Below are 55,187 nucleotides of genomic sequence, written 5' to 3'. Positions count from 1 at the left end.
GTCTTCGCCTACCACGAGATCGTGGAAGCGCCGAAGGGTGACGAGATCGCCAAGTACGACGCCAGGCGCTGCGACGTCGTCTACAACGGCCGCTACTCGCCTGATTTCTACAGCTGGATCTTCCCGCATGGGGACAAGATCTCCATCGGCACGGGGTCCGCGCATAAGGGCTTCTCGCTGCGCGGTTCGGTCGGCGAATTGCGCGCGGCGACGGGGATGGACCAGTTGAAGACCATCCGCCGCGAAGGCGCGCCCATTCCGCTGAAGCCGCTGAAGAAGTGGGACAATGGGCGGGACGTGGTGCTGGCCGGCGATGCCGCCGGCGTGGTCGCGCCGGCATCCGGTGAGGGCATCTACTACGCCATGCTGTGCGGGCGGCTCGCCGCCGATGCCGCGGCGGAATTCGTCGCGACCGGGGATGCGCGGGCACTCGCCACCGCGCGCAAGCGCTTCATGAAGGCGCATGGCCGCGTCTTCTGGATCCTCGGGATCATGCAGTACTTCTGGTACTCCTCCGACAAGCGGCGGGAGAAGTTCGTGAAGATCTGCCAGGACAAGGACGTCCAGCGCCTGACCTGGGAATCCTACATGAACAAGGAACTCGTGCGCCGCGATCCGATGGCGCATGTGCGGATCTTCTTCAAAGACCTCGCGCATCTGTTCGGCTTCGCCCGGGCATGACGCATCTTTTCCTCCTCCCCGCGCGCGGAGACGCCTGAGCATGCTGCTGTCATCGCTTGACCAATCCACCGAGGGCCACCGCCACCGCGGTGCCATGCACGGGCATTCCCCCCATCACCGGCAGTCCACGCGCACCCTGCCGCTGAAGGTCGGCACGCGGGGATCGCCGCTGGCGCTGTGGCAGACGCGCCATTTCCTCGAACTCATCACCAAGGTCTGCCCGCTGCTGCGGGAGGTGAAGGCCTTCGAGGAATGCGTCATCGCCACCAGCGGCGACAAGATCCAGGACAAGCGCCTAGCCGATATCGGCGGGAAGGGTCTCTTCGCGAAGGAGATCCATGAGGCACTGCTCGATGGCCGCGTGGATTTCGCCGTGCACAGCATGAAGGACCTGGAGACGGAACTGCCGCCCGGCATCGTCCTGGCCTGCGCGCTGAAGCGGGAGGACAGCCGCGATGCCATCGTCATCGGCCCCGATTGCGCCGGCGTCGATCGCGACGACCCCTATGCCTGCCTGCCGCGCGGCGCGCTGATCGGCACCGCTTCCGTCCGCCGGCAGAGCCAGCTGCTGCATGCGCGGCCCGACCTGCAGGTGGAGATCATCCGCGGCAGCGTGCAGTCCCGGCTTTCCAAGGTGCGGGCGGAAGGCGGGCCGCAGGCCTCGCTGCTCGCCATCGCCGGTCTGAAGCGCCTGGAAATGGCGCATGAGGCCGCTGTGGTGCTGGATGCGGAGACGATGGTGCCGGCGGCCTGCCAGGGCATCGTCGGCGTCACCGTCCGGGCCGATGACGTGGAACTGCGCGAGCTTCTCTCCGCCATCGAGGATGGGGAGGCCGCCTATGTCAGCGCCGCCGAACGCGCGCTGCTGGGCTCGCTCGACGGGTCCTGCCGCACGCCGATCGGCGGGCATGCGCAGGTGATGCCGGATGGGCAATTGCTGCTGACCGGCCTGGTGGCGCGGGCGGATGGGTCTTTCCTGCTGAAGCGCAAGCTCTGGGGCGCCAAGGCGCATGCGGCGGCGATGGGCCGGGAGCTGGGCGAAAGCCTGCGGCGGGACAGCCCGGCCGACATCTTCGGCTGAAGGTTGGCGTCAACGGCGTAGCCGGAAGCTTCAGCGGCGGAGCCGCAAGGCAAGTTCAGCGGCGGAGCCGCAAGGCAAGATCGAACAGATGCGCGGCGAAGGCGCCCACCAGCGCCATCGCCACGAAGGGCCAGCCCGCCCCCACCAGGGCGGCCCGCAGCGCCAGCACCAGGGCGACGCCGGGCAGTGCCAGGCCGAGGACGGCAGCCGGGGGCAGGCCCCGCCCGGTGCGGAGGTGCCAGAGCACCAGCGCGGCCGATTCCAGCACCAGGACCAGCAGCACCAGGTCCGCCACGCGGCCGGAAGTGAAAAATTCAGCCATGCGCGCGCCCCTATGCCCCAGCACGCAATCGTAGCGCGGCCGGTGGCAACCTGAAGGCAGTTTCATGCGCTGGGAGGGTTGCGCCGTCCGGTCCTGGCGCCACCTTGCGCCGGGCGGGAAAGACGCCATAAGCGTTGAGCCTCGTTCCACCTGCGCCGATCACTGCGAGGCGGCGGCAGGGCCGTATCGACGAGACACGTTCAAGGAGGATCGCTGGAATGCGACATCTGACTCTGGCCATGGTGACGGCCCTTGCCATCGCACCCTTCGCCGCCCAGGCGCAGGATGCAACTGCCGGCCAGCGGGTTTTCAACCAGTGCCGCGCCTGCCACACCATCGACGCCGGCGGCCGCAACGGCGTAGGCCCCAACCTGCATGGCATCGTCGGCCGCGCGGCGGGCTCGATCGAGGGCTTCCGCTATTCCGCGAACATGCAGGAATGGCGCACGGGCCAGACCTGGTCCGAGGAGAATCTCCGCCGCTACCTCGCCAACCCGAAGGATCTCCTGCCGCGCGGCAGCATGTCCTTCCCGGGCATCCGGAACGAGCAGCAGCTGAATGACCTGATCGCCTACCTCAAGACCCAGAGCTGATTTGGCGGGCGGCCGGGCAACCGGCCGCCCCCTTCCCTACTGGATTGCCGCCGGCAGGCCTTCCCAGGCCTCCTCCACCGAAAGCGGCCGCGGCATCATTCCCTGTTCGGTGCAGTAGCGGATCGCCAGCGCCAGAGCGGGCCGCAGACTTTCCCGCGTGTGCATGCGCGCGCCGGACGCGGCGAGCATCCGCATCACTTCCACCAGCAATTCCGGGCGGGCATCCGCCACATCCCGCCGTGCCACCACCAGGTGGTTGACGGGGATGAAGCCGTGCCGGTCGCGGAACTGGGCGCCGGCGGCCTCGGGGTCTGGGCAGACGGTGCGCAGGCCATCGGGCAGGTCATTGCCGAAGATGCCGGCCGCGGCCTCACCCGATCGTGTCATGGCCAGCAGGTCCTGGCCCGGCGTCCCGCGCGTGACCCAGGGCGGATCCATGAATTCGGGGACATGCGCGTCCTCGAAGGTCGTCCAGCGCTGGGTGTCGGCGCGGATGCCGTGGAACTCCGCCAGGCTGCCGCGCAGCCACATCCCCGTGGTCTGGCTGTAGGCGCGGACGGCGATAGGGGCGCCGGCCAGGTCGGCTGGGCCGCGCACCGGGCCATCGATGGCCGTCAGCAGGGCCGATTCCTGGGCCCGTTCGGCCAGCACCACGGGCAGCAGCACCATGGGCTTGCCGTAGGCCTTGGCCATCAGGAAGGTGGCGATCGCCATCTCGCTGACCTCGAAGGCGGATTGCCGGACCATGGCGGGGAAGGCCTTGCTGGGCGGCGTGTGGCGGATGTTGTCCAGCGCCAGCAGGTCCGACCCCACGCGGCCTTCCAGCAGCGCGGCGGTTTCGGGATAGGCGCCGATGGCGGCGCGCAGCGTGGTGACGGCCAAGGCAATCCTCATCGCCGCCCGGCGGGGGCCCGGGCGGCGTTCTGGCGGTGAAGGCGGGCGAAGTTCAGTCGCGGTAGGACGGGTCCATCCGGTCCAGCTTCCGCAGCAGCGCCGGCCATTCCATCACGCCATAGGGGCGGCGCGTGCCGGGCTGGTAGTTGTTCCAGGTGGCGTCCACGACGGCCTGCGGCACCTCCACCAGCTTCTGCCCGGTCGCCTGCGCGGCCAGCTGCGCGCGGCACGAGAGTTCCAGCCGGTGCATGGCGTTGAAGGCCTCGCCGACCGACTTGCCGATGGTCAGCAGCCCGTGGTTGCGCAGGATCAGCGCGTTATTGTCGCCGAGGTCGCGGACCAGGCGTTCCTGCATCTCCATGTCCAGCACCACGCCTTCATAGTCGTGGTAGCCGATCTTCGCGAAGCGCATGGAGGTCTGGTTCATCGGCAGCAGGCCGCATTCCAGGGAGGAGACGGCCATGCCCGGCCAGGTATGGGTATGGATGACGCAGGCGATCTCGTGCTTCGCCTCATGGATCGCGCCATGGATGACAAAGCCCGCGCGGTTCACGCCGTAGGAGAGGCCGCCCGGGAATTCCGGCTTGGCCAGCACGTTGCCGTGCACGTCGATCTTCACGAGCGACGACGCGGTGATCTCCTCATAGAGCATGCCGTAGGCGTTGATGAGGAAGGCGCCATCCTCACCGGGCACGCGAACGGAGATGTGGTTCGCGGCCATGTCGGACATGCCGTAGAGGTCCGTCAGGCGGTAGCAGGCGGCGAGGTCGATGCGGGCCTGCCATTCCTCCGGCGAGACGCGGTCGCGCATGGAGGGGATCTGGAAGCGTTCGGCGGCGCTGTCGGGCATGGGTCGGTTCCTCGGGTCTTATTCGGGCGATGCGCCGGAGACGCGGACGATGGCGGACCACCGCCTGATCTCATGGGCGATGAAGGTGCCGAAGGCCTCCGGGCCATTGCCCACGGGGTCGGCGCCCTGTTCGATCATGGTGCGTTCGATGGCGGGCACGCGCAACGCCGCGTGGCTGTCATCCGCGATCTTGCGGATGATCTCGGGCGGCGTGCGGGCCGGCGCCACCATGCCGAACCAGGAGGAAGCATCGAATTCGGGGAAGCCGAGTTCGACCATGGTCGGCACATCCGGGTTCGACCGCGACCGCTGGGTGGAGGAGACGGCGAGCGGGCGCAGGCGGTTGCCGCGGATCTGCTCCATGACGGAGGGGATGGTCGCGAACATGAAGTCGATGCGGCCGGACAGCAGGTCGTTCAGCGCGACGGCGCCGCGATAGGGCACGTGTTCCGTCCGGATGCCCGCCATCTGGTCCAGCATGACGCCGGAGAGGTGGGAGGAGGTGCCGACGCCCGTCGATCCATAGGACAACTGCCCGGGCCGGCGCTTCGCCTCCGCGATGAGGCCGGCGACATCGCGGGCGGGATGGTTCGGCGCCACGACGAGGATGTTCGGCACCCCTGCCAGCAGCGTGATCGGCGCCAGGTCCCGGAGCGTGTCATAGGGCATGTTGCGGACCAGGGACTGGTTCACCGCCAGCGGCCCGACCGAGCCCACCATGATGGTGTAGCCATCGGGGGCGGAGCGGACGACATGCTCGGTCCCGATGTTGCCGCCGGCGCCCGGGCGGTTGTCGATGACGACGGACTGGCCCCACATCTCCGACAGGTGCGCGCCGACCAGGCGGGCGATGATGTCCGTGGTGCCACCGGGTGTGAAGGCGACGACGATGCGGACCGGCCGGTTCGGCCAGGCACCTTGGGCGCGGGCAAGGCCCGGTGGCGCCAGCAGGGGCAAAGCGAGGCAGGCGCGCCGTGCGATCTTCATGGTCCGTTCCATTCTCCCGTCAGGCGGTCATGCTGCCGCCTGTTTCAAAGCGGCGCATCCTGTCTCCGGACCGCCCATGCGACAAATGGAAAGAATGCGCAGGCCGTGCCGTTTTGTTCATCAATCCAGGCGGCATCAATCCAGGCGCAGGCCGATGGCGCGGATCACCGGCGTCCAGGTCGCGCGTTCCTGGGCCAGGTATTGCGCGAGATGTTCGGGGTTGCTCGCCGCCGGTTCCGCCCCCTGGCGTGCCAGGGCACCGCGCACGGTCTCCTCCCCCAGGGCTTCGCCAAGCGCGGCGGCGATGCGGTCCAGGATCGGGCGCGGCGTGCCGGCGGGGGCCAGCAGCGCCTGGAAGTTGCGGACGACAAGGGCGGGAAAACCTTCCTCCGCCGTGGTCGGGATGGCGGGGGCGAGGGGCGAGCGCGTCGGCGCCGTGGTGGCCAGCGCGCGCAGCCGGCCATTCTCCACCAGGTTCAGCACGGCGGAAATGTCGCCGAACAGCGCCTCGATCTTCCCGCCCATGAGGTCCGGCAGCGCCGCACCCGTGCCGCGATAAGGCACATGCTCCAGCCGCACGCCGGCGAGTTGGCCGAGCAGTTCGGCCGCGAGATGCGGCGTGGTGCCGATGCCGGCGGAGCCCATGTTGATCTCGCCCGGCCGCGTTTTCGCGAGTGCCACGAATTCCGCGAGGTTCCGCACCGGCAGGCCCGGTGTCACCACCAGCATTTGCGGGCTGTCCGCGATCAGCGCGACGGGTGCCAGCGCGTTCAGCAGATCAGGCGCGCTGGCGCCGCCCGCGGCCGGCGCGATGACCAGCGGGCCGGAGGAGCCGACCAGCAGCGTGTAGCCATCCGGCCTGGCGGCGGCCACGTAGCGCGCGCCGACCACGCCCCCGGCGCCCGCGCGGTTTTCCACCACCACCGGCTGGCCGAGGCGGCGGCGCAGCCCCTCCGCCGCCGGGCGGGCGACATTGTCCACGGGCCCGCCAGGGGCGAAGGGGACCACCAGCGACACCGCGCGCTGCGGCCAGGATTCCTGGGCGCGCGCGATCGCGGGCAGCAGGAGGGGGGTGGCGAGAAGCGCGCGGCGTTGCATGGTCTCAGCGTCCCTTGAAGACGGGCTTGCGCTTCTCGGCGAAGGCCTTCCAGGCTTCCTGCGTATCCTCCGTGGAGGCGAGCGCCACGGTCTGCGACTGCTCGAAGCGATAGCCTTCGTGCAGCGGCATGTATTCCGTGACCTGGAAGCTCTTCTTCGCGGCCTGCACGGCGAGCGGCACCTTGCCCGCGATCTCCCGCCCGATCTTCTGCGCTTCCGCCAGCAGGGCATCGCGCGGCAGGCAGAGGGAGGCCGCGCCCATGCGCAGCAGATCGGGGCCAGAGAAGCGGCGCGCGGTGTAGATCATCAGCCGGGCATCGGATTGGCCGAGGTGCCGCAGCACATGGCGCACGCCGCCGGCCAGGCCCACATCGACCTCCGTCATGGCGAGGTAGCTGTCCTCCGCCACCAGGATGATGTCGGCACACAGCGCGAGCACGCAGCCCGCGCCGATGCCGAGGCCGTTGACGGCGGCGATGACGGGCTTGCCGCATTCCATCACGCTGTCGAAGACGGCGCGCGTCAGGCGGTTGTGGCGGGGATAGGCACCGGGCTCGCCCGCGATGTTCGGGCGTTCCTTGAGGTCCGCGCCGGCGCAGAAGGCTTTCCCCTGTGCCGTCAGCACCACGGCGCGGACGTCCTCGCGGTCGTGCAACTCGTCGAAGGCGCGCACGATCTCCTGCCGCATGGCCAGGTTCATCGCATTCACCGGCGGGCGGTTCAGCGTGACGGTGGCGACGTAGTCCGCCACCTCCAGCGTCAGCGTCTCATAGCTGCTCATTCCGCGCGAATCCCCGCTGCCTCAATCACCTGTTTCCAACGCGCGCTTTCTGCGCGGATGGTCGCCGCCAGTTCCTCCGGCGTGGAGGGCGTGGCTTCCTCGCCCAGCGCTTCCATGCGGGCGCGATAGGCGGGGTCGTTCAGGATGCCGACCACGGCCTGGTTGAGGCGCGCGACGATGGGCGCCGGCGTGCCGCCGGTGGTGGCGATGTAGTTGAAGGGCGCGGCATCGAAGCCGGGCAGGCTCTCCGCCAGCGCGGGCAGGTCCGGGGCCAGCGCCGAACGCTGCGGCGTGGTGACGCCGAGCGCGCGAAGGTTCCCGGCACGCGACAGCGGCAGCAGGATGGAGAGCGTGTCCAGCGCCATGCTGACCGTGCCGCCCATGAGATCCGTCAGCGCCTGGCTGGTACCGCGATAGGGGACATGGGTGATGTCGATCTGCGCCAGGAACTTCAGCATCTCCCCCGCCAGGTGCGACGACGACCCGACGCCGGAGGATGAGAAGGTCAGCGTGCCGGGCCGCGCCTTGGCCAGCGCGATCAGCTCCTGCACGTTCCGTACCGGCAGGCCGGGATGCACCGCCAGCAGGTTCGGCGCGCGCTTGTAGCCGGCGACGGGCGCGAAATCGCGCTCCGGATCGTAGGGCACGCTGCGCATGAGGTGCGGGTTGATGATCTGGGGCCCGGGGGTGCCGTAGAGCAGCGTGTGGCCATCCGGCTGCGCCCGCGCCACGACCTGCGCGCCGATGGTGGCGCCGCCGCCGGGGCGGTTCTCCACCACCACGGGCTGGCCGAGCACCGCGGAAAGCGGCTCCGCGAGTTGCCGCGCGCTGGCATCGGCGGATCCGCCGGCGGCGAAGGGGCAGATCATCCGCAGCGGGCGGTTGGGGAAGGCCTGGCCGCCAGACTGGGCCAGGGCCAGCGATGGCGTGGCGAGGGCCGCGGCGATGGCGGCGCGACGGGTGATGCTCATTCGGCGGTGATCCCTCCCCGGCGGATCACCGGGCCCCAGCGATCCGATTCCTCCCGCACCATGGCGGCCAATGCCTGCGGCGTGCCGCCCAGCTTCTCGATTCCCAGCGCCTCGAACCGCGCGCGCATGGCGGGCTGGTCGAGGATGGTGTTGACCGTGGCGTTCAGCACCGCGATCACCTCCGGCGGCGTGCGCCCGGGGGCCAGCAGGTAGTTGAAGCTGGCGTCGTGGTAGCCGGGCAGCGTGGCCGCCACCGTCGGCAGTTCCGGCGCCGCCGCGGCGGGTTCGGCGGTGGAGACGGCGAGCGCGCGCAGGCGCCCGTCCCGCACCAGCGGCAGCAGCGTCGCGATGTTGTCCATCATGAAGTCGACGCGGCCACCCATGACTTCCTGTACCGCGGGCGCCGTGCCGCGGAAGGGCACGTGCAGCATCTCGACATTCGCCATCTGGCCGAGCATGGCGGCGGCGAGGTGGCCGGAGGAAGCGACGCCGGCGCTGGCGAAGGTCAGGGCATTCGCTTCCCGCCGCGCCAGGGCGATCAGGCCCGGGATGTCGCGCGCGGCGAAGTCGGGCCGCACCACCAGCAGCTTCGGCGCCTTCAGCACCGCGATCACCGGCGCAAAATCGGCGACGGGATCATAGGGGAGCGAGCGCATGAGATGCGGGTTTAGGATCTGCACATTGGGCGTGGCGTAGAGCAGCGTGTGCCCATCCGCCGGCGCGCGGGCGACGGCGACCGCGCCGATGGTGGTGCCGCCACCCGGGCGGTTCTCCACCGTCATCGGCTGGCCGAGCAGCACGGCCAGTTGTTCGGCGATGACGCGCCCGATCGTGTCCGCCGCGCCGCCAGGCGCGAAGGGGACGACCATGCGCATCGGGCGGTTAGGCGCCCACGGTGTCTGCGCCAGCGCGGGTAGCGCCAGCGTCGAGAGAAGCAGGCTGCGGCGCACGATCATTCGAGGGTGATCCCCTGTGCGGTGATGACGCTGCGCCAGCGCGCGATCTCCTCCTGGATCATCGCGGCCAGTTCCTCCCGCGTGCCGCCCAGCGCCTCCGCGCCCAGTGCGGCGAAGCGGGCGCGGATGGCGGGGTCCTTCAGCACGCGGTCGAGGGCTGCGTTGAGGCTGGCGGTGATCTCGGGCGGTGTGCGGCCGGGGGCGAGGATGTAGTTGAAGCTGGCATCGTGGAAGCCGGGCAGCGTGTCCGCGATCGGCGGCAGTTCCGGCGCGGCCTCCGCCCTGTCCCGCGTGCTGACGGCCAGCGCGCGGAGGCGCCCTTCGCGCACCAGCGGCAGCAGCGCCGCGGCGGTGTCGAGCGTCAGGTCGATGCGCCCCGCCAGCAAATCCTGCACGCCGGGCGCGGTGCCGCGATAGGGCACGTGCAGCATCTCGATCCCCGCCATCTGGGAGAAGAGGGCCGCGGCAAGATGCGCGGCGGAGCCGATGCCGGCGCTGCAATAGGTGAGCTGGCCCGGCCGCGCCTTGGCGAGCGCGATCAGCTCCGCCGTGCTGCGGATGGGCGAATCACCGCGCACCACCAGCAGCTTCGGCGCCCTCATCAGCGCGATCACCGGCGTAAAGTCGTTGAAGGCGTCGTAGGGGACGCTGCGCATCATCAACGGGTTCAGGATCTGCACGCCGGGGGGCGCGTAGAGCATGGTGTGGCCATCGGGGGCCGATTGCGCCACCGCGATGGCGCCGACGGATTGGTTGCCGCCGGGCCGGTTCTCCACCACGACGGATTGGCCGAAGCCCGCGCCGAGCGGTGCGGCGACCAGGCGGGCCAGCGTATCCGCCGTGCCACCCGGTGCCTGGGGGACGACGATGCGCAGGCTGCGGTTGGGCGCCCAGGCGGTTTGCGCCCGCGCCACCGCGGGCAAGGTCAGCGCGGTGGCGAGGAGGATGCGACGGCGCATCGGCGCTACTCCAGCCGCGCGCCGGTGGTGCGGACCACATCGCCCCAGGTGGCGTTGGTCTCGCGGATGAAGGTGGTGAAGTCCGCCGGCGTGCTGCCGACGATGCGGCCACCCTGCTCGATCAGCACGCGGCGCACCTCCGGGTCCTGGAGGGAGGCGCGGGCGGCGTTGACCAGGATGTCCACGCGGTCCTGCGGGATGGCGGCGGGGCCGAAGATTCCGTACCAGGTCTCGCTGATCATGTTCGGCACGCCGGCCTCGATGGCCGTCGGCACGTCAGGCAGGATGGCGAGGCGTTCGGCGGCCGTCACGGCCAGCGCGCGCAGCGCACCGGCACGCACCTGGCCGATCAGCGCGGGAACATCCGCCGCCAGGATCTGGATGCGGCCCGCGAGGAGGTCCGTCACCGCCGGCGCGGCGCCGCCATAGGGGATGTGGGTGATGTCGATGCCCGCGCGCAGCTTCAGCAATTCGCCCGCCATGTGCAGGGACGATCCGATGCCGGCGGAGCCGAAAGTGAGCTCCCCCGGCCTGGCCTTCGCCATCGCGACCAGTTCCGCCAGGTTGCGCACGGAGAGGCCCGGCGCGACGGAGACGATCTGCGGCACCGCGAGCACCTGCGTGACCGGCGTGAGGTCGCGCAGCGGATCGTACGGCATGTTGCTGCGCATATGCGGGATGATGACGATGGCGCCCGACGACGCCATGACCAGCGTATGCCCATCCGGCCGCGACTTGGACGCGACATCGACGCCGATCAGGCCACCCGCGCCGGCGCGCGCTTCCACCACGATCGGCCGGCCGAGGCGTTCCGACATGGCGCGGGAGACGACGCGCGCGATGATGTCCGCGGGGCCGCCGGCGGCGAAGGGGACGATCATGCGGATAGGCTGGTCGGGGAAGGCTGCCTGGGCATGCGCCATGCCCGGCAAGGCCAGCAGCCCGAGGGAGCCGATTGCGGCGCGTCTTCCGATGGCCATGAGCGTGTCCTCCGTTGTGTTTTCGTTGAGTCAGTCGAAGAGGCTGGCGGGGTTGTCCACCAGGATCCGGCGCGCCAGGCTCTCATCGCCCAGCGCGCCCAGGAAGGCATCCATCATCGCCCCCGCATCGGGCGGCGGCGCCATGCGCACATAGGGCCAGTCGGAGCCCCAGAGCAGCCGGTCCGGATTGGCGGCCACCAGCGCATCCTGCACCGGGCGCGGGTCGCAGGACAGGCGGCAGGTCGTGATCTTTACCCAGGCCGTGCCGTCGCGCAGCAGCCGAAGCAACTGGACGAAGCCATGATCGGCGGCCCCCATGGGCATGCCGCAATGGTCGATCACCAGGGGCACGCCGAGCGGCCTGAGTTCTGGCAGCAATTCCGCGAGTTGCGCGGCGCTGGCCCAGAGATGCGCCTGCCAGCCGAGGGCGCGCAGCCGCGGCGCGAGCAGCTTGAGCGCATCCACGCCGATGGCGCCGGGATAGCGGCCGGTGCCGCCGGGGGCGCGCATCTCCACGAAGCGCAGCGCGCGGATGCCGGCCTCGTGCCACGCCGCCAGCGTGGCGTCCGTGACGGTCTCGTCGGCGATCATCACGCCGCGCAGCGCGAGGTCCCGCTGCAGCGCATCCAGCAGGCAGGCAGGGTCGCGGCCATAGGGGGCGGGCTGCACCAGCACGGCGCGGGCGGTGCCGAGCCTGGCGCGCATCGCGGCGTGCACGTCCAGCATCGCCTCCGGCAGCGCATAGGGCGCGGGGCCGGCGGGGAAGCGGGCATCGAAGACATGGGTATGCGTGTCCCAGGCGCCCGCCGGCACCGCGTGGCGCGGGGCGGAGAGCGTGGGTGCCGGGACCGTGCCGGTCACGGCAGCGGCGCCAGGGTGAAGAGGCCCGTCGCGGGCGCGACCAGCGGCTCAACCTCCCCATCCGGCAGCGGCACGCCATGCGCGTTCAGTGTCATCGACACCATGGTGTAGTAGCCGACCAGGGCGGTGAGCTCGACCACGCCCTTCACGCCGAACAGCGCGCGGGCCTCGTCATAGATCGCGTCGGGCACGCGGCCATCGGCCTGGAGCGTGCGGGCGAATTCATAGACCACGGCCTCATCGCGCTTGTCGAAGCCGGGCGCGCGGCCTTCGCGGATTGCGTCCAGCACACCAGCGGAGACGCCGACCTTGGCAGCGGTGGCGGCATGGACGAACCACTCCACCTGGCTGCTCCAGCGGCGACCCGTCACGCAGATCGCGAGTTCCGACAGGCGCTTGTCGAGGCTGGTGGAGAAGCGCAGCGATTCGCCCAGCGCGGACCAGCGCTCGGCCAGTTCGGCGTTGTGGATGGCAGCCCGCAGCGGGCCGATGACCTGGCCGCGCGGGCCGGAGACGACGCCGTCCCACACCTTGCGCTGCGCCTCGTCCAACTCGTCCCGCGATGAAGGCAGGGGAATGCGCGCCATGGTCAGGTCACCTTCGCGGCGGCGAGTGCCGCCTGTTCATCGTCACCGATGCCGAGTTCGCGCAGCACCTCCGCCGTATGCTGGCCCAGCAGCGGCGGCGGGCGGTCGAAGCTCAGCGGATTATCCTTGAGGCGGATGGGGCTGACGATCTGCGGCACCTCCCCATGCGGGTGCGGCACCATGCGCAGCATTTTTCTCTGTTTCACCTGCGGGTCTTCAAAGACATCGGGCACCGTATTGATCGGCCCGCAGGGGACGCCGGCAGCGTCCAGCATCGTCGTCAGTTCCAGCCGCGTGAAGTCGGCGAAGCGCTCCGTCAGCATCGGCGTCAGCGCCAGCTCGTTCCTGACACGATCGGCATTCTTCACGAAGCGCGAATCCTGCGACCAGTCGGGGCGGCCGATGGCGTCGCAGAGCTTCACGAACTGCCCGTCATTGCCGACGGCGAGCACGATGTAGCCATCGGCGCAGGGGAACACATCCTGCGGCTGGATGTTCGGGTGGCGGTTGCCGGCGCGGTGCGGGACCTTGCCGCCGACGAGGAAATTCATCGCCTGGTTCGCGAGGAACGCCGCCTGGACGTCCAGCATGGCGAGGTCGATCGTCTCCCCCTGCCCTGTCCGGTCCCGATGCGCGACGGCGGCGAGGATGGCGGTCGTGGCATACATGCCGGTCATGAGATCGACGATGGGGACGCCGACCTTCTGCGGCGGGCCGTCCTTCTCCCCGGTCACGGACATCAGCCCGCCCATGGCCTGGATCATGAAGTCATAGGCCGCCTGGTCGCGGCGCGGGCCGTCCTGACCGAAGCCGGTGACGGAACAGCAGATGAGGCTGGGCTTGATCTTGCGCAGGCTGTCGGCATCCAGCCCGTAGCGGGTCAGCGCACCGGCCTTGAAGTTCTCGACGACGATGTCGGCGGTCTCGGCGATCTTCCGGACCACGGCCTGGCCCTCGGGCCGCGTGATGTCGATGGTGACGGACCGCTTGCCGCGGTTGACGGCGAGGTAGTAGCCGGCCTCCTTCGTCGGGTTGCCGTCACGGTCCTTGAGGAAGGGCGGGCCCCAGGCGCGCGTGTCGTCGCCGGCGCCGGGGCGCTCGATCTTGATCACGTCGGCGCCGAGATCGGCCAGGATCTGCGTGGCCCAGGGTGCCGCCATGATGCGGCCGAGGTCGAGCACGCGCAGGTGCGACAGGGGTCCGGCCATGGCGATCAGCCCTCCGCCACGATGGTTGCCATCATCGAGGGGCGCTTCGCGAATTCCGCGTGCCAGGCAGCGAAACGCGGGCAGGCGGCGCGCCAGTCGATATCGGCGAAGCGGAAATCAAGATAGGCGCCGACGACGCCGAGCGTGACCTGCGCCAGGCCGATGGGGCGGGCGGCGATGTCCTCGATCTCGCCCTCGATCGTGCGCAGCGCGTGGGTGGTCTTCAGCGCGAAGGCATCCAGCAGCGCGGGCAAGGGGTGTTCCTTGTCACGTTCGTTGCGCCAGAGGATGAGCGTGTCCAGGAACAGCGTCGCCATGGCGTGGCGGCGGAGTTCGACCCAGCGCGCGGGCCCTTCCGCCGGGATCATCCGCGGGCCGCCATGCAGCGTGTCCAGGTATTCGCAGATGACGCCGCTGTCGTAGAGGACGCTGCCATCGCCGAGTTCCAGCGTGGGAATCTTGCCGATGGGGTTCAGCGGCAGCAGGTCGTGGTTCGGCTTGGTCATGGCGACGGGAGTGCGCACGGTGCGGATGCGATCCACCACCCCGGCTTCATGCGCGAAGACCATGACCTTCCGCACGAAGGGCGAGCGCGGCGACCAATGCAGCGTCATCGGCGGCGGTGTGGTCGTCACTGTTCGTTTCCTCCGGGCAGGCGCAATCCGGACCCCTCAAAAGGTCAGGACTATGACCTTATGGCCGAAAGCCCCGGTTTCGTCCAGCCTCAGCCCCTGGTCGCATCATGGTGCGGGCGGCCGGCGGCAAATGAAGAGATGCCGTCGGCGAGCATGGCGATCATGTCGGCGCGGGTTTCGTGCGTCACGGTCGCGTAGTGCGGCGCCACGACCAGGTTGGGCGCTTCCAGCATGGCAGGGTCGGGCACGGGTTCGGACCGGAAGACATCGGTGCCTGCCCCCCGAATCGTGCCGGCCTTCAGCGCCGCCACCAGCGCGGGTTCATCGACGACGGTGCCGCGGGAGATGTTCACCAGGAACCCCTTGGGGCCGAGGCGCTGCAGCATGGCGGCATCGATGATGCGGTCGGTCTCCGCGCCTCCCGGGCAGGTCAGCACCAGCACGTCGCATTGCTCCACCATCGTCGCGAGATCGGCGACATAGGGCCAGGCAATGCCCGGCTTGGGCCGGGGACCGGACCAGATGACCGTCATCCCGATGCCCTGCGCCCGCCGCGCCACGGCCTGGCCGATCTTCCCAAGGCCGAAGATGCCGCAGGTCTTGCCGATCAGGCGTGTGGAGGGGGAGAGCCTGCCCTTGGCCCAGGCGCCGGACCGCACGAAGGCATCGGCCTCCACCACCCGTCGCGCGATGCCGTAGAGCAGGGCGATGGCGAAGTCCGCCGTATCCTCGGTCAGCACATCGGGCGTGTTCAGCACGGCGATGCCACGGGCGCGGGCGGCGTCGAGGTCGATGCGATCCAGGCCCGTCCCCATGCTGGCGAGCAGCCTGGCGTCCGGGAAGCGGGCGAAGGTCTCGGCCGAAGCGCCGGCCATGGCGGTGCCCAGCAGCACGCGGAAACCCGGGACGGGACCCTCGGGCTGGGTGGAAAGGTCGATGACCCGGTGGCCCTGTGCCTCGATCGCCGCCTTCAGGTCCGCGGCCGCGGGCACGATGGCGAGGATTGTCTCCCCGGCGGGTTGCGGCATGGGCGTTTCCTCGGTCTATACTGCCTTAAAGGTCAGGGTAGTGGCCTTTTCAGGGGAAGGATAGGCCAGCCGCCATGGCGATCACCTACCAGGGCGTGAAGACCCTGACGGCGCAGCTCTATGACTGGTCGCTGCGCCGCATCCCGGAAGACACGAAGGAAGGGCTGCGCCGGGCGCGGCAGACGGAAACGCATCCGGGTGCGCAACGGGTGCTGGAGATCATGCTGGGCAGCGCGCTGCGTGCCGAGCAGACGGACCGCTTCGTCTGTTCCGATTCAGGCGTGCCCGTCTTCCAGGTCGGCATCGGCACCGCTGCGAAATGGGAAGGCGACATCAAGGCCGCCATCGTCGATGGCTTCGATGAGCTGGTGGAGACCATCAAGCCACCGCTGCTGAAGCATGTGACCAACCCGCTGACGAATGAGCGCGGCTACAAGGGCCGCGACATGCCCCTGGTGAGCTGGGACATGATCAGCGGCGCGGACTACATCGAGTTTGCCTGCCAGCCGAAGGCGCTGGGTTCCGGGCGTTGGGCGGCGGCGGAGACCTTCAGCTTTCCGAGCCTCGCCGATATCGAGGCCTATGTGATGAAGGTGGTGATGCAGGCGGGGTCGCAGCATTGCCCGCCGGTGATCATCGGCGTGGGCATCGGCGGCAGCTTCGACGTGGCCGCGAAGATCGCGAGCAAGGCGACCTACCGCCCCATCGGCAGCGCGAACCCGGAGCCGATCCTGGCGGCGATGGAAGAACGGCTGCTGCGCGCGGTCAACGCCACCGGCTTCGGGCCGATGGGCACGGGCGGGGACACCACGGCGCTGGCCGTGCATGTCGACTACGCCAGCGGCCATGGCTACACGCCCGTCGCAATCTGCTTCAATTGCTGGATCAACCGCCGCACCCGCGCCAGGCTGCATGCGGATGGCTCCGTGGAGCGCATGGAATGAACCTGACCGATTATCGCCGCGTGAGGATGCCCCTCTCACGCGAGGATGCGCGCAGCCTGCGGGCGGGCGACATGGTGCTGCTGGATGGGGAGATCGTGATCACGGCAGGGCTGCCGACGCATCACCGCATCATCGCCTGCATGGAGAAGGGTGAGGCCCCGCCGATCGAATTGCAGAACGGGTCGCTGCTGCATCTCGGCTCCTACAGCCAGGATGCCGCCGATGGGGGGCTGGAGATCCTCTACATGAACCCGACCACCAGCACGCGCTTCAACCCGCTGATGCCGAAGCTGATCCGCCACTACGGGCTGACCTCCGTCGGCGGCAAGGGCGGGCTGGATGCGGCGTGCCGCGAGGCGATGCAGGAAGTCGGCTGCGTCTACTTCTCCTTCCTCGGCGGCGGCGCGCCGCTGCATTCCGCGGCCATCAAGGCGGTCAGGCAGGTCGCCTGGAACGACCTGGTCGCGCATTACCGCCTGGTGCGCGTGGCGGTGGAGGGGCTGGGGCCTGTCACCGTCGGCATCGATGCGCATGGCAACAGCCTGTTCGAGAGCATCGCCGCGGATGCGACGGCGCGGATGCCGGCGATACTGGAGCAGCTCGCGCGCGAAAGGGCCGCGACATGAAGCGCCGCGCCCTACTGATGGCCTCGCTGTCCACGCCCGCATTGGCAACATGGGCGTTGGCGCAATCCTGGATGCCGTCACGGCCGCTACGGCTGGTGGTGCCCTTCGCGCCGGGCGGCAGCGTGGACCTCGCGGCGCGGCTGCTGGCGGAACCGCTGGGGCAGCGGCTCGGGCAATCCGTGGTGGTGGAGAACCGCACGGGCGCGGGTGGCGCCATCGGTGCGGACAGCGTGGCGAAGGCGGCGCCGGATGGGCTGACCTTGCTATGGGGGTCGTCGGGCGTGCTGTCCATCGCGGCGGCGCTGCGGGGGCGGCTGCCCTATGATCCCGCGCGGGATTTCGCGCCGGTCAGCCTGGTGATGCGGGCCTGGCATGGGCTGCTGGCGTCTCCGCGGCTGGGGGCGGTGGACCTGCCGCAGGTGCTGGCCATGGCGCGGGCGCGGCCGGGGGCGCTGAACATCGCTTCCGGCGGCACGGGATCGGCCACGCATCTGCTGGCGGAACGCCTCAAGCTGATCGCGGGCGTGGACATGGTCCATGTGCCCTATCGCGGCAGCGGCGCGGTCTATCCGGACCTCGCGGCGGGGCTGGTGCAGCTGGTGTTCGAGAGCCTGCCGGTGGCCCTGGCGCAATCCCGTGGGGATAGCGCGCGGCTCATCGCCGTCAGCGCGCCCGCGCGCACCGCGCTGGCGCCTGAGGTGCCGACGCTCGTGGAAAGCGGCGTGCCGGGCTTCGTCACCAGCGCCTGGTTCGGCGTGCTGGTGCCGGTCGCGACGCCGGATTCCATCCGCGCCGTGCTCGGTGACGCGATCCGCGAGGTTTCCGGCGTGCCCGACTTCCGGCGGCGCGCGCTGGAGTCGGGGCTGGAAGTGTTGGCCTCCTCCGCCGCCGAGTTTTCGGAGTTGCTGGCAACGGAGACGCGGGACTGGGCGGAAGTCGGTGCGCGGACGGGGCTCAAGCTGGATTAATTGAGGGAAATACCCTCAAGCCGCATGATGCCGTCGGGCAGGGCGCGAAAGCCGGACAGGCGCGTGGCATGGGCGAAGCGCCAGCCCTCATGCACCAGGTAGATGCGATGCCGGTCGGGCAGCGCGATGCCCAGCGCCGTCGCGTAGTGGCGCGCGCGTTCGGCGGGCTCCACGCTGGCGCGGGCGGCTTCCAGCGAGGCATCCACGCGCGGGTCGCAGAACTTGCTGTCGTTGTTGGCGCCGCGGCAGTGGTTGAAGGCGAAGATATTGCCGTCGGGATCGACGCGGCCGGACCAGCCGATCAGGAAGGCCTGGAAATCGCCCCGGTTCATCATCCCTGCCGCCGTCGCGAGTTCGCGCACTTCGATGCGGAGGTCGAAGCCGGCGTCACGAACCATGGCCTGCATCACCTCCGCCATCTGGCGGAATTCCGGGATGTTGGGGACCAGCATCGTGACCTGCGGGCTGGGCTGGCCGGCTTCCGCCAGCAGGCGGCGCGCGGCCGCGACATCGCGCGGCGCCATGGGGAAGGAAGGCGCGTAGAAGGGGCTGCCGGGTGGGATGGGCTGGTTGCCGGGCGTATTGGCGCCCTCGAACACCACCTGGTTCAGGGCCTCCCGATCCAGGGCCAGGTCGAAGGCCTGGCGGAGCCGCGCATCCTGGCCGAAGGGGTTCTGCGCGCGGGCCCCGTTGCCGACATTGGCGATGATGGAGGTGAAGCCGAAGCCGCGTGCCTCCGCATAGCGCAGGCGGGTGTCGCGGCGCAGCGGCGCCACATCATTGGCCGCCACGCGCTCCACCAGATCCAGCGTGCCGGATCGCAGGTTGAGCACCCGCACGGTGCTGTCGGGGATGGGGCGGAAGCTGACATTCTCCACCTTCACCTCGGCCGCGTTCCAATGGCCGGGGAAGCGCCGAAGATCGATGCGTTCCTGCGGGACCTGGGCCGCGAAGGCGAAGGGGCCAGAACAGATGGGCGCGCGGGCGAAATCATTGCCCGCGACCTGCACCGCCGTCGGCGACATCACCATGCCCGCGCGATCCGCGAGCTGCGCCAGCAGCGGCGCGGAGGGGGCGGAGAGGCGCAGAACCACGGTACGCGGATGCGTCACCTCGATGGCGGCGATCTCCGCGATCTCACTGCGGCGGCGCGATGAAGGCAGGGTCGCGGCACGGGTCAGGCTGAAGCGCACGGCCTCCGCATCCACGGGCGTACCATCATGGAAGGTGGCGCCCGCGCGCAGCGTCAGGGTCAGCGCGCGGCGATCCTCGCTCCAGGCCCAGCTTTCCGCCAGGCGGGGCACGAAGTTGAGGTTCTGATCGACATCGAGCAGCTTGTCGCAGAGCGCGGTCAGCACGCTGCGGCCGGCGATGGTGTTGGACAGAACGGGATCGAGCGTGTCGATGTCCGATGCCAGGCCGATGCGCAGCGTGCCGGATGGCTGCGCCAGCGCCGGTGTCGCGGCCAGCAGAGCGGCGGCGATGATGCGGCCTGCGGATTTCATGCGATGATGTCCCGTGATTTCTTGATGAGGAGGCTAGTGGATGCCGCGTGAGGTTGTGAAGTCGGCGGATTGCGCGCCGACACCGGACTTCTTCAGCCAGGCCGTGAAGGTGAACGGCATGGTCTTCGTCTCCGGACAGTTGTCACGCAATGCCGCGGGCACGATCATCGGCAAGGGCGACATGGCGGCGCAGACGCGGCAGGTGATCGCCAATCTGCAATCCGTGCTTCGCGCCGCCGGGGGAGACCTCCGCCACATCGTGAAGCTGACCGCCTTCATGACCGACATGTCCCGCGCGCCGGAAGCCTGGGCGGTACGGTCGGAATTCTTCGCCGGCCATCCCCCCGCCAGCACGGGCGTGCAGGTGCAGCGCCTGACGCATCCGGATTTCATGATCGAGATGGAAGCGATCGCCGTCATCGATGAGTAACAGCCGTCACTTCATCATCGCCGGCAGGACCAGCGCGATGGAGGGCATGAGGCACAGCAGAAGCACCGTCGCCAGCATCGCGCCCAGGAAGGGCAGCGCGCCGATGGCGATGGTGCGCAGCGCCACATCCTTGCCGATGCCTTGCAGGACGAAGAGGTTCATGCCGACCGGCGGCGTGATCAGCCCGACCTCCGCCATGATCACCAGGATCACGCCCATCCAGATGGCATCGAAGCCCAGCGCCTGGGTGACGGGGAACACCACCGGCAGCGTCAGCACGAGCATGGAGATGCTGTCGAGGAACATGCCGAGCACGACATAGACCAGGATGATGGCCAGGAAGACCGTCCAGCGATCCAGCCCCCCGCCGGTGGCGAGGCTCATCACCTGCTGCGACACCTTCAGGAAGTCGAAGCCGTAGGACAGGATATTGGCGCCGACGACGATGATGAAGATGAAGGAGGTGACGACCACCGTCTCCTCCAGGCAGGCCCAGAGCATGGGGCGGGTCAGGCGGCCACGGGCGAGCGCGAAGAGGAAGGCGGCGGCGGCGCCGATGGCACCGGTTTCCGATGCGGTGGCGAGCCCACCATAGAGCGACCCGATCACCATCAGGATCAGCAGCAGCACCAGGCCGCTATCCACCAGGCTGTCGCGGGACAGGGGCGGGCCCTCCCCGCGCCGGATCGCTGGCGCATCCTGCGGCCGCAGCCAGACCCAGGCGAGAATGACGCCCATGAACACCAGCATCATCAGGATTCCCGGCAGGATTCCTGCCAGGAACAACTCCACCACGGAAACGCCGACCGTCGTCGCGTAGATGATCATCGGCACGCTGGGCGGGATGAGGATGCCGAGCGTGCCGCCCGCGGCCACGCTGCCATAGGCCAGCGCCGGGCTGTAGCGGCGGCGCGTCATCTCCGGGCAGGCGACGGAACCGACCGTCGCCGCGGTGGCGACGGAGGAGCCGGAGACGGCGGCGAAGATGCCGCAGCCCGCGGTGGCCGCATGCGCCAGGCCACCGGGCAGCGGCGCCAGCACGCGGGCCATGACGACGAAGAGTTCATCGGACAAGCGGCTGCGCACCAGCAGCGCGCCCATCAGCACATAGAGCGGCACGGCAGTGAGGGAGAAGCTGTTGACGCCGGACCAGGCGCGTTCCGCTGTTGTCATCGGGAAGGGCATCGGCAGCAGGAAGTAGATGGCGAGCAGCCCGACGAGCGCGAGGGCGAAGGCGATGCGCAGCCCCGTCGCCAGAAAGGCCGCGATGCCGGCAAACAGCAGCAGCGCCAGCGTGCCCGTCCCCCAATCCTTGGCCACGATGAACAGCGCGATGCAGCCCAGCAGCCCGCCCGCCACCAGCAGCCCCGGTCGCAGCCCCGCCACGAAGCCGCCCGCCAGCACCACCACCAGCGCGGCGACGCTGCCGAGGTCGTAGCGCCCGATGCCGCTCATCGGCACATCGCGCCCGAAGGCCAGCAGCAGCACGGCCAGCGCCAGCACCAGCCCATAGGGCAGCGCGCGCCGCCAGCGCGGTAGGTGCGCGGACAGCGTCTCGACCTCCACCAGCAGCGCCAGCACCAGGCCGCCGAGGCCGATGGCGATGGGCAGCTTCGGCATCCAGGTCGGCGTCAGCAGCAGGGAGAAGACCCGCGCCCCGTTCACATAATCCGAGGCCACCATCAGCGCGGATTGCCAGGCGGCCAGAAGCGCGATCAGCAGCCCCACCCAGGCGCAGGCGATCTCCACATCACGTCGCGCCGCATCGCGCAGCAGGTTCGGCAGGAATTCCACGCGCACATTCGCACCCGCGAGATGCGTGGCGCCGGCGCCGAGGAAGATGGTGGCGATGAGGAAGTAGGTGCTGAGCTCCGTCGCCCAGACGGTCGGCGCATTGAAGACATAGCGCACCGCGACATCGTAGGTGGTGGACAGCGCCATGGCGACGACGCCGGCGACCGCCAGCCACAGCATGGCCTGGCAGAGGCCCCGCGCCACGCGCCCGCCCAGCGTTGCCGATTCCGCTTGGTTGCCACCGTGATCCTGCATCAGTCCCCGCGCTTGACAGCAATGAAGCGGGAGCGTGAAGATTTGTCCGGACAAAGACAAGGGGGCGATGATGGTCACGCGACGCGCGCTACTGGGCTCCACCATCGCGGCCGGGCTTGCGACACCCGCCCTCGCGCAGGCGCCGATCCGCTGGAATATCGGCTTCGTGAACGCGACCGGTTCTTCCTATGTGGAGACGCTCCGCCCCTCCGCCGCGCGCATCGCGCAGGCCACCGGCGGACGGCTGACGATCGAGCTCTATGACACGCTGGTGGCGGGGCCGGAGCAGCCGGCGGCGGTGCGGGATGGGCGGCTCGATGGCAGCTTCGCTGTCTCCCCCTGGTTGAGCGCGGAAGCGCCCTACATCAATTTCGGCCACCTCCCCGGCCTCATCACCGATGTTGCGCGCTACCAGCGCATGCTGGACCCGCTGCTGCGGGAGGAGATGGCGAAGGTCTGGCGGGACCGCTACCGGTCCGTCCAGCTCGCGACCGGCGTCTTCGAGGACCAGTGCATCATCTCCCGCGCGCCAATGCGGACAGTCGCCGATTTCGCCGGCAAGAAGGTGAGGGTGCACAACACCGAAGCCGGCGCGCTGATGCAGAAGCTGGGCGCGGCGCCGACGCCGGTGCCCTTCGGGGAGATCGTTCCCGCCCTGCAGCGCGGCATCGTGGACCTGGTGATGACCAGCGTCGGCACCGCCGGTGGCTTCGGCTTCCACAACGTGACCAAGGATTTCTCGACGTGGCGCATCGGCACCATCGTGCCGTGGTCGCTGGTGGTGAACGCGCAGGTGTGGGGGCGGCTGCCGGATGCGCTGAAGCCGATCGTGCAGGCGGAATTCCGCAAGATCGAGGACGAGCACTTCGCCAACCACGCGCCCTTCAGCGCGTCGGCGATCCAGCGGCTCGTGGGCTCCGGCATGAATCACTTCATCGCGCCGGAAGATGAACTCACCAAGCTCTTCGCGCCCGCGAATGTGGAGGCGGTGTTCGAGAACTGGTACCAGCGCTGCGAACGCGCGGGCAATGACGGGCGCGCGCTGGTCCGCCGCATCCAGGCGCTGTGACGATGAGCCTGCTGGAAGCCGGCCTGGCGATGCTGGAAAAGGCCGGCACCGAGGCGCTGGACGCCCCGGGGCCGGAGGAGGCGATGCACGCCCTCGCCCGCGGCTGCTTCGACCTGCTGGGGGACCGGGAGGCGCATCTTCGCCCCGGTGCGCTGAAGGAGGGGGAGCGGCAATTCTTCGTCGCCGGCACCTTCTTCGTGCTGCCGGACCGGCGCTACCACATGCTGGTGGGAAGCCTGGGTTTTCCGCCGGAACAGCGGCGGCTGATGGTGCCGATCGATGGCGGGCATCCCGGCTGGGTCTATGCCAACCGGTCCAAGCTGCTGCTGGAGAACACGGATGAACATGGGACCTTCCGGCAATACCTGAAGACCTCCCGCATGGGCTCCACCATCTTCGCGCCCATCATGTGGGAGGGCGCGTTCCACGGGCAGCTCATCATGGCCGCGCAGGCGCGGCACACGATGCGGCCGGTTGATCTTTCGATCATCGTCGCGGCGTCGCGGATCGCGGCGGGGTGCTGGATGGCCAAGGGGGGACCCGCCTGGCTGGCGGCGAATGCGGACCCCGCGGATGCCTATCGGGTTGACCGGGAAGGCGTGGATTCCAAGGGCTGATTCCGAGAGGCGGCGTTGACGCCGCCTTTCTTTTGGGCTGATCCTTACCCTAAGTACGAATCAGCCCGCGCATGGCCCGGGCAGGGGAAGGAAGATGTCCGAGCCACCGCGTTCCCGCCGCCAGACGCGCGCCGCCATCCTCGGCCGGCTGCTGGCCAGTGACGGCCTGTTCCGGCCGCGGCTCGCGGCGGAATGCCGGCTGACGGAGGCCAGCATCTCCCGCATCCTGGCGGAGCTGCGCCAGGAAAACCTGGTGGAGGAGGTGCGTCGCCCCGCGCCCTATCCCGGCGGGCCCAGCGCCATGGTTACGCTGCGCAAGGATCAGCGCGTCGCCGGGCTGGAATTCGCGAATGACCGGCTGGGCGTGGGCCTCGCCACCCTGGGGGGTGAGGTCGATGGCAGCGCGCGCCTCGCTTTGCCCGCCGGCAGCAGCCCGGCCGCCGTCGATGCCGCCATCGCCGATGCCATCGCGGAACTCCGGGGCTGGTGCGCCCGCGCGGGCACGCCGCCCCGGCAGATCGCCGTCTCCATCCCAGGCCATGGCGCCGCGACCAACCCGATCCTGCCGGTCGATCCCGCGCGGCTGGAGGCAGCACTCGCACAGGCGTTCCCGGGCGTGCCCATCGCCATCGCCAATACCGTCGCGGCGCTCGCCGCCGTCCACCTGCACGGCCGCGGCGCGGCGGCGGTCGAGGCCCGGCACCTGTTCGTCTATCTCGGCCATGGCGTCGGCGGCGCCTGGGTGGAGGCGGTGACGGCGGCCGACCCGATCCAGCCGATCGAGATCGGGCATGTGGTCCTTGACCCCACCGGCGATGCCTGCCGCTGCGGCCATCGCGGCTGCCTGGAGGCCAGTGCCTCCACCGTGGCGCTGGCGCTGCTTTGCGGGGTGGAGGAAGCGGCGCTGGTCGCCGCCGGGGCCGAATGGGCATCCCTGGTGCGGATGACGGCGCGGCGGGAAGCGGCGATCCGCCAGGCGCTGTTCCGCACGGGCCTGGTGATCGGCAATGCGCTGAACCTGATGCCGGCCGCGCAGGTGGTGCTGTGCGGCTGGCCCGCCGCGCTGCCGCTCGCGATGCGCGATGCGGTGGCGGAAGGCATGGGCCGCAGCCTGTTCGGCGGGGGGGCGCGCGCAATCCGCTTCATCGCCCCCGCCATCGGCCAGGAACCCGCCGCCGCCCTTGCCTATGCCGTGCATGCCCTGGTGCGCCAGGGCGGGCTTGCGCGGATCGACGACAACGCCCCGGCCCGCCTGGTCGGCTGACCTTCGAGGAGGAAGAACGATGAACAAGCCCGTCACCCTGGCGCTGGCGCTGCTGGCCGCCACAGCCCTCGCGGGGCCGCTCGCGGCGCAATCGACATTGCGGGTGAAGCCCTCCGGCGACGTCCGCATCACGGACCCGCATCTGGGCTCCGACAGCATGGCCCGGAACATGGGCTACATGGTCTATGACACGCTCTTCGCCGTGGACGACCAGCTGCGCATCCGCCCGCAGATGGCGGAAAGCCATGAGGTGCTGGAAGGCGGCCGGATCTGGCGCTTCCGCCTGCGGGATGGGCTGGTGTTCCAGGATGGGTCGCCCGTCACCTCCGCCGACGTCGTCGCCTCGCTCCGCCGCTGGGCGCAGAATGACGGGCTCGGCCAGCAGCTGATCGCCCGCGGCGCGGTGTTCGCGGTGGAGGGCCCGCAGGCCTTCACGCTGACGCTCAACACGCCCTGGGGGATGGTGCTGGAAGCGCTCGGCAAGCCCGGCGCGCCGGTGCCCTTCATCATGCCGGAACGCCTGGCGCAGACGCCTGCCAGCCGACCGGTGCCGGAGGTGCTGGGCAGCGGGCCCTATCGCTTCGTCGCCAATGAATGGCGCGCGGGGGACCGCCTGGTCTTCGCCCGCCACGCCGGCTACCGCCCGCGCACGGAGGCCCCCGCAGGGCTTTCCGGTGACCGTACCGCGCGCTTCGACCGCGTGGAATGGCTGATCATGCCGGACCAGCAGACCGCCATCGACGCGCTGCGCAAGGGCGAGATCGACATCGCGGAGGACATCCCCGCCGACCTGCTGCCGGTGCTGCGCCGCGACCGCAACATCACCGTCGCCAACCAGGACGATATCGGCGTCGCGCAGCAGATCCGCCTCAACACCACGCAGCCGCCCTTCAACAACCCGCGCATTCGCCAGGCGCTGCTGCATGCCGTGAACGGCCAGGACTTCCTCAGTGCCGTCACCACCGATCCCTCCCAGGGGAGGGTGTGCAACAGCTTCTATGTGTGTTCCTCGCCCTTCCACTCCACGACAGGCTGGCCCGCGGTGAACCTCGACCGCGCGCGGCAGCTGGTGCGGGAAAGCGGGTATGACGGAACGCCCGTGGTGTTCCTCAACGCCGCGGAGAACACAAACATCAACGCCTTCACCCTGGTGGCGGACCAGCTGTTCCGCAGCATCGGGCTGCGCACCGATGTGCAGGCGATGGATTGGGCGACGGTGGTGGCACGCCGGCAATCCCGCGAGCCCGTGGCGCGCGGCGGCTGGAGCGTCTTCATCTCCGGCCCCGGCGGGCTCGACATGATGGAGCCGGTCAGCCATCTCGGCCTGCGGTCCAATTGCGACCGCGCCTGGTTCGGCTGGCCCTGCGACGAGGAGATCGAGCGGCTCCGCGCCGCCTTCGCCGATACGCCGGATGAGGCCCGGAAGCGGGAGATCGCGGCACAGATCCAGGCCCGGGCGCTGGAGACGGTGCCCTACATCCCGATCGGCGTGCAGTACCAGCTGCGCGCGCATCGCGCGAACCTGACCGGCCTGCTGAACCCGCCGGCGCCGGTCTACTGGAACGTCAGCCGCCGCTGAGGCCATGAGGGGAAATGCCCGCGGGGAAATGCCCCCGCGCCAAGGTTGAAGGGGCCAAGGCTGAAGGGGGCGGGGCGTGGATCGCGCCGCCCCAACCGCGCAGGGCACGGATGGCGGCAGGGTGACGCGATCTTATCAGCTCCGCCGGTTGTCGCCAGGCAGGCCGCAACGCGTGTTTCCACCGACCCGGCCATGGGCCAGGGCCGAACCGCGTGTGTTCAGGGGATTCCCGCGGTGGTGGAGGTGAGCGGGAACTCCACCACCATTTTCAGCCCTGTAAGCCCATGATTTCAGCGGCATGCCGGCGGCAACCGGGACCGCGTGTGTAGCATTCTGTGTAGCGCCGTGTGTAGCATCCAATCTCCCTCGGCCTACAGAAGCGCGAGGAGCCAGAGCGGGAGGGTCACGCAGCCGATCAGGGTGGATTGGGCGATGACCTTCGCCACCCGCTCCCGGTCTGCACCGTATACGGAGGCCAGAACATGCGCCGCCGACGCCGTCGGCAGCGCGGCGAAGATCGTCAGCGTCAGGCGCGGGCCCGGCCCGATACCCAGGACCGCGGCGCCCGCCAGGGTGGCTCCCGGCAGCAGGAGCAGCTTGATGGCGTTCAGCGCCGCCTCGAACCGGTCCATGCAGGCCAGCGCGCGCCAGTTCACCGAGGCACCGATCGACAGCAGTGCCATCGGCACCGCGGCCTGGCCCAGCTTGGTCACGGCATCCATCGCGATGACGGGCAGGTGCATCTCCAGGATGGACAATGCAACGCCCGCGACGCTGGCCACCAGGAAGGGGTTGGTCAGCACCTGGCGCAGCGTCGTCCCCAGATCCGATCCAGTCCCACGCGACAGCGCCAGCACCGCCAGGATGTTGGCGACCGGCACGGCAAGGCCGATGGCGATCGCCATCAGGCCGCGATACTCGGGCGGAAGCGCCTGCGCCGCGACGATGGCGAGCGCGGTGTTGAAGCGCCAGGCCGTCTGCCACATGCCGGCGAAGTCGAGGAACCGCTCCGGCCCGAGGCTGCGCGCAAGCCAGGCCAGCCCGCAGGCCAACAGCATGCCCGCCCAGACACCCAGCCCCATGACCATGAGGTCCGACATCAGCGGCGGGCTGCGCAGCGCGCTAAAGAAGATGAGCGCAGGGAACAGCAGGCGGAAATTCAGCGCATCGATGGCCTGCCACCCGACCCCGGGCAGCGTCCGGCGCAGCAATCCGCCAGCGAGGAGCAGCATGAGGTCCGGCAGCAGCGCGAGGGCGACAGCGGGCATCGCCTCAGCCCTCCAGCGCCGCGACCAGCCACGCGGCGGCGGTGGCGATCGCGCTTTCGTCGAGCCCGGCAAAGCAGAGGCGAAGCCGATCGCTGAAGCGGCCATCCGCCTGATCCAGCGCGAAGGCCGGGCCTGGCGCGTAGAGCACGCCGCTCGCCACGGCTCGTTCGAACAGCCCGGCGCGGGCGGCACCCGGCGGCAGGGCCGGGAACAGGAACATCCCGCCGGCGGCGGGCTCGAAGGCGAACCCGGCGCTGCCGAGCACGGCGGCGAGGCGCTGGCTGCGCGCCTGGTAGAGGCCGATGACGCGGGCGAGGTGCGCGTCGAGCTTGCCGAGGTCCAGGTAATGCACCGCCACCCGCTGGGCCAGCGCATTGGGCTGCAGATCCCCGGCTTGGCGCAACTCCGTCATCGGCCCGGCCAGCCGATCCGGAACGGCCGCCCAGCCCAGGCGCAGCCCCGGGGCGAGGATCTTCGACAGGCTGCCAGCCCAGATCACCATCGCACCCGGGACCGCCGCGGACAGGGTCATGAGCGTCTCAGGCGGCGCGCCGGTGAAAGCCAGCGCGCGGTAGGGATCGTCCTCCACCACCGCCACACCGTGCCTCCCGCAGAGTTCGAGGAGGCGCCGGCGCAGCGGGAGGGTCCAGGTCTCTCCGCCCGGGTTGGAGAAGGTCGGCTGGGCGTAGAGCGCGGCGATGTCGCCGCGGCCGAGCACTCGCTCCAGCCCAGCAAGCTCCGGATCGCCGGCCACCGCGTAGCCCACGGCGCGCAGGCCCGCCGCGGCGCAGATCGACAGGATCGCCGGGTAGACCGGCTCCGGCACGGCAACCGCGCTGCCCGGCCTGGCGAGGCAGCGCAACGCCAGGTCCACGGCCTGCTGCGCGCCGGAGGTCACGATCAGCCGGTGGCCGTCCGGGCGTGGCGGGCTCAGCGCCTCCAGCGCGGCGATGAGTTGCGGATCGCCGGCGGTCGGGCCGTAGCTCCAGGCACTGGCATCGCCGGTGGCGCGACGGGCCGCCTCGGCCAGACCATCCCTGTCATAGGCATCCGGCGAGGGATGACCGCTGGCGAGGTTGAGCATCCCGGGGCGTGCCGCATAGGGGTAGAGCGCCCGGAGGGGGTTCTTCGGGATCGCCTGCACGAGGGGTGACAGGTCAGGGAATGAGGTCGGGGTAAGCACGGTCAATCCAGCTCCGTTGCGTCGCTGCATGCCGTATTGGAATGTCCGGGCATATCGAAATAACCTGGCGTCATAATGCCCAACGAAGGCGAGTTCTCCCCTACGACGCTCCGGCTGCTGCAGCGGCTCCGGCAGGCGGGCAACCTGACCGAGGCTGCGCGGGCTTGCGGCATCAGCCAGCCTGCCGCCAGCAAGGCGATCGCCCGGGCCGAGGCGCAGAGCGGCCTGTTGCTGGTTCGGCGCGACCGGCGCCCGCTGTGCCTGACGGCCGAGGGGCACATCCTGGCCGACTATGCCGAGCGGCAGGAGGACATGGCGCGGACGGTCCACCGCGTGCTGCAGGAGAGCCGCCGGCACGGCCAGGGGCTCGTGCGCATCGCCTCCTTCGGGGCCTCCGCTTCCACCCATATCCTGCCCGGTCTGGTGGCGGCGGCGCGGCAGCGCGGGCCGGCGTTGCGGGTGGAGATCTCCGAAAGCGCCGACGAGGCCGCGCTGCAGGCCCTGCGCGATGGCGCGGCGGACTTCGCCATCGCGGTCGAAAGCGAGATGCCGGACCTGGAGATGATCCCGCTCGCCCATGATCGCCTAGTCGCGCTGGTCCGCAGCGACGATGCCCTCGCCTCGCATCCCGGTGTCGATGCCGCGACACTGTCTCGGCGCGACTTCATCCTGACCAGGGGCGGCAGCGAGCCGCTGGTCCGCGCTTGGTTCGCGCGCAGCGGACATGCACCTGATGTGCGACACAGCATCCAGCAGATCACCTCGATCCTGGCCATGGTCCGCGCCGGCATGGGCGTGTCCGTGATCGCCGAGATGGCGGTGCCCGAGACCCATGCGGGCATCGTCCTCGTCAGGCTGGCACCTGAGCAGCCGCGGGTGATCTGCCTGGCGCGCCGGGAGGGATCCTTTGCGTCGCACGCCGCGGCGATCTTCTGGGACGTGGCCCTGGACCGATCGCGGAAGGCCGATCCCTGACAGGAACCGCCAAGCGAATCCCAGATCCCGGGGCGGCACAAGGCAGGCACGGAGAACATCGGCTTCGCAGCCGCCACGGATGGTCCGGCATCATTCCAGCGACAGCGCTGATGGCTTACCGACTTAGCCACGCTCACCAGCCCGCCGCCGGACGATACGGTCTTCCTGGGCGGCATGGACTACCGGCCCCTGTTCGACGCCCTGACCGCCGGCCAGGACGGGCGGCGCATCGTATTCTTCAACTCGCTCACCGAGCCGGCCATCTTCGGCTGCGACCTACGGCGGTTCCCGACGACGAGGCGAACCAACTGGCACTACGACTGCGCGATCGCGCTCGCCACCGGGGCGCTGAAGGTCGATCGGATGTCGGGCGGGTGACGATCGGCCCGGGGGTGCTGGTTGCCATTGATGCTGCCACCCGAGAACGGCAGCAGCAGACCGGACGTCGCACGGCGTTGCCACGGCAGGGCTCGACATTATATTTGTATATCAAATACCTCTCAGCAACACTGCAACACGATGCGCGACAATGGACGTTGATGATGCCGTTTGTGGTCGTCGCGCTTCAGCGCCGGCTACGGAGCGTGAGACCTCACCAATGGCCTCGGTATCCGTGCGCCTGCCGAGCTGCGGCATCGTGTTTCACAATGGACGGCGCCAAGGTGCGGACCTGAGCGTCACCACCACGCGCATCGGCGGGGCTGCGTCGGCAGACGATGGAGGACCGCACCAGGCTGGCGTTGGTATTGGCGACGGCCGACACAGGGGCTGAAGAGCGCGAGGTCACGCAGCCCGTGCTGATCCGCCCAGGATCGTCGGCGTCGAAAGGTGGCCAGGCGCATCAGCGACAACACCGCGCCCTGCGCGACCCCCCGGGCGGCCTCCAGCACCACCATGGTCCCGCTGTCCCGGACCGCGGCGAACGCCTCGGGCATGCGAGAGCCACAGGGTGCGCCGGTTCCGGTGAAGGGGGAGGCTGGCCTCGATCGGCCCGCCGGTGTCGGTGACAAGGCCCGCCGTGGCGGCCGCAGTGTCGGCCTGAGTCCGCTTGAACGCGATGCAGCGGTTCCCCTGGCACGGTCACGTGCAAGCCGGGCAAGGCGGCACTCCCCCTGACATGACCTCCCGTTCCCGCCCACCGAACCGCCAAGGCGTCGCACTCGGTCGGCCGAAGGCGCCGGGCGGGTCAGCCGGTTGGCGCTGCTAGCCACCCGGGCTGCAGGACAGCACGCAACAACATGTTCGTGTCTTGTTCGCCACAGCGACCAAAACGTTGACCCGCCGCCTTCGTCGCGTTGCTGAAATCCGTCTGCCTCCTACGGTCACCCGGTCAGCCATGCTCGTCCAGCCGCGCGGTCCGCCGTGCCAGTTTTCGGGCCGGTGATGGGGGCGGGCCATCCGAGACGCCGGACCCCATACCCCTTAAGTAATTGATAATATTTGATTTTTTGTCGACCGATGAGAACGGCCTGGAGGACTGCGACCGCCTCCTCAGTATAGGCCGACCATACCACCAGTCACCCAACAGAAAGGACGCCCGTCATGTCATCCCGCCAGAACGCCCGGAAGTGGATCGTCAACCTCCCCCGAGACTTCATGCCACCATCTGCGCCCAGATACATGCGGCTGGGCGACGCATTACGATTGGCGAACGCCTGCCTGTTCACCGAGTGGGAGGGAACCCGGTTCGGCTCCTTGGTGACCATCACCTGGAACAAGTGCGGCAGCACCCCTGACTTGCTGCCCCGAAGCACAGCCACCCTTCAAGAGAAGGTTCTGGATCGGGTAAGGCGCGTCTTTGGCGATCGAGATCTGCCTATTCGCTTCGTCTGGTGGCACGAGTGCGGGTCACGCATGGGCGAGCATCTCCATCTCCACATGCACCTGCCCCAGGGGCTCGATGCGGTCGCCCGGCAGGTGATCCTCGACGAGCTCGACCGCGTCCTCAAGCCGAACGCCTGCGGGGTCGACTTCAGATGGCACAAGAAGTCCCAGGTGGCCGGCTATCGCACCAGGTGGGAGATCAAGCGCCAAGTGATCTAGGCTCAGGACCCATTAATCGCTTGAAGCGACGCGGCGAGGTGTGATTCTGGGCGTGGTGGAGGTGCCGCCATGCCCACGCCGCCGTTCCTTTTGACGACTGCCCAGATGCGGCGGCTGTCGCCGCACTTTCCACTCTCCCACGGCATCGCGCGCGTGGATGACCGTCGCGTGCTCAGCGGCATCATCTACGTGATCCGCAACGGCCTTCAGTGGCGGGACGCGCCCGCAGCCTACGGTCCTCACAAGACGCTCTACAACCGCTTCGTACGCTGGAGCCGTATGGGCGTGTTCGACCGCATCTTCGCCGCGCTGTCCGCCGAGGGCGGCCCGCCCGAGCGCCTGATGATCGACAGCACGCACCTCAAGGCGCATCGCACGGCAGCCAGCCTTCTCAAAAGGGGGCTTTTCCCCGCTGTATCGGGCGAACCAAGGGTGGCCTGAACTCCAAGCTCCACGCCGCCTGCGACGGCCAGGGCCGCCCCGTCGTGCTGCTGCTCACAGAAGGCCAGGCCAGCGATCACCGCGGTGCTGCATTGATGCTGCAAAGGCTCCCACCAGCGCGCGAACTCATCGGCGACCGTGGCTACGACAGCGGCCGCTTCCGCGCAGACCTGTCGGCCCGCGGCATCGCCCCATGCATCCCCTCAACCCGCAGTCGAAAGCAGCCCATCCCGCACGACGCCGTCCTGTATCGCCAGCGCCACCGCATCGAGATCATGTTCGGCAGGCTCAAGGATTGGCGCCGCATCGCCATGCGCTACGACCGCTGCGCCCACACTTTCTTCAGCGCCATCACACTCGCCGCCACCGTCATCTTCTGGCTCGGTCAATGAGTCCTGAGCCTACGCCATCAAGAACCTCTGCCCGAGCGAGAGGGCGCGGCTGCCGGATGGCCAGATGGTCAATGTCCGGGAGTATATCGACCTGGCGGGGGCTGCGGCGAGAGTCCTCCGGAACCCCCTCGGCGACCCCGAGCCTATGCCGGCCGGCTTCAAGGGAAAGATGACCGGTGCATCCCAGAACGTCGGCCCGCAGGCCCGCGCCGCGGCGGGGTGGATCGAGCTGACATCCCTGCCAGATCTGCAGGCGGCCATCTGGCTGGGTTATTCACCGCTGAACGATGCGGTGCAGCCGCCCCAGCCAGCGAAGCGCAAGCCCCGACGGTAACTCTAGCGGCCTCACAGAACACGATCCAGGGGTCGGCGACACCATCGCCACCCCCTTTCCTCGCCCAGGCCTTGGGCGCCCACTCAGCGCTGACCAGGCCCTCGTCCCTGCGTCATCACACCCGCCCTCACCGAAGCCACCACCGCCAGCCTTGTGGGTTATGAAGGTGCGGGCGGTCATCGTCCCGAAACCCGTCAGGGTTATCGCCGGCATCATTGGCCCAATGACCGCGGACGAGCTGGACGGGCTGCGGCACCGGCACATGGCCTCGGCCGAACTCGTGGCCGCGCACCCCGGCTGGCGGTTCCGCTGGAAGCTGGACAGCGCCGTCAGGTTCCCCACACCCATTCACCACGCCCGCCCAAAAGGCGCCCAGATCTTCGTCACCCTGGCCGCGCTGGAGAGCCCCGCCGTGCGCCAGAGCCCGCAGGGCACGATCCATGGCAAGCGCGTCGCCTGTTCCCAGAACATCGACCAGGCCGCCCGCCAGCGGGCTGGCCACGCTGATGCGATGACCGCCGATGATCTCGACGCGAACCGCCACCTCAACGCCTGGCGTCAACGCATCCGGGGTGAGATCGCCACGATCTAGGTTGGCAACGCTGTCTCGCTGGCCGCAGCGTGACCCGACCATCTGGCTGCGTGCGGTCAACAGGGCCACCAGGCCACTCGCCGCCTATCTGGCCTGCAGATACCTACAGCGGATCACGCAGTGCTCGACAGGTGAGGCTTTTGCGACCGGCGCCGCTATACCTGCCTCGACAACTGTGCCTGTAGAAGGTCGGCTGCCAGGTCGAAGGCACGGCGCGCATGCCCGAAGCGGGTGACGTAGCCGGTCGGTGCCCATGGGACGCCGTTCGCATAGGTGACAACGGCGACAAGTCTGCTTCCGCTCGCGGCATCCACCGCCTCTATCTCCACGCTGGCGCCTCCGGGGTTGGGCGGCGGTATCCCCCCGGGCATACCCATGACCGCGAGCCCGATGCCCGCTGCCTGGACCGGCACATTGATCCACCAATTCGCACGGCGGGTGTTGGTGATGGCCGCCCGGATGCGCAGCACGCCTGGCGCCGGTGCCGCCTCATCGGCCGCCATCCGCGACCGCCCCAGCGCTGTCGCCAGACTACGCCGCAGCGCGTCCCGCAGTTCGGCGATCTCCGAATCGCCCCGTGCTGGTGCACCCTCGATGGGGCGCCAAACGATAGGGTCGAGCACGAAATGCGTGTATTCGCCGGGCCTGTAGGCGGGATCGACGAAAATGAGGTCCCGGGTGTTCGCCGCCGTGGGCGCCAGCGCCTCGTAATCCCCCAGGAAGCCAGTTCGCGTCACGCCCTGGCCGGCACAACCGCCCAGCGGCAACAGGGCGAGGAGGCCTCGTCGCGGCAGCATGAGTGCGGCCTGTCTCTGTTGTGTCATCGGCATGGCTTTCAGGGGCGGTTCAGCGTGAAGGCCAGCTGCCCATCCTCGTGGGCAGCGAGGCCGGCGCCGTTACGGCGGAGGCGGATGCAGCGGCGGCCCATCGGGAAGCCGAAGGCGATGCAGATGTCCCCGCCCTGGGCAGCCCAGCTGACCTCGCGCGACACCGGCCTCTCGATCCGCCCGGTGCCGTCAGGGCGGAGCGTCAACCTGATCTCGGCGCCGCCGGCACGCCGCGCGACCCAGGGCCTGCCGTCAGCCAGCACCGCGACCGCAGCCACGAGAGGCAGGTCATCCTCCGCCCTTGCCGGCGGCGCCAGCGAGAGCGACAGCAAGTTGGCGCACAGCGCCAGGGCGTTCGCCCGCGTGACCGACGGCTGGCCCATCGCATGCCCCGCCGCAGCCGGCGCCGCGGGCGCTGCGCCTCGCATCCGCCCATCCTCCATTGCCACGATCCGGTCAGCGAAGGCGTCGAGGCGTGGATCATGCGTCACGACGATGACCGTCGTGCCCCGGCGCCGCGCGAGGCGATGGATGGCCTCCATCACCTCGCCGCCGGTCTTGCCGTCCAAAGCACCGGTCGGCTCATCCGCCAGCAGCAAGGCAGGGCCGCCGACCATGGCGCGGGCCACCGCGACGCGCTGGCGCTGTCCGCCCGAAAGCTGGTCCTGCCGCCGATGCTCCAGCCCACCCAGGCCCACCTCGGCCAGGACGTCGAGGCACAGCGCTTCGGCATCAGAACGTCGCGACTGGCCGCGCGCCTCCAGCCCGATCATGACATTGCCCAGCGCCGTGAGGCTGCGATGCAGGTTGTGGTGCTGGAAGACGAAGCCTGTGCGCCGGCGGGACGCGACCCGCGCGGCCTCGTCCGCCTTGTGCAGGGGGTGGCCCAGCACATCGAGCGTGCCGCTCTGCACGGACCGCAGCGCGCCGACCAGGGTCAGCAGCGTCGTCTTCCCGCAGCCGGAGGGCCCGGTCAGGAACAGGATCTCACCGGTCTCGACAACCAGGTCGATGTCGGAGAGGGCAGCGCGGAGCGCGCCGCCATCGGGGTAGGTGTAGGACAGGCCGCGCGCGACGACGGACGGCATCAGAACACCTCCGCGGGGTCGGCCTTGCGGGCACGCCTGGTCGCCAGGGTGCCCGCCACCGCGCACATCGCCACGGTGGCGACGAAGACGATCGCTACGCGGTCGATCGGCATGCTGATCGGCATCGAGACGGCCCAGCGGATCGCTGCGTAGAGGATCAGGGCCAGGCCCAGCCCAGGCGGAAAGCCGAACATCGCGAGGATCGCGGATTGCTCGTAGACGATGGACAGGATCCGCCCGTTGCTGAAGCCCATCGCCTTGAAGGTGGCGTATTCCGCCATGTGTTCCTGCACATCTGCGGTCAGGATCTGCGCCACCACCATCGCGCCGACCAGCAGCCCAACCGCGGTGCCGAAGCCGAAGATGATGGCGATGGGGGAGTTGCGGATCATGAAGCCGCGGGTGTGCTGGACGAAGTCCTCCAGCGTCATCACTCGGCTGTCGGCGGGGTCCAGCACCGCTGACAGCCGCGCCTTCACCACAGCAGGGTCAGCGCCCGGCACCAGCCGCAGCAGCCCGATGCTCGGTGCGCCCGGATCACGGTTCACCGACAGTGCCTGGAAGGTATCGTCGGAGGTGATGAGCAGACCCTCATTCCCGAAGGACGCGCCGAGTCGGAAGTCCCCGATCACGGTCACGCGTCGGCCGCCCATCTCCGTCGTCCACTCCTGACCCTGGCGGAGGCCGTCCAGCACGCCGCGGTAGTCACCGCGCGCCCCCGAATCCAGCAGGATGGTCCCGGGCTGCGCCAGGCCGCGTTGCTGGCGCGTGATGTCGGGGTCACGGAAGGCGTCGAAATCGGGTCGGACGCCCATCAGCATCAGCGTCCCGCGTTCGCCATCCGGTTTCGTCCAGTCGCGGGTCGTGACGTAGAGCGCCTCGCCATCCGCCACGCCTTCGACACCCAGCGCCTGCATGAGGCGGCGTCGCGGGATCGTGCCCGAGGCGGCGACATCGCGCACGACGGGGCTGACCAGCACGAGGTCGGCCTTCAGCAGCCGATGCACCATCACCGTGGTGTCGAACACCATGTTCATGAAGCCGAGTTGCATGAACACCATCATCACCGCGGCCATCACACCGGCCAGCGCCATCACGAAGCGGCCTGGCTGATGCACCAGCTGCGCCCAGCCGAGCGCCGTGCGGCCGCGGATCACGGCACCGCCCCGAAAAAGGCTCGCACCTGCAGCCCCGTCAGCCCCGCGGCCAGCGCTGAACTGCGCGCATCCAGCGCCACCATCACTTCCACCACGCGGGCATCGAGTGTGGCGGCGGGGTCCTCCCGCACGATGGTCTGCCGCGCGACCCGCAACCCGATCGCTTCGACCGATCCGGCCAGGGGCTGGGGCAGGGCGCGGCTCGCGACCTGCACCGGCTGCCCCGGCCGGATGCCGGGCAGATCCGTCTCGAACACCTCAGCGCGCACGCGCATCCGGCGCAGGTCGCCCAGCAGCATGATGCCGTCACTCCCCGGCACCTCTCCGGGCCTGGTATTGATCCGCAGCACGGTGCCGTGGCTGGGCGCGCGGAGCGTCGCCATCTCTTGCTCGGCCTGCATCTGCGAGGCGCTGGCCCGCGCCATCTCGACCTCGCTCCTCAGCACGGCCTCCTCTAGCCGTCGTCCTTCCGCGTCGCGCACGCGCGCACGCGCTAGGGCGAGTTCGGCAGCAACTACCTTCTGCTCCGCCGAGTCGAGGGCCAGGCGCTTGTCGATCAACGCGGTGTCCCGATAGACGCCACCCTGACGGAGCCGGTTCATGCGCTCATGCTCCCACTTGGCACGATCGCGATTCGCCCGTTCCTGTTCCAGCGCGGATGCAAGGGAGGCCTCCTCCGCCTCCAGTTCCACCAGGCGCTGCGCGAGCCTCGCTTCCCGCTGCGTCAGCGTCACTTCCGCCTGTCGGACCTGGGCTACCAGCACCTGCACGTTGTCCATCAACGCAACCGCCTGACCCGCCTCGGCGACATCGCCCTCCCGCACCAGCAACTCGGCGATGCGCCCTGTCCTGCTGCCCTGCGGCGCCGCGAGCATGATCACGTCGCTCGCCGGCTCGATCCGGCCCAGCGCCACGCGGGAGGGCACGGCAGGGGCCGTTGGCGTGGGGGCCGGGTCGCCCACCGATGCCGAAGGCCCCTGAATCACGCCCAGGCCGAGCACGACACCGGTCGCGGCCAGCACGGCCATGCGGAGGCGGTTCAAGCGACCTCCATCGCCGGCAGGCGAAGTTCAGCTGCCAGCCCGCCGTCGCTGCGGTTGGTCAGCCGCAACTGGCCGCCATGCGCACGGGCGACGCTCGCCACGATGGCCAGGCCAAGGCCGAACCCATTGCCGTTCTTCTGCGGCCGCCGGAAGGCTTCCGTGATGTGCGGCAGGTCAGCTTCTGCGATGCCGGGGCCACGGTCCTCCACCACGATGCGGACGGCGCCCTCCTCCTCACGCAGGAGGAGGCGGCCACCGCGCGCATGCTTGCAGGCATTCTCGACGAGGTTGTTGAGCGCCCGTTCGAGCGCCACGGGCTGTGCCCGGACAACCAGATGCAGCGGGCCGTCATAGGCCACGTCGAAACCCGCATCAGCAAACTGATCGCAGACGGTGCTGGCCAGGGCCGCGATGTCCAGCGCCTCCAGCGGTTCCTGTCGCAGATCCGCTTCCAGCAGCGCCATGGACGAACTGACGATCCCCTCCATCAGCACCAGGTCGGCGCCGAGCGCCTGCCGCAGCCGCACGTCCTGCACCGTCTCCACCCGGAGCCGGAGGCGTGTCAGCGGGGTGCGCAGGTCGTGGCTCACGCCGGCCATGATCTTCGCCCGCTCGGCCACATCCTCCCGCAGCCGTTCGAGGAGACCGTTCATGGCCCGCCCGAGCCGACGCACCTCCAGAGCCCCGCCTTCCGGCACTCTTACCTGGAGGCCGGCCGCCTCGATCGCCGATGCGGCGCGCGCTAGCCGATCGAGTGGCCGCGTCATCCAGTAGGCGACCCAGAGCATCACGAGCAGCAGCGGCACGCCGATCAGGAGAACCCCCAGCGTCGGCGGCAGCAGGAAGCTCGGGATCACGTTGCGCATCCGCGGCTCGCCGATCGCGAAGCGGGTCACCTCCCCATCACTGAAGTCGATCGTCACCACGACGCCACGGCTGGACCATGCCTGCGGGGCTGCCATCACCGTGGCATGCGCAGCGATGGCGCGCTCCGCCAGGCGTTCGTTCAGCGCGCGGGTCAGGACCGTGTCGATCCAGCCATCGGCAGGCGGCGCGTTCGGGTCCTGCAAGTCGAACGCCTGCCCGGCGGCGCGTCGCAACAGGTCGGGCCGCGCATCCGGTGGCGTATGGCGCAGGAACTCGGCCGTGGTCGCCACATCCGCCGCGAAGGCGCGGACAGAACCCGGCACGGCACTGCCCGGCGACAGCAGCAGCCAGGCGAAGAGGGCCAGGATGTTCGACCCGATCGTCGCCAGGGCGACGATGCATCCGACCTGCCGCGCGGTGGTCGCCATCAGGAATCGCAGCATGTCGCTACGACCCGGCCGGCTGGGTGCGGACCGGCTGCGTGAAGACGTATCCACCGTGGCGGACGGTCTCGATCAACGTGGGGCTTTGCGGGTCGGGCTCGATCTTGCGGCGCAACCGACTGATGGCGACGTCGATCGACCGGTCCAGCGGCTCCGCATTCCGGCCGTGCAGCTTCATCGCGATCTGGTCGCGGGACAGGACCATCTGTGGGTGGCGCATGAAGATGACGAGGAGACCCAGTTCCGTCGCTGTCAGGGCAACTCGGGCGCCCTGCGCGTCATGAAGCGCCCGACGCCGGAGATCGAGCCGGAAGCCCTCCGCCTCCAGCACTTCCTGCGCGGCCTCCGCCCGCCGTTCGACCAGCGCATGCCGCCGCATGACGGCGCGGATGCGCGCCAGCAATTCCTCTGGCGCGAAGGGCTTCACCAGATAATCGTCAGCGCCCGTATCCAGGCCCTTCACACGGTCCAACTGGCTGCCGAGCGCGGACACGACGATGATGGGTATCGCCTGCGTCTCGGGCGTGCTGCGCAGTCGCCGACAGATGGTCAGGCCGTCGACATCCGGCAGCATGATGTCCAGCAGGATGAGGTCGGTGCTCTGCATGCGGAGGACGCGCTGCAACTGCCGGTCCGTGCTGGCGCGGGTGACGCTGATGCCATTCTGCGTCAGGAAGCTGGAGACGAGCAGGGCGATCTCTCGGTCATCCTCGACGACAACGACGTGACAAGCCTGGTCATGGCTGGAGGGAAAGGTGTCCATATCCTGCGGCCGTATCTGCATGCCGGCACTGTAGCGGCACGTCCAGGCGATGGCTCACGGGCATTCGTTTCAATAGTTTTCAGGCGTTCAGCGCCAGCTGATGCCGGGGCCAAACAGGGCGTGTTCAGCCGCATCGTCGCGGCGCTGGCCGGCTGGACCGGTGAGCCTGATCGGCTGACCCTCGACAGCACCCCCTGAAGGCACACCGCATGGCTGGCTGAACCGGAAGCGGCACGCCGCCTGCGACGACCACGACCGCACCGTCGTCATGATGCTCTCGGCGGGTCGGATGAACGGCCAGAAAGGCGCCCACATCCTCCCCCGCTGCTACCGCCCCGGCGCCAGGGCCTCGACGTCACCCACCACCCCGCGCTTTATCCCGGCCTGTGCACTGCCGATGACCGCGGTGATCGCCATGGCAGTCTGCGTGCGCCTTACTGCCCCTCGGCCAGAACGGGATCACCGCCGCGCTGTCTGCCGCCGGCACTGCAGGCGGTGTGCTGGACGACGATGATCTTCCTGGCGGCCGCTCCCGAGCCGCGAACACCACGAGTCCGGCACACATCCAAGCCTTCGCACACGAATATCGGTGCATCAGATGACCGACAGCGCTATAATTGAGGTGCGGACCAGGTCCCGTGCGACACCCAGAGCAGGACGCACGAGCAGGGAGTTCCCTAGCTGCACTATTTCCGCGTTGGTCGGCATGACGGCAGCGACGCGGATCTTATTGCCGACTGTGGGGTCTCCTCAACGGCAAAGCCCGGTCCGAAAGGTGCGAGGGCGAGGAGCGCAGGGTGTCCTATCTGCGTAAGTTGGCACCAAGGCGGCAGGCCGACACGCCATGCCGCTGCCAAAGCGAGGGGCAGCTCCAGACGAGGGCAGCAACATTCGCGAAGGCATAGGGACTGCCCTCGCTTTAAGCGGGGGTAGTCTTCCTATGCCTTCAGCTCAGGGCTTTTCTCCACCGAGGGGGCCATTGATAGGCGCGCGAGGCGTTGCGCAGCATCGTCCTGGCCGCCGCTCAACGCTGTTCCACATCGCCACCCTGGAACCTGGCCTTGGGTCCCTCCAGGACCTCGACCAGCTCCGCCCTGTTCGCCACCTCCACCAGCCCATCCTCACGGTCCAGGCGCATGCGCCGCAGGAACAGCCACAGCAGCGCCGCCCGCACCTCCAGGCGGGCCTCTCCCCCCACCATCTGGTAGTCGGCCTCGATCACCCGCCGCTGGCCTTCGCTCAGCCTCCCAGCGGGCCGCAGCCGCACCGACACCACGCGCTCCCAGACCTCATCCACCGGCGCCGCACCCGCGGGCCTCTCACCGTCAAAAGCCACCATGCGGGGGAACAGCATGTCCTCATGCCGCCCGGCATCGTGGTTCCAGGCGCGCAGGTGCCACCGCACGCCGTCGCTGCCGAACGCCATGGGCGAGATCCATCGCCAGGACGGCTCCGGCTGGTCCATCGTCTGATACAGCACCCGCAGCGCCAGGCCGGCCCGCTTGGCCTGCACCACCCGCCGTAGCACCCAGGGGTCCACCCTCCGCTCCGGCCGCGGCGTCACCACGACCGGCAGGGGGCGCGCCTCCTCTGCCCCCGCATCCAGCAGCCAGGCCTCGGCGCTCGGCTCCCCGAACAGCGGCCGAAAGCCCTCCTCCGCCAGGTAGGCCTTCTCCCGCGTGTCGTAGCGCAGGTTGCCCGGCGCCCGGGCCTGGTAGTCCCGCAGGTCATTCGTCGCCTGCGGGACCGAGATGCCGAAGCGCCGGATCAGCTCCGACCGGTTCACCCGCCCATCCCAGAACGCCGCCTGGTCAATCGCGCGCAGCCGCGCCTCCTGGCTCCAGCGGAGGTCGTGCGAGGCAGGCGTGGGCGGAGCGTCAGTCATGTCCGCATAAAAACTACGTTGACCCTTCGATACAATACGAATAAAAAATATGCGGACCCATCGTCATCCCTGGAGCCGTCCATGCCACGCGCATCGCCCGCCCTGACCCCTAGCGCCAACCCCGATTGCACGGAGACCCTCCACACCTCCATGTCCCGCCGATACGCCCCCAGCCTGCCTGACAGCCGCCTGGTCGCTCTCTGCCGCGCCGCCTGTGCCGCCAATCCGGGCCTCGCTGCCCCCTTCCTCGCGACCTACTGGACCGAGGAGCACATCGACCGGACGGCCTTCGCCGCCGCCTCCCTCGCCGCCGAGATCGGCGACATCGCAGCGCAAGCGGTCGAGCCCACCGCCGCCGTCATGGCCCAGCGCCTGACGGTCCTCCTGACGGAAGCGCGGTTGCTTGGCGGCGGTCGCAACAGTCTCGCGGAACACCTCACCGGTCGCGCGGGCCGACACCAGGACCGCCTGCACGCCATCACCACCCCAGACGAAACGTCGGGCTGATCGATCGCGCGGACACGCCGCGCCGCCCCAGCCACCCCAAGCCCAATGACCCACCCAACACGCCGGCCCTCCGGCGTGAACGAAGGACCGCGCCCATCATGATTGCGAAGCTTTATCGATTTGCAGCGCTGCTTCTCCTGGCCTTCGGGCTGCCCGCCTGCGCCACCATCACCACCGGAACCACCCAGACCATCTCGGTCCTCACCGAACCGCCCGGCGCCGCCTGCACCATGACCCGCGACGGCACGATCATGGGCGTGGTGAATCCCACCCCTGGCACCGTCTCCCTCAGCAAGTCGTCCCGCGACATCGCCATCCGCTGCACCCGGGCCGGCAACCTGCCCGGCGTGCAGACCATCACGCCCCAGTTCCAGGGCATGACCGCCGGCAACATCCTGCTCGGCGGCTTCATCGGCCTGGCGGTGGACGCGGCCTCCGGCGCCATGAGTCGCTATCCCGAAAACGTGATCGTCAGCCTCCCGCCCGAAACCTTCGCCAGCGAGGGCAGCCGCGAGGCCTTCTTCACCACCCGCATCGCCGACACCCGCCGCCTGTTCGATGAACGCCTGACCGCCGCCCGAAGCGCCTGCGGCACGGACACCCAGGCCTGCGAGACTCGCATCCAGGCGCTCAACCGGGAACGGGATGACGAATTGGCCCTGCTGGAACGCCAGCGCACCACTGCACGGGTCTCGCCCTGACCTGGCGCTGCCCGGAACCGCGCCGCTGGCCCCTGGTCAAACGGCGCGCGCCCCGGCACCATATTGGATGACATGCGGAACGATCATCAGCGCGCCGGCGCATCCGGCACCGCCAACCTGCCTGCCACGCCGCCCCTCACCCGGCCATCCGGCACGGCCCCATAGCGCACTCTCAGCGCTGACATGCGCCTGACCGCCCACCCCGATATTTCAGGACTTGCTGATGCTCACCGGCGAACTCCGCAGCCAGATCGACCGCATCTGGGACAGTTTCTGGACCGGCGGGATCTCCAACCCGCTGGAGGTCATGGAGCAGATCACCTACCTGCTCTTCATCCGCCGCCTCGATGAGCTCCACACGCTGGAGGAACGCAAGGCCGCGCGCCTGCGCCGCCCCATGGACCGCCGCATCTTCCCCGAAGGCCTGAGCGGCGAGGGCCGCAAGGCCCGCCCCTTCGATGACCTCCGCTGGTCCCGCTTCCGCAACCTGGCGTCGGCGGAGATGTTCGCCGTGGTCGGGGAGCATGTCTTCCCCTGCCTCCGCACGCTTGGCGGGGATGGATCGACCTATTCCCACCACATGCGCGACGCCCGCTTCACCATCCCCACCCCTGCCCTGCTCTCTCGCGTCGTGGACATGCTGGAAGCGGTGCCGATGGAGGATGCGGACACCAAGGGCGACATCTACGAATACATGCTCGGCAAGATCGCGACCGCCGGGCAGAATGGCCAGTTCCGCACGCCCCGCCACCTCATCCAGTTGATGGTGGAGATGGCGGCGCCGACGCCGCGGGACATCATCGTGGACCCCGCCAGCGGCACCTGCGGCTTCCTCGTCGCCGCGGCCGAATACCTGCGCCAGCACCACCCGGCCGTGCTGCATGACGATGCCGCCCGCGCCCATTTCCACGGCCAGGGCAAGCTCGGCGGCGCGTTCCACGCCTTCGATTTCGACAGCACCATGCTGCGCATCGGCAGCATGAACATGCTGCTGCATGGGGTGGAGAACCCCGATGTGCGCTACCGCGACAGCCTGGCGCAGGACCATGCGGAGGATGCGGACCGCTACACCCTGGTCCTCGCCAACCCGCCCTTCGCGGGGTCGCTGGACACGGAGACGGTGGCGAAGGACCTGACCGCCATCGTCAAGACCCGCAAGACGGAGCTGCTGTTCCTGGCGCTGTTCCTGCGCCTGCTGAAGCCCGGCGGCCGCGCGGCGGTGGTGGTGCCGGATGGCGTGCTGTTCGGATCCTCCAAGGCGCATAAGGAACTGCGCCGCATGCTGGTGGAGGACCACAAGCTGGACGGCATCGTCAGCCTGCCGAGCGGCGTCTTCCGCCCCTATGCCGGCGTGTCCTGCGCCATCCTGTTCTTCACCCGCACGGATAGCGGCGGCACGGATGGCGTGTGGTTCTACGACATGCTGGCCGATGGCTTCTCCCTCGACGACAAGCGCACGCCACTGCTGCCGGAGGGCAGGCTCGGCCCCGTGCCGAGGGAGGCGCTGGCGGAAGCCGAACTCGCCACCCGCAACAACCTGCCCGACGTGCTGGCCCGCTGGCGCCGGCGCGATGGCGAGGAACGCGACCGCCCCCGCACGGCGCGCAGCTTCGTGGTGCCGAAGGCGGAGATCGTGGCGGCGGGCTGGGACCTCTCCATCAACCGCTACAAGGAAGTGGTGCGGGAGGAGACGGCGCACCGATCGCCGCGGGAAATCCTGGCGGAGCTTCGCAAGCTGGAGGCGGAGATAAGCGACGGGATGGCGCGGCTGGAGGGGATGCTGTCGTGAAAGGGTGGCCGACGATGCGGCTGGACGAGTGTTGCGACATCATCTCCGGCGCAACGCCCAGCACATCGGTCCCAGGCTATTGGGATGGCGACATCCACTGGGCCACGCCTAGGGACCTCGCTGACCTCGAAGGACCGCATATCACGGGCACGCCTCGAAGGATCACCCAGGCGGGGCTGGACGCCTGCGCGGCAACAGTGCTGCCGGAGGGTTCGGTGCTGTTCAGTTCCCGAGCACCGATTGGCCATGTAGCGATCAACACCGTGCCCATGGCCACGAACCAGGGCTTCAAGAGCTTTATCCCGAAGCCCGACCGGATGAAGTCGGGCTACCTCTATCACTGGCTTCGCTGCAACCGCGCCTACCTCGAAAGCCTCGGCAACGGCGCGACGTTCAAGGAAGTCTCGAAGGCGGTCGTTGCCCGTATCGAAGTTCCAGTTCCTCCACTCGACGAACAGCGCCGCATCGCCGCCATCCTCGATGAGGCCGACGCGCTGCGGGCGAAGCGGCGGGCGGCGCTGGCGCAACTCGACGAGATGGCGCAGGCGATATTTGTGGAGATGTTCGGTCCGCCACCATACGGGACGCTGCTCCGGCTGCGCGATTGCGTCGAAGACTTTCGCTACGGAACGTCGAACAAATCTGGTGAAGGTGGCTATCCCACTCTTCGAATCCCGAACGTCATCGGCGGCGGTGTTGACATCTCAGACCTGAAGACGGTGGAGGTGACAGATGCAGAGTTTAGCCGTCTGAGACTGCGCGGCGGCGATGTGCTGTTTGTCCGCACGAATGGAAATCCTGAGTATGTCGGCCGTTGCGCCCGCGTGCCGGACAATCTGGGCGATTCTCTCGGACTAGATGCCTCTCGCTTTATCTACGCATCATATCTGATCCGCGCCCGGCTTACCTCTGCCATCGATCCGGATTTTCTCTGTGCATTCCTGAGCATGGGCGTCGGTCGAAAAGAGGTCCGTGAGCATGCAAAGACGTCTGCCGGCCAGTTCAACATCAACGTCGATGGCCTCGGTGCGCTTCGGATTCCCGCTGCCGACATTGCTCAGCAAAAGGAGTTTGCGGCTCGCCTTCGCAGTCTCGATGGCGCGCGTGATATGCACCTGAAACAAGCATCTGCTCTCGAATCTCTCTTCGTCTCCCTCCAGCACCGCGCCTTCCGAGGGGAACTCTGACCCCATGACCCAATTCGGCTTCCTCCAACCCGAGTGGCCGGACCTGCATGGCGCCATCACGCGCGCCGAATCCTTGGCGCGCGGCGATCCCCGCGCCTGCGCCTTCTACGCCCGCCGCTTCCTCGAACTCGCCATGGCCTGGCTCTACCGGGCAGACCGGCGCCTCGCCGCGCCCTATACGGACAAGCTGGCGGCACTGATCGATGAACCCGGCTTCCGCGCCATCGCCGGGGACGCCATCTACCACAAGGCGCGATGGCTGAAGGATGCCGGCAACAGCGCCGTGCACAGCGCCAAGCCCTTCACCGAAGCCGATGCCCGCGCCGTCATGCGGGAGGCCTTTCATCTGTCCTTCTGGCTGGCCCGCAGCTACGCCCGCGGCGCCCGCCCGGCCGACAGCCTCGCCTTCGATCCCGCGCTGCTGCCGCCGCCCACGGCGGACATCGTCCGCCGCAGCCTCGCCCAGATCCGCCAGATGGCGACGGAGATGGAGGCGAAGGACCAGGCGCTGAAGGAAGCCCTCGCCGCCAAGGCCTCGCTGGATGAGGAAGTGCGGGCGCTGCGCGCCGAAATCGCCGAAGCCCTCGCCGCCAACAGCCGGAAGCCCGACACGCATGACTATGGGGAGGCCGCGACCCGCGATCTCTTCATCGACAAGCTGCTGGCGGAAGCCGGGTGGGACGCGCAGGCCCCGGGGGTGGCAGAGGTGCCCCTGCGCGGCATGCCCACGCCATCCGGCACCGGCTATGCCGACTATGTGCTGTGGGGCGCGGATGGGAAGCCGCTGGCCGTGGTGGAAGCCAAGGCCACGCGCCACGACCCCGGCCGCGGCCAACACCAGGCGAAGCTCTACGCCGACGCGCTGGAAGCCATGCACGGCCAGCGCCCCGTCATCTTCCTGACCAATGGCTATGAGCATTGGATCTGGGACGACACCCAGCACCCGCCGCGCGAAGTCCAGGGCTTCTACCGCCGCGATGAGCTGGATCTGCTGATCCAGCGCCGCACCACCCGCCGCCGCCTGGCGGATGCCCCGGTGAATGAGGCGATCGTCGGCCGCCCCTACCAGACCCGCGCCATCCGCCGCATCGCCCAGGCCTTCGAGGATGAGCACCGCCGCAAGGCGCTGGTGGTCATGGCGACGGGGTCGGGCAAGACCCGCACCGTGATCGCGCTGTGCGACCTGCTGATGCGCTGCAACTGGGCCAAGCGCATCCTCTTTCTGGCCGATCGCGTGGCGCTGGTGAACCAGGCCGTCAGCGCCTTCAAGACCCACCTGCCGGATGCCGCGCCGGTCAACCTCATCACCGACCGCGCCAGCCAGGGCCGCGTCTACGTCTCCACCTATCCCACCATGATGTCGCTGATCGAGGAGATGGGCGAAGGCGGCCGCCGCTTCGGCCCCGGCCATTTCGACCTGATCGTGGTGGATGAGGCGCATCGTTCGATCTACCGCCGCTACCGCGCCATCTTCCGCTGGTTCGACAGCCTGTTGGTGGGCCTGACGGCGACGCCGAAGGACGAGATCGACCACAACACCTACAGCATGTTCGACCTCGACACCCATGTCCCGACGGATGCCTACCCGCTGCAGGACGCCGTGGCCGATGGCTACCTGGTGCCGATGCGCGCCATCTCCGTCCCCCTGAAGTTCCAGCGCCAGGGCATCCGCTACGACGATCTGACGGAGGAGGAGAAGGAACGCTGGGACGAGGCGGAGTGGGAGGAAGACCCGCCCGAGGGCGTGGAGGCCGAGGCCATCAACACCTGGCTGTTCAACCAGGACACGGTGGACAAGGTGCTGGAGCACCTGATGACGAAAGGCCTGACGGTCGAAGGCGGGGATCGCCTGGGCAAGACCATCATCTTCGCCCGCAACCACAACCACGCCGTCTTCATCCAGAAGCGCTTCGACGCGAACTACCCGCACCTCAAGGGGCATTTCGCCCAGGTCATCGACAACCAGGTGTCCCACGCGCAGTCACTCATCGATGACTTCTCCGCCCCCGCGAAGTCGCCGCACATCGCCATCAGCGTGGACATGCTGGACACCGGCATCGATGTGCCGGAGGTCGTGAACCTGGTCTTCTTCAAGCTCGTGCGGTCCCGCACGAAGTTCTGGCAGATGGTCGGCCGCGGCACACGGTTGAGGCCGGACCTGTTCGGGCCGGGGGAGGACAAGAAATTCTTCCAGGTCTTCGACTTCTGCCAGAACCTGGAGTTTTTCTCGAAGGACGCGAAGACGGTGGAGGCGAGCGCCGCGGAGAGCATCTCTGCCCGCCTCTTCCGCGCCCGGCTGGACGTGATCGCCGGCGTGGATGCGCGGGTGAAGGCCGGCACCGCGGCGGAGGCCGAGGGCGCGCTGCGCGCCGATGTGGCGAAGCTGCTGCATGCCGAGGTGGCAGCGATGAACATCGACAACTTCGTCATCCGCCCCCATCGCAAGCTGGTCGAGACCTACGCGAAGCCCGAGGCGTGGGAGGTGCTGGACGTGGGGGCCCGCGACGCCCTCGCCGCCACCATTGCCGGCCTGCCGACCCAGCAGGATGCCGAGAAGCTGGAGGCCAAGCAGTTCGACCTGCTGATGCTGAACCTCCAGCTCTGCATCCTCGCCGCCCGCCCCGGCTTCGCGGCCTGGAAGGACCGCGTGGTGGCGGTGGGGGAGGCGTTGGCGGAGAACAAGGCGATCCCCGCCATCGCCGCCGAGATGGAGCTGATCCTCGCCGTCCAGACCGAGGCCTGGTGGCAGGACATTACGGTGCACGAGCTGGAGCAGGCCCGCCGCCGCCTGCGCAGCCTGGTGCACCTGATCGAGAAGCGTCGCCGCGCCATCCTCTACACCAACTTCCAGGACGAGATCGGCGATGGGCAGGAGGTGGTGTTCGAGACCATGGCCACCGCCGATGGCTTCGCGAAGTTCAAGGACAAGGTGCGCCACTTCCTGAAGGCGCATGAGGACCACGTCACCATCCACAAGCTCCGCACCAACCGCCAGCTGACGCCGACGGACCTGGCGGAGCTGGAGCGGATGTTGCTGGAGAGCGGGGTCGGCTCGCCCGCGGAGGTCGAGAAGGCGAAAGCCGATAGTGCCGGCCTGGGCCTTTTCGTGCGCACGCTGGTCGGCCTGGACCGCAGCGCAGTTCAGGAAGCACTGGCTGGCTTCATGGCAGGCCGCACGCTGACCGCGAACCAGATCACCTTCCTCGACATGCTGATCGAGAACCTCACCGCGGCCGGCGTGATCGATCAGAGCCGGCTGTATGAGGCGCCCTATACGCGCTTCAGCCCCTATGGCGTCGAGGGCCTGTTCCAGGACGCCGAAGTGGAACAGCTGATCGGGGTGCTGGAGCAGGTGCGGCTCAGTGCGGTCGCATGATGCAGACGGAGGCGTCGTCGGACATGAGCAAGATCTCGGTCGCCATCGCGTATGACTTCGACGGCACGCTGGTGCCAGGCAACATGCAGGAGCACGCGGCGCGATGGTCGGGGACGACGTCTACATCGCGGGCATCTTTGTCCTGGATGAGCATCAGGGCGGCGGGGTCTGCCGGGCCGTGCTGACTGCGCTGCTGCGGATCGCCGACCGCGAACGCCTCCCGGTCTCCCTCGAAGTGAAGCCGTCCACTGGCGAGTGGCTCGAAGCCGTGCATGGCCGGCGCAGGTTTCACCGGACCGGTGCGTTCGGCCAAGTCGGGCCGAAGATGCGGCGCTGGCCGCAGCCGGTCATCTCCTCACCCGCGGTCAGCCCCGAGAGGAGCGGAAACACATGCACTACCTAGAGATCGTGGGCCTGCGGCGGGCGTTCCGCCTGCCTGGCTACGCGACCCTGTCTGACGTCGGGATGGACGGCGACTACGTCTCCCCCCTTCAGATCACCTCGCGGTCACCGACCGGGCCGGTGCTCGTCGCCTATCACTGGCTCGATGCCCCGGCGATCACCGAGGAGAACCGGGCCACGCTCCAGGCCCTCGGCTACCTACCGACTATCCCCTTCAATCAGGTGCTGGACAGGGCATTGGCCCTCTGCGGTCTCCGGCGGGCGGACGTCTACCTCACCCAAGCCTTCCACCTGCTGCCGCCAAAGCGCTCCGAGCGCGTCCCCGCCGACAAGGTCGCCGCCAGCTTCGGCGCCATCACCATGCACGAGGTGCAGGGCAGGCGCGTCGTGGCTTTGGGCCGCGACGCCGCCGCAGCCTGCCGGCGCCACGGCGTGAAGCACATACCGGCGGACCACCCCAGCGCCCGGGGACGCTCCTACGACGAGAGGGCCGCCGCCCTGGCCGCTGCGATCGCCTCCGCCATCGCCTGATCCGCCTCCATCCTCGCCCGCTCGAGCTGCGCCTGAAACCGCCACATGACCGTCCGTCCAAGCGCTGTCGGGTCGAGTAAGGCGCTCCCTGCCCCCTCCCCTGCCCCCGCTTCCGGCACACGTAGATGGCAGGCGGGGCTTCCAGGTTCACCTGCAGCACCAGACTGACCATCTCCTCGGGGGTCATGGTGTTGGCGCGTGATTTGAAGCGGCTGGTCATCGCGCGGCTCCTTCGTCAGCGTGGTTGTCTGCGTCGGCGTTTGGGTGATCGCCGGCGATGGCGTATGCGTGGGCATCAGGTGGCTGCGGGCGGCAGAATGCCCTTCTCGCGAAGCTCTTCGACCAAGTGGCGGATTTCCCGCACGGCGGGTCCACGAGCGGGAAGCGCCCCAGACCAGGAGATCTCGCTATAGGCGACCAGGTTGGACAGCTTGGTTTCGAGCCAGCGCAGTCCGCAGCTGGCCGACAGCCGCCCCAGTTCGGCCAGGATATGCTGATGGACCTGCGAGATCGTCTTGGTCGCATTCAGCACCACCCAGGCGGGGATTTCCCGCCGCACACCGAGCGCAATGGCACGGCACCGCAGCCAAGTCTGCTTCGCCCCTTCCATGTCAGCCTCGTCCGCCATGATCGGGATCAGCACCGCGTCCGAGAAGGTCAGGGCGATGTTGGCCGCCGGGTTGTCGAAGCCGGCGGTGTCCACCAGGACGATCTCGCGCTCGCGCGAAAGCCGCTCGATGAGGTGGGCAAGCCGGTCGTGGTTGGGCTCGGAGACCAGGTCGAAGGGTGCCCCTTCGTAGAACTTGGCCTTCCAGCGGCCGAGCGCGTCATTCGGGTCGGCGTCGATCACCGCGAAGTCGGCGCGTTCCTCCGCGAGGGTGGCCGCGATGATCCGTGACAGCGTGGTCTTGCCCACGCCTCCCTTGGTGCTGGCAATGCTGATCACGGTCATAGCGGTCCCTTGTCTGCGTCTGTCTGGGCTTTGACACCTTGGTTGGCGTCTGTATGCGTGAGTGTCGGCATCGGGTTGAGCGGCCGCATCAGATATCAGCACTCGCCTGCAGCATGCCCTGCTCCACAAACTAACCGATCGGGTGCCGGATCACCTGCATCGCCGGGCCTGGAGCCGGCACCGCGCCCCTCCAGGCGTTCTCCTCTAGGCGACCAGGCTGGACAGTTTGGTGTCGCGCCGACGCTAGACGTCTTTGGCCGAAAGCGCGCGCGGTTCGGCCAAGATGTGCAGGCGGGCCAGCAAGATCTTCTGGATCGAGTCGAGCACGAGCGAGGCTGTGGTTTCGCGTCGTGGCCCATTGGCTTGATGAGGTTCGCGCCCCATGGCGACGGTCGCAGATCCCTTCAAAAAGGCGCCGAGGAAGCGCAACATGGCTTCGTCGGTCTGCAGCATGTGTGCTCGCCGAACCGGCTACGGCTGGAAACGGCTGCCGCGGCGATCCGGGACAGTCGGACACTGGCTCAGCGCCATGGCGAGGCCTGGCCCCTTCCGATGGCGAGCAGGGCTGCATCGACACTTACCTGCAGGGGCCCACGGCCTCGAACCAAATACCGTTCGCCTCCTGGGGCACAAGGCGCGCCGCCAGACCAGGCTCATACTCCTCCGCCCAGAGCCGCTTCAGTGATCGCGCATCAGACCTGGTCGCCGTCGCGATCGCTGCCACCCACCCCAGCGGGATACGCCTGGCGTCGCGACCGTCCAGAAGCGTAGCAGGAACCCCAGCAGCATCAGCAACCGCTGACACGGCCAGCCCCGCGTCAGCGATACGGCGGACGATCTCGCGCCTGAATGCGCCTGCCTGCACCGGACGGTGGTGCGGCATGTAGACCGTCACCAGCTCGGTATTCCAGGCAGGCATTGGAACTGCCAGGTCGCTTGCTATCGGCATCATCGCAGTTCTCCGCCGCTCTTTACTCCGTCAATGTCGTTGACCATCACGGGGATGCCGAACTCCAGCAAAGCCCGAGTAATCAATTGGGATGGCGTCATCCCACGCTGCCGCGCGGCGGTCTGTATCGAGTCGAGTGTCGTCGCACTGCAGCGATAGGGGATGGCGCGTAGACGCTCGTCATCCCGCTCACCTCGATGGTCTGCTGATGCCCCAAGTATCTGGCGCCCTACGGGCCGAAGCACGGCAAAAACGCGCATGCCGTCCTCTGCGCGGCCACGGATGTCCATGCCGTCGTGCTGTGCTTCTTGGGGTGAGGCGGTGTCGTTCAGCATGGTCGGGGTGTTCCTTCATCGTTGACCCCGATGATCGGGGGATGAAGAGACTATAGCGAGCGCAGCATAACCGGCCCCAAGCCAGAGCGCTATCTCCGATTTGCGAACTTCTCTTTACTCAGCGCTGAACTATCGAAGTCCTATCATGCGTCTTGGCGTCTGAACCTGATGCCGCCATGTCCTGAACGAGAGCTGATGCACCCTTGGAGAGGGCGTAGGATTTCCCGAGAGTGCAGTGCGTCAGAAGCGCGGCCGCAGGTCCATCACCGCTTGCGGGAGCGTGATCTTCTCAATGGCATCCCGCGCCGCCTTCAGTTCAACTGATCCATACCGCTCATCGACGCTGCGGGCGCCGTGGCCGAGGATATGGTTCGAGATGCTGTCGGTCACACTCGCCGAACGGAGCAGCGTCTTCAGGCTATGGCGGAAGCTGTGGAAGCCAAGGCCAGGCCGCGTCTTCAGGTTCAGCCGCGGCAGGTAGCGCTCGCTCATCCACTTGCTGAGGCCGGCGCCATGATCGCCGGCGACGGGCTTCGGCACGTCCGGCAGGAGCAGTGGGTGGGCCGATCGCTCTCGCGCCAGCTCGCCAAGGCCAAGCGCGACCAGCCGTGAGTGGACAGGCACCAGCCGCTTCGAGCTGTCGGTCTTCAGGGACTTCCCCTGTTCCTCGTTGAAATCGAGGACGAGGATCCCCTCACGTTCATGCACATCGCAGGGGCGCAACTGGGCGATCTCGCCGATGCGGGCGCCGGTCATGAGCGCGATCACCGGCGCCCAGAAGCGCCAGTCATTCACCAGGAACGCCCCAGGGTCATAGGGTCGCTCCGCGCTCTTGGCCCCGGCGAAGACGGTGTCACGGAACAGCGTTTCGAGTTCGTCGCTGCGGAACGGCTTCTCCAGCTTCTTCCGCCGGACGGTCTTGATGACGGTCTTCTCCGCGAACGGATTGGCCGTCACATGGCCGGCCATCCGCTCATGCTCGAAGAGATTCTTCAGGGAGCCGAGATACGACTTGATGCTGCCGGGGTGCAGGGGCTCCAGCTTGAGCTCCTTCGCCTTCAGCGCCTTCTCGAAGAGGTCAAGATCGGCGAGTTCGGGGTAACGCCGGTGGTGGGGCGGTAATGACACCAGGGCGGACCAGATCATGCCGGACTCGGCGGTTCCGATCTCGGCGATGAGTTTGTCGGCGCCGAACGCTTCGACGAGGACCCTCAAGTCCCCTTCAGCGTCGGTGACCTGCTTCTCCTTCATACCCGCCTGCCGCTGGTGAGCGAGGTAGTCGTCGATGGCGTTCTGCACTGTGCGGCCAGGCGCGGATGACTTTGGCGCGCCCACCTGCGGTGCATCGACGCCGACTGCGGGGAGAACCGTCGGCGCGACGTCGGGGTTGTCGCGGCCTTCGACCAGCATGGGCGGGAGGCGATCCACCTCGCCGTCGGTCCAGGCGATCTTGCTTTCCTGGAGCTGCCCAAAGGCTTCCATCACCGCCTTCGCCACGATGGCGACCTCGCGCGACTTCAGCGGCGTGGCCGCGCCGTCCTGGACGACGAGCCGCTCGGCCGCCTCCGTCATGCGGCTGAAGTCGTGGCGCCGATATTCCTCCTGGGCGGCCTCCAGGGCCAACTCGGCGTCGCGGCCGAAAAGACGGCGGTGCTCGTCCCTTGCATCGCTCACCGACAGCGCGCCGTCCCCGAGGCCAACGCTGAAGCCACCAGCGTCAAGACGCGCCCACTCGCGCGCGATCTCTTCCTCGAGCCACCTGACGGCCAGCGCCTTCAGCTCCTCGGCTGACCGGGCACGATTTCGGCTCAACAGTTGCCAAATCTGTGGGAGACGGAGAGCGATGCGGGACGCGACTGCGCGCGCCTTGATGCCGTCCGAAGTGCCGAGGGTGCGGACCAGCTCACGACGGCCGAGGCCTTGGACCAGGCTCTGGGGCACGCGCAGGCGGAAGTAGTATCGTCCATCACGGACCTGGATATAGCTCGGACACAGTGATGCCATGTGGTGAGCCCTGTGTAGCAGGGGTCACCGCCGGCATGCGCTAAGCCATTGGGGAATATACAGCGGTGGTGGAGGTGAGCGGGATCGAACCGCTGACCTCGTCATTGCGAACGACGCGCTCTACCAACTGAGCTACACCCCCGCACCGCAGGGCGCGGTTTATCGTCGGGCGATGGGCAGGTGTCAAGCGGGGGTCTTGCGCCTTGTTCCGTAACCTCTGCACCACTAGGTTCCGGCCGCAACACCAGGGGTGCGATGATGCTGCTCGATGCCGTGTTCTTCCTTCTCGGGGCGGCGCTCGACCTGTTCTGGTGGGCCGTCATCCTGGCGGCCATCGTGCAGACGCTGCTCGCCTTCAATGTCCTCGATGGCCGGAACCGGATCGTGTGGACGATCGCGGATTTCCTCTACCGGGTGACGGAACCGGCGCTGCGGCCGGTACGGGGCAAGCTGCCCAATCTCGGCGGGATCGACCTGTCGCCGCTGGTCGTCCTGCTGCTGATCACCGCGGCGCAGATCGCGCTGGGCGCCATCCAGGGCTACCTGCTGCGGGGCGGCCTCTACTTCTGACGTGACCCCGCCATGGCGCCTCCGCGTCGATGGCGTGGATCTGGCGGTGAAGGCGCAGCC

At 68.8% G+C, this 55,187-nt stretch carries 56 protein-coding genes and 1 tRNA gene (2 of these 57 running past the window's edge); 26 read left to right on the top strand and 31 right to left on the bottom strand.

Translation table 11 applies throughout. The features are described from left to right. Both ACTIE5_RS06110 and hemC read left to right on the top strand, forming a co-directional pair. Positions 1-681: the 3' portion of a geranylgeranyl diphosphate reductase gene (locus ACTIE5_RS06110; protein WP_439548817.1), read on the top strand. 522 nt of this gene lie to the left of the window's left edge; the window shows 681 of its 1,203 coding nt (coding positions 523-1,203); its start codon lies off the left edge, out of view; its stop codon occupies positions 679-681. A 40-nt stretch (positions 682-721) separates the two neighbouring features. Beyond that, the gene (gene hemC / locus ACTIE5_RS06105; RefSeq protein WP_439548816.1) at positions 722-1,762 is read left to right on the top strand and encodes a hydroxymethylbilane synthase; all 1,041 of its coding nucleotides are present in this window, start codon (positions 722-724) and stop codon (positions 1,760-1,762) included. A gap of 55 nt (positions 1,763-1,817) precedes the next feature. On the opposite strand, the gene ACTIE5_RS06100 is transcribed toward hemC, so the two are convergent. Next, positions 1,818-2,084: a hypothetical protein gene (locus ACTIE5_RS06100; protein WP_439548815.1), complete on the bottom strand. Its 267-nt coding sequence runs from the start codon at positions 2,082-2,084 to the stop codon at positions 1,818-1,820. 218 nt (positions 2,085-2,302) lie between these two features. Here ACTIE5_RS06100 and ACTIE5_RS06095 point away from each other — a divergent pair, with 218 nt between their 5' ends. Further along, positions 2,303-2,677 carry a c-type cytochrome gene (locus ACTIE5_RS06095; protein ID WP_439548814.1) on the top strand — a complete coding sequence of 125 codons (375 nt, stop codon included), beginning with the start codon at positions 2,303-2,305 and terminating at the stop codon, positions 2,675-2,677. Positions 2,678-2,713: 36 nt separating this feature from the next. Here the strand turns inward: ACTIE5_RS06095 and ACTIE5_RS06090 are convergent, their stop codons facing one another. The 14 genes from ACTIE5_RS06090 to ACTIE5_RS06025 all read right to left on the bottom strand — a co-directional run bounded on the left by ACTIE5_RS06090 (position 2,714) and on the right by ACTIE5_RS06025 (position 15,472). Next, the gene (locus ACTIE5_RS06090) at positions 2,714-3,559 is read right to left on the bottom strand and encodes an ABC transporter substrate-binding protein (RefSeq protein ID WP_439548813.1); all 846 of its coding nucleotides are present in this window, start codon (positions 3,557-3,559) and stop codon (positions 2,714-2,716) included. A gap of 64 nt (positions 3,560-3,623) precedes the next feature. Further along, entirely contained in the window at positions 3,624-4,421 is a 798-nt protein-coding gene (locus ACTIE5_RS06085; protein ID WP_439548812.1) for a class II aldolase/adducin family protein, read from the bottom strand. 18 nt (positions 4,422-4,439) lie between these two features. After that, complete coding sequence (locus ACTIE5_RS06080) at positions 4,440-5,408, bottom strand: Bug family tripartite tricarboxylate transporter substrate binding protein (RefSeq protein WP_439548811.1); 969 nt, start codon at positions 5,406-5,408, stop codon at positions 4,440-4,442. 135 nt (positions 5,409-5,543) lie between these two features. Further along, complete coding sequence (locus tag ACTIE5_RS06075; protein ID WP_439548810.1) at positions 5,544-6,506, bottom strand: Bug family tripartite tricarboxylate transporter substrate binding protein; 963 nt, start codon at positions 6,504-6,506, stop codon at positions 5,544-5,546. Positions 6,507-6,510: 4 nt separating this feature from the next. Further along, entirely contained in the window at positions 6,511-7,287 is a 777-nt protein-coding gene (locus ACTIE5_RS06070) for an enoyl-CoA hydratase/isomerase family protein (protein ID WP_439548809.1), read from the bottom strand. After that, positions 7,284-8,258 carry a Bug family tripartite tricarboxylate transporter substrate binding protein gene (locus tag ACTIE5_RS06065; RefSeq protein WP_439548808.1) on the bottom strand — a complete coding sequence of 325 codons (975 nt, stop codon included), beginning with the start codon at positions 8,256-8,258 and terminating at the stop codon, positions 7,284-7,286. Before ACTIE5_RS06065 ends, ACTIE5_RS06070 begins: the two co-directional genes overlap by 4 nt. Then, positions 8,255-9,214: a Bug family tripartite tricarboxylate transporter substrate binding protein gene (locus ACTIE5_RS06060; RefSeq protein ID WP_439548807.1), complete on the bottom strand. Its 960-nt coding sequence runs from the start codon at positions 9,212-9,214 to the stop codon at positions 8,255-8,257. Before ACTIE5_RS06060 ends, ACTIE5_RS06065 begins: the two co-directional genes overlap by 4 nt. After that, complete coding sequence (locus tag ACTIE5_RS06055; protein ID WP_439548806.1) at positions 9,211-10,173, bottom strand: Bug family tripartite tricarboxylate transporter substrate binding protein; 963 nt, start codon at positions 10,171-10,173, stop codon at positions 9,211-9,213. The genes ACTIE5_RS06060 and ACTIE5_RS06055 overlap by 4 nt, the downstream gene beginning before the upstream one ends. 5 nt (positions 10,174-10,178) lie before the next feature. Continuing rightward, the gene (locus tag ACTIE5_RS06050) at positions 10,179-11,153 is read right to left on the bottom strand and encodes a Bug family tripartite tricarboxylate transporter substrate binding protein (RefSeq protein WP_439548805.1); all 975 of its coding nucleotides are present in this window, start codon (positions 11,151-11,153) and stop codon (positions 10,179-10,181) included. A 30-nt stretch (positions 11,154-11,183) separates the two neighbouring features. Then, positions 11,184-12,014: an amidohydrolase family protein gene (locus tag ACTIE5_RS06045; RefSeq protein ID WP_439548804.1), complete on the bottom strand. Its 831-nt coding sequence runs from the start codon at positions 12,012-12,014 to the stop codon at positions 11,184-11,186. Next, on the bottom strand, positions 12,011-12,601 hold the full coding sequence (locus tag ACTIE5_RS06040) for a carboxymuconolactone decarboxylase family protein (protein WP_439548803.1): 591 nt from the start codon (positions 12,599-12,601) through the stop codon (positions 12,011-12,013). The genes ACTIE5_RS06045 and ACTIE5_RS06040 overlap by 4 nt, the downstream gene beginning before the upstream one ends. Before the next feature lie 2 nt (positions 12,602-12,603). Beyond that, positions 12,604-13,809, bottom strand: a complete 1,206-nt coding sequence (locus tag ACTIE5_RS06035) for a CaiB/BaiF CoA transferase family protein (protein ID WP_439548802.1) — start codon at positions 13,807-13,809, stop codon at positions 12,604-12,606. 5 nt (positions 13,810-13,814) lie between these two features. Next, the gene (locus ACTIE5_RS06030; RefSeq protein WP_439548801.1) at positions 13,815-14,444 is read right to left on the bottom strand and encodes a glutathione S-transferase family protein; all 630 of its coding nucleotides are present in this window, start codon (positions 14,442-14,444) and stop codon (positions 13,815-13,817) included. Positions 14,445-14,533: 89 nt separating this feature from the next. After that, positions 14,534-15,472 carry a 2-hydroxyacid dehydrogenase gene (locus ACTIE5_RS06025; RefSeq protein ID WP_439548800.1) on the bottom strand — a complete coding sequence of 313 codons (939 nt, stop codon included), beginning with the start codon at positions 15,470-15,472 and terminating at the stop codon, positions 14,534-14,536. Positions 15,473-15,546: 74 nt separating this feature from the next. Here ACTIE5_RS06025 and ACTIE5_RS06020 point away from each other — a divergent pair, with 74 nt between their 5' ends. From ACTIE5_RS06020 to ACTIE5_RS06010, 3 genes are read left to right on the top strand one after another with little or no spacing between them, the layout of a single operon-like run. Next, the gene (locus ACTIE5_RS06020; RefSeq protein ID WP_439548799.1) at positions 15,547-16,416 is read left to right on the top strand and encodes a fumarate hydratase; all 870 of its coding nucleotides are present in this window, start codon (positions 15,547-15,549) and stop codon (positions 16,414-16,416) included. Continuing rightward, entirely contained in the window at positions 16,413-17,042 is a 630-nt protein-coding gene (locus tag ACTIE5_RS06015; RefSeq protein WP_439548798.1) for a fumarate hydratase C-terminal domain-containing protein, read from the top strand. Before ACTIE5_RS06020 ends, ACTIE5_RS06015 begins: the two co-directional genes overlap by 4 nt. Next, entirely contained in the window at positions 17,039-18,010 is a 972-nt protein-coding gene (locus ACTIE5_RS06010) for a Bug family tripartite tricarboxylate transporter substrate binding protein (RefSeq protein WP_439548797.1), read from the top strand. The genes ACTIE5_RS06015 and ACTIE5_RS06010 overlap by 4 nt, the downstream gene beginning before the upstream one ends. On the opposite strand, the gene ACTIE5_RS06005 is transcribed toward ACTIE5_RS06010, so the two are convergent. Further along, positions 18,007-19,515 (bottom strand): ABC transporter substrate-binding protein, encoded by a 1,509-nt coding sequence (locus tag ACTIE5_RS06005; protein WP_439548796.1) that lies wholly within the window; start codon positions 19,513-19,515, stop codon positions 18,007-18,009. The genes ACTIE5_RS06010 and ACTIE5_RS06005 overlap by 4 nt on opposite strands. 40 nt (positions 19,516-19,555) lie before the next feature. Between ACTIE5_RS06005 and ACTIE5_RS06000 the strand changes: the two genes are divergently transcribed. Continuing rightward, entirely contained in the window at positions 19,556-19,945 is a 390-nt protein-coding gene (locus tag ACTIE5_RS06000; RefSeq protein ID WP_439548795.1) for a RidA family protein, read from the top strand. Positions 19,946-19,951: 6 nt separating this feature from the next. On the opposite strand, the gene ACTIE5_RS05995 is transcribed toward ACTIE5_RS06000, so the two are convergent. Then, the gene (locus ACTIE5_RS05995) at positions 19,952-21,994 is read right to left on the bottom strand and encodes a TRAP transporter large permease (RefSeq protein WP_439548794.1); all 2,043 of its coding nucleotides are present in this window, start codon (positions 21,992-21,994) and stop codon (positions 19,952-19,954) included. Positions 21,995-22,061: 67 nt separating this feature from the next. On the opposite strand from ACTIE5_RS05995, the gene ACTIE5_RS05990 reads away from it, so the two are divergent. The 4 genes from ACTIE5_RS05990 (at position 22,062) to ACTIE5_RS05975 (ending at position 26,523) form a co-directional block, all read left to right on the top strand. Next, positions 22,062-23,063 (top strand): TRAP transporter substrate-binding protein, encoded by a 1,002-nt coding sequence (locus ACTIE5_RS05990; RefSeq protein WP_439548793.1) that lies wholly within the window; start codon positions 22,062-22,064, stop codon positions 23,061-23,063. A gap of 2 nt (positions 23,064-23,065) precedes the next feature. Continuing rightward, entirely contained in the window at positions 23,066-23,680 is a 615-nt protein-coding gene (locus ACTIE5_RS05985; protein WP_439548792.1) for a hypothetical protein, read from the top strand. Between the two features lie 94 nt (positions 23,681-23,774). Further along, positions 23,775-24,944: an ROK family transcriptional regulator gene (locus tag ACTIE5_RS05980; RefSeq protein WP_439548791.1), complete on the top strand. Its 1,170-nt coding sequence runs from the start codon at positions 23,775-23,777 to the stop codon at positions 24,942-24,944. Between the two features lie 19 nt (positions 24,945-24,963). After that, positions 24,964-26,523 carry an ABC transporter substrate-binding protein gene (locus tag ACTIE5_RS05975; RefSeq protein ID WP_439548790.1) on the top strand — a complete coding sequence of 520 codons (1,560 nt, stop codon included), beginning with the start codon at positions 24,964-24,966 and terminating at the stop codon, positions 26,521-26,523. A gap of 371 nt (positions 26,524-26,894) precedes the next feature. Here the strand turns inward: ACTIE5_RS05975 and ACTIE5_RS05970 are convergent, their stop codons facing one another. Both ACTIE5_RS05970 and ACTIE5_RS05965 read right to left on the bottom strand, forming a co-directional pair. After that, on the bottom strand, positions 26,895-27,791 hold the full coding sequence (locus ACTIE5_RS05970; RefSeq protein WP_092954392.1) for an AEC family transporter: 897 nt from the start codon (positions 27,789-27,791) through the stop codon (positions 26,895-26,897). 4 nt (positions 27,792-27,795) lie between these two features. Further along, positions 27,796-28,974, bottom strand: a complete 1,179-nt coding sequence (locus ACTIE5_RS05965; protein ID WP_245761951.1) for a PLP-dependent aminotransferase family protein — start codon at positions 28,972-28,974, stop codon at positions 27,796-27,798. Positions 28,975-29,049: 75 nt separating this feature from the next. Between ACTIE5_RS05965 and ACTIE5_RS05960 the strand changes: the two genes are divergently transcribed. The 6 genes from ACTIE5_RS05960 (at position 29,050) to ACTIE5_RS05935 (ending at position 33,751) form a co-directional block, all read left to right on the top strand. After that, positions 29,050-29,949 (top strand): LysR family transcriptional regulator, encoded by a 900-nt coding sequence (locus tag ACTIE5_RS05960; protein WP_092954386.1) that lies wholly within the window; start codon positions 29,050-29,052, stop codon positions 29,947-29,949. A 174-nt stretch (positions 29,950-30,123) separates the two neighbouring features. After that, positions 30,124-30,327: a hypothetical protein gene (locus ACTIE5_RS05955; protein WP_092954383.1), complete on the top strand. Its 204-nt coding sequence runs from the start codon at positions 30,124-30,126 to the stop codon at positions 30,325-30,327. 1,164 nt (positions 30,328-31,491) lie between these two features. Beyond that, positions 31,492-31,992 (top strand): hypothetical protein, encoded by a 501-nt coding sequence (locus ACTIE5_RS05950; protein WP_439548789.1) that lies wholly within the window; start codon positions 31,492-31,494, stop codon positions 31,990-31,992. Positions 31,993-32,061: 69 nt separating this feature from the next. After that, positions 32,062-32,825 (top strand): IS5 family transposase gene (locus tag ACTIE5_RS05945; protein ID WP_439548788.1). Its coding sequence is split into 2 segments (ribosomal slippage): positions 32,062-32,398 and positions 32,398-32,825, totalling 765 coding nucleotides; the frame shifts between segments, so codons are not numbered across the junction. 64 nt (positions 32,826-32,889) lie between these two features. Beyond that, complete coding sequence (locus ACTIE5_RS05940) at positions 32,890-33,159, top strand: hypothetical protein (protein ID WP_439548787.1); 270 nt, start codon at positions 32,890-32,892, stop codon at positions 33,157-33,159. Between the two features lie 223 nt (positions 33,160-33,382). Next, positions 33,383-33,751, top strand: coding sequence for a hypothetical protein (locus tag ACTIE5_RS05935; RefSeq protein WP_092954374.1), 369 nt, complete (start codon positions 33,383-33,385; stop codon positions 33,749-33,751). Positions 33,752-33,906: 155 nt separating this feature from the next. Here the strand turns inward: ACTIE5_RS05935 and ACTIE5_RS05930 are convergent, their stop codons facing one another. The 7 genes from ACTIE5_RS05930 to ACTIE5_RS05900 form a co-directional block, all read right to left on the bottom strand. Continuing rightward, positions 33,907-34,581 (bottom strand): DUF3313 family protein, encoded by a 675-nt coding sequence (locus ACTIE5_RS05930; RefSeq protein WP_092954371.1) that lies wholly within the window; start codon positions 34,579-34,581, stop codon positions 33,907-33,909. Positions 34,582-34,586: 5 nt separating this feature from the next. Then, complete coding sequence (locus ACTIE5_RS05925) at positions 34,587-35,666, bottom strand: ABC transporter ATP-binding protein (RefSeq protein WP_439548786.1); 1,080 nt, start codon at positions 35,664-35,666, stop codon at positions 34,587-34,589. Then, the gene (gene devC, locus ACTIE5_RS05920) at positions 35,666-36,823 is read right to left on the bottom strand and encodes an ABC transporter permease DevC (protein WP_439548785.1); all 1,158 of its coding nucleotides are present in this window, start codon (positions 36,821-36,823) and stop codon (positions 35,666-35,668) included. The genes ACTIE5_RS05925 and devC overlap by 1 nt, the downstream gene beginning before the upstream one ends. Further along, a complete protein-coding gene (locus tag ACTIE5_RS05915) occupies positions 36,820-37,866 on the bottom strand; it encodes an HlyD family efflux transporter periplasmic adaptor subunit (RefSeq protein ID WP_439548784.1) in 1,047 nt (348 codons plus the stop codon). Before ACTIE5_RS05915 ends, devC begins: the two co-directional genes overlap by 4 nt. Further along, positions 37,863-39,176 (bottom strand): ATP-binding protein, encoded by a 1,314-nt coding sequence (locus ACTIE5_RS05910; protein ID WP_439548783.1) that lies wholly within the window; start codon positions 39,174-39,176, stop codon positions 37,863-37,865. The genes ACTIE5_RS05915 and ACTIE5_RS05910 overlap by 4 nt, the downstream gene beginning before the upstream one ends. 4 nt (positions 39,177-39,180) lie before the next feature. Further along, entirely contained in the window at positions 39,181-39,939 is a 759-nt protein-coding gene (locus ACTIE5_RS05905; RefSeq protein ID WP_439548782.1) for a response regulator, read from the bottom strand. A gap of 1,024 nt (positions 39,940-40,963) precedes the next feature. Then, positions 40,964-41,824 (bottom strand): transcriptional regulator, encoded by an 861-nt coding sequence (locus tag ACTIE5_RS05900; RefSeq protein WP_439548781.1) that lies wholly within the window; start codon positions 41,822-41,824, stop codon positions 40,964-40,966. A 150-nt stretch (positions 41,825-41,974) separates the two neighbouring features. Between ACTIE5_RS05900 and ACTIE5_RS05895 the strand changes: the two genes are divergently transcribed. The 7 genes from ACTIE5_RS05895 (at position 41,975) to ACTIE5_RS05865 (ending at position 50,317) form a co-directional block, all read left to right on the top strand. Continuing rightward, positions 41,975-42,331: a hypothetical protein gene (locus ACTIE5_RS05895; RefSeq protein ID WP_439548780.1), complete on the top strand. Its 357-nt coding sequence runs from the start codon at positions 41,975-41,977 to the stop codon at positions 42,329-42,331. 98 nt (positions 42,332-42,429) lie between these two features. Further along, positions 42,430-43,032 (top strand): hypothetical protein, encoded by a 603-nt coding sequence (locus ACTIE5_RS05890; RefSeq protein WP_439548779.1) that lies wholly within the window; start codon positions 42,430-42,432, stop codon positions 43,030-43,032. Between the two features lie 223 nt (positions 43,033-43,255). Beyond that, positions 43,256-44,821, top strand: a complete 1,566-nt coding sequence (locus ACTIE5_RS05885; RefSeq protein ID WP_439548778.1) for a type I restriction-modification system subunit M — start codon at positions 43,256-43,258, stop codon at positions 44,819-44,821. Next, a complete protein-coding gene (locus tag ACTIE5_RS05880) occupies positions 44,818-46,008 on the top strand; it encodes a restriction endonuclease subunit S (RefSeq protein ID WP_439548777.1) in 1,191 nt (396 codons plus the stop codon). Before ACTIE5_RS05885 ends, ACTIE5_RS05880 begins: the two co-directional genes overlap by 4 nt. Before the next feature lie 4 nt (positions 46,009-46,012). Beyond that, positions 46,013-49,384 (top strand): DEAD/DEAH box helicase family protein, encoded by a 3,372-nt coding sequence (locus tag ACTIE5_RS05875; RefSeq protein ID WP_439548776.1) that lies wholly within the window; start codon positions 46,013-46,015, stop codon positions 49,382-49,384. Positions 49,385-49,487: 103 nt separating this feature from the next. Continuing rightward, a complete protein-coding gene (locus ACTIE5_RS05870; protein WP_439548775.1) occupies positions 49,488-49,787 on the top strand; it encodes a GNAT family N-acetyltransferase in 300 nt (99 codons plus the stop codon). Continuing rightward, on the top strand, positions 49,775-50,317 hold the full coding sequence (locus ACTIE5_RS05865; RefSeq protein ID WP_439548774.1) for a uracil-DNA glycosylase family protein: 543 nt from the start codon (positions 49,775-49,777) through the stop codon (positions 50,315-50,317). The genes ACTIE5_RS05870 and ACTIE5_RS05865 overlap by 13 nt, the downstream gene beginning before the upstream one ends. Before the next feature lie 295 nt (positions 50,318-50,612). Here the strand turns inward: ACTIE5_RS05865 and ACTIE5_RS05860 are convergent, their stop codons facing one another. From ACTIE5_RS05860 to ACTIE5_RS05840, 5 genes are all read right to left on the bottom strand, one after another. Then, on the bottom strand, positions 50,613-51,269 hold the full coding sequence (locus ACTIE5_RS05860) for a ParA family protein (RefSeq protein ID WP_439548773.1): 657 nt from the start codon (positions 51,267-51,269) through the stop codon (positions 50,613-50,615). A gap of 243 nt (positions 51,270-51,512) precedes the next feature. Further along, complete coding sequence (locus ACTIE5_RS05855) at positions 51,513-51,722, bottom strand: hypothetical protein (protein WP_439548772.1); 210 nt, start codon at positions 51,720-51,722, stop codon at positions 51,513-51,515. 495 nt (positions 51,723-52,217) lie between these two features. Next, entirely contained in the window at positions 52,218-52,553 is a 336-nt protein-coding gene (locus ACTIE5_RS05850) for a hypothetical protein (protein WP_439548771.1), read from the bottom strand. A gap of 240 nt (positions 52,554-52,793) precedes the next feature. Then, complete coding sequence (locus tag ACTIE5_RS05845) at positions 52,794-54,557, bottom strand: DUF6538 domain-containing protein (RefSeq protein WP_439548770.1); 1,764 nt, start codon at positions 54,555-54,557, stop codon at positions 52,794-52,796. A 66-nt stretch (positions 54,558-54,623) separates the two neighbouring features. Then, positions 54,624-54,699 (bottom strand) — tRNA-Ala (locus ACTIE5_RS05840). Positions 54,700-54,812: 113 nt separating this feature from the next. Between ACTIE5_RS05840 and ACTIE5_RS05835 the strand changes: the two genes are divergently transcribed. After that, the gene (locus tag ACTIE5_RS05835; protein WP_439548769.1) at positions 54,813-55,127 is read left to right on the top strand and encodes a YggT family protein; all 315 of its coding nucleotides are present in this window, start codon (positions 54,813-54,815) and stop codon (positions 55,125-55,127) included. A gap of 1 nt (position 55,128) precedes the next feature. Further along, positions 55,129-55,187, top strand: partial view of a DUF167 domain-containing protein gene (locus ACTIE5_RS05830; protein ID WP_439548768.1) — the start only. The gene runs 244 nt beyond the window's last position; 59 of the gene's 303 nt are visible here — the first part of the coding sequence; it begins with the start codon at positions 55,129-55,131; its stop codon lies beyond the right edge, outside the window.

Origin of the sequence: Falsiroseomonas sp., from assembly GCF_051859025.1 — a bacterium.
Lineage (GTDB): Bacteria > Pseudomonadota > Alphaproteobacteria > Acetobacterales > Acetobacteraceae > Falsiroseomonas.
This window is presented reverse-complemented; position numbering and strand designations above follow the sequence as displayed.

Excerpts from the sequence above, each read along its gene's own strand:
- hemC (WP_439548816.1), top strand. The coding sequence starts at position 722 with ATGCTGCTGTCATCGCTTGACCAATCCACCGAGGGCCACCGCCACCGC.
- ACTIE5_RS06100 (WP_439548815.1), bottom strand. The coding sequence starts at position 2,084 with ATGGCTGAATTTTTCACTTCCGGCCGCGTGGCGGACCTGGTGCTGCTG.
- ACTIE5_RS06095 (WP_439548814.1), top strand. The coding sequence starts at position 2,303 with ATGCGACATCTGACTCTGGCCATGGTGACGGCCCTTGCCATCGCACCC.
- ACTIE5_RS06085 (WP_439548812.1), bottom strand. The coding sequence starts at position 4,421 with ATGCCCGACAGCGCCGCCGAACGCTTCCAGATCCCCTCCATGCGCGAC.
- ACTIE5_RS06080 (WP_439548811.1), bottom strand. The coding sequence starts at position 5,408 with ATGAAGATCGCACGGCGCGCCTGCCTCGCTTTGCCCCTGCTGGCGCCA.
- ACTIE5_RS06075 (WP_439548810.1), bottom strand. The coding sequence starts at position 6,506 with ATGCAACGCCGCGCGCTTCTCGCCACCCCCCTCCTGCTGCCCGCGATC.
- ACTIE5_RS06070 (WP_439548809.1), bottom strand. The coding sequence starts at position 7,287 with ATGAGCAGCTATGAGACGCTGACGCTGGAGGTGGCGGACTACGTCGCC.
- ACTIE5_RS06065 (WP_439548808.1), bottom strand. The coding sequence starts at position 8,258 with ATGAGCATCACCCGTCGCGCCGCCATCGCCGCGGCCCTCGCCACGCCA.
- ACTIE5_RS06060 (WP_439548807.1), bottom strand. The coding sequence starts at position 9,214 with ATGATCGTGCGCCGCAGCCTGCTTCTCTCGACGCTGGCGCTACCCGCG.
- ACTIE5_RS06055 (WP_439548806.1), bottom strand. The coding sequence starts at position 10,173 with ATGCGCCGTCGCATCCTCCTCGCCACCGCGCTGACCTTGCCCGCGGTG.
- ACTIE5_RS06050 (WP_439548805.1), bottom strand. The coding sequence starts at position 11,153 with ATGGCCATCGGAAGACGCGCCGCAATCGGCTCCCTCGGGCTGCTGGCC.
- ACTIE5_RS06040 (WP_439548803.1), bottom strand. The coding sequence starts at position 12,601 with ATGGCGCGCATTCCCCTGCCTTCATCGCGGGACGAGTTGGACGAGGCG.
- ACTIE5_RS06035 (WP_439548802.1), bottom strand. The coding sequence starts at position 13,809 with ATGGCCGGACCCCTGTCGCACCTGCGCGTGCTCGACCTCGGCCGCATC.
- ACTIE5_RS06025 (WP_439548800.1), bottom strand. The coding sequence starts at position 15,472 with ATGCCGCAACCCGCCGGGGAGACAATCCTCGCCATCGTGCCCGCGGCC.
- ACTIE5_RS06020 (WP_439548799.1), top strand. The coding sequence starts at position 15,547 with ATGGCGATCACCTACCAGGGCGTGAAGACCCTGACGGCGCAGCTCTAT.
- ACTIE5_RS06015 (WP_439548798.1), top strand. The coding sequence starts at position 16,413 with ATGAACCTGACCGATTATCGCCGCGTGAGGATGCCCCTCTCACGCGAG.
- ACTIE5_RS06010 (WP_439548797.1), top strand. The coding sequence starts at position 17,039 with ATGAAGCGCCGCGCCCTACTGATGGCCTCGCTGTCCACGCCCGCATTG.
- ACTIE5_RS06005 (WP_439548796.1), bottom strand. The coding sequence starts at position 19,515 with ATGAAATCCGCAGGCCGCATCATCGCCGCCGCTCTGCTGGCCGCGACA.
- ACTIE5_RS06000 (WP_439548795.1), top strand. The coding sequence starts at position 19,556 with ATGCCGCGTGAGGTTGTGAAGTCGGCGGATTGCGCGCCGACACCGGAC.
- ACTIE5_RS05995 (WP_439548794.1), bottom strand. The coding sequence starts at position 21,994 with ATGCAGGATCACGGTGGCAACCAAGCGGAATCGGCAACGCTGGGCGGG.
- ACTIE5_RS05990 (WP_439548793.1), top strand. The coding sequence starts at position 22,062 with ATGATGGTCACGCGACGCGCGCTACTGGGCTCCACCATCGCGGCCGGG.
- ACTIE5_RS05985 (WP_439548792.1), top strand. The coding sequence starts at position 23,066 with ATGAGCCTGCTGGAAGCCGGCCTGGCGATGCTGGAAAAGGCCGGCACC.
- ACTIE5_RS05980 (WP_439548791.1), top strand. The coding sequence starts at position 23,775 with ATGTCCGAGCCACCGCGTTCCCGCCGCCAGACGCGCGCCGCCATCCTC.
- ACTIE5_RS05975 (WP_439548790.1), top strand. The coding sequence starts at position 24,964 with ATGAACAAGCCCGTCACCCTGGCGCTGGCGCTGCTGGCCGCCACAGCC.
- ACTIE5_RS05970 (WP_092954392.1), bottom strand. The coding sequence starts at position 27,791 with ATGCCCGCTGTCGCCCTCGCGCTGCTGCCGGACCTCATGCTGCTCCTC.
- ACTIE5_RS05960 (WP_092954386.1), top strand. The coding sequence starts at position 29,050 with ATGCCCAACGAAGGCGAGTTCTCCCCTACGACGCTCCGGCTGCTGCAG.
- ACTIE5_RS05955 (WP_092954383.1), top strand. The coding sequence starts at position 30,124 with ATGGACTACCGGCCCCTGTTCGACGCCCTGACCGCCGGCCAGGACGGG.
- ACTIE5_RS05950 (WP_439548789.1), top strand. The coding sequence starts at position 31,492 with ATGTCATCCCGCCAGAACGCCCGGAAGTGGATCGTCAACCTCCCCCGA.
- ACTIE5_RS05940 (WP_439548787.1), top strand. The coding sequence starts at position 32,890 with ATGGTCAATGTCCGGGAGTATATCGACCTGGCGGGGGCTGCGGCGAGA.
- ACTIE5_RS05935 (WP_092954374.1), top strand. The coding sequence starts at position 33,383 with ATGACCGCGGACGAGCTGGACGGGCTGCGGCACCGGCACATGGCCTCG.
- ACTIE5_RS05930 (WP_092954371.1), bottom strand. The coding sequence starts at position 34,581 with ATGCCGATGACACAACAGAGACAGGCCGCACTCATGCTGCCGCGACGA.
- ACTIE5_RS05925 (WP_439548786.1), bottom strand. The coding sequence starts at position 35,666 with ATGCCGTCCGTCGTCGCGCGCGGCCTGTCCTACACCTACCCCGATGGC.
- ACTIE5_RS05910 (WP_439548783.1), bottom strand. The coding sequence starts at position 39,176 with ATGCTGCGATTCCTGATGGCGACCACCGCGCGGCAGGTCGGATGCATC.
- ACTIE5_RS05905 (WP_439548782.1), bottom strand. The coding sequence starts at position 39,939 with ATGGACACCTTTCCCTCCAGCCATGACCAGGCTTGTCACGTCGTTGTC.
- ACTIE5_RS05900 (WP_439548781.1), bottom strand. The coding sequence starts at position 41,824 with ATGACTGACGCTCCGCCCACGCCTGCCTCGCACGACCTCCGCTGGAGC.
- ACTIE5_RS05895 (WP_439548780.1), top strand. The coding sequence starts at position 41,975 with ATGTCCCGCCGATACGCCCCCAGCCTGCCTGACAGCCGCCTGGTCGCT.
- ACTIE5_RS05890 (WP_439548779.1), top strand. The coding sequence starts at position 42,430 with ATGATTGCGAAGCTTTATCGATTTGCAGCGCTGCTTCTCCTGGCCTTC.
- ACTIE5_RS05885 (WP_439548778.1), top strand. The coding sequence starts at position 43,256 with ATGCTCACCGGCGAACTCCGCAGCCAGATCGACCGCATCTGGGACAGT.
- ACTIE5_RS05875 (WP_439548776.1), top strand. The coding sequence starts at position 46,013 with ATGACCCAATTCGGCTTCCTCCAACCCGAGTGGCCGGACCTGCATGGC.
- ACTIE5_RS05870 (WP_439548775.1), top strand. The coding sequence starts at position 49,488 with ATGGTCGGGGACGACGTCTACATCGCGGGCATCTTTGTCCTGGATGAG.
- ACTIE5_RS05865 (WP_439548774.1), top strand. The coding sequence starts at position 49,775 with ATGCACTACCTAGAGATCGTGGGCCTGCGGCGGGCGTTCCGCCTGCCT.
- ACTIE5_RS05860 (WP_439548773.1), bottom strand. The coding sequence starts at position 51,269 with ATGACCGTGATCAGCATTGCCAGCACCAAGGGAGGCGTGGGCAAGACC.
- ACTIE5_RS05855 (WP_439548772.1), bottom strand. The coding sequence starts at position 51,722 with ATGCTGCAGACCGACGAAGCCATGTTGCGCTTCCTCGGCGCCTTTTTG.
- ACTIE5_RS05850 (WP_439548771.1), bottom strand. The coding sequence starts at position 52,553 with ATGCTGAACGACACCGCCTCACCCCAAGAAGCACAGCACGACGGCATG.
- ACTIE5_RS05845 (WP_439548770.1), bottom strand. The coding sequence starts at position 54,557 with ATGGCATCACTGTGTCCGAGCTATATCCAGGTCCGTGATGGACGATAC.
- ACTIE5_RS05835 (WP_439548769.1), top strand. The coding sequence starts at position 54,813 with ATGATGCTGCTCGATGCCGTGTTCTTCCTTCTCGGGGCGGCGCTCGAC.